Source organism: Oscillibacter sp. MSJ-31, assembly GCF_018918025.1.
Classification (GTDB): Bacteria; Bacillota; Clostridia; order Oscillospirales; family Oscillospiraceae; genus Hominicoprocola.
Genome location: NZ_JAHLPT010000004.1, coordinates 1 through 55,105 on the forward strand (window position 1 = coordinate 1; position 55,105 = coordinate 55,105).

Consider the following 55,105-nt stretch of genomic DNA (forward strand, 5'->3'; position numbering starts at 1 on the left):
GCGGCAAGTAACAATCCTGCGCAGCTGGCAGACCGTACTTACGCGTTTGACGCGTGCGCGAGGAACATAGGGCTTTGCCCGCATAAGCAAAACCACCCGCTTGGCGGGTGGATGCTTATTTTTGGTATGGAGCGATCCGGCGGTCAGAGATCGTCGCCCCCGGCGTCGCGGTCAAAGCCGAGCAGATGGCCTGGCAGGTAGCACCACGGCTTGCAAAGCGTATCGTTATAGTGCGCGACGGCCTGCCGGTAGATGCTCTCGCTGCGCGCGAGGATCTGGGCGAGCTCGGGATCGTAGCGCACGCCGGCGGCCTGACGGCGGCAGGCGGAGAGCTGCGCGGCGGCGCTTTCCACCACGCTGCGCCGACTGCGCAGGACGCGCCGCACTTCCCAGAACCAGAGGACGAGAAAGGCGGTGGTGCTCACGGCGGCGATCAGCCAGGCGACCCACGACGACATCGGCTTCAACTCCTTTTTCTGCAGATTTTATCGTTGGAACCAAGCATAGCAATTTTTTCCAAAAATTGGGAAACGAGGGTATGAGATGTATGCTTTTTCGGCGCGAAATGCAGGGGAGAGCAATTTTTGCGAAAAAATAAAAAAAGAGTGGCGGCTGTCCGCCGGCTGTGGTAAGATAGAAAAAATCAACGATCCCGGGAGGTCAGGATATGAGCTATGCCGATCAGGTTTTTCGCCGGAACTGCGAGGACATTTTGAAAAACGGCGTGTGGGACACGGAGCTTGCCGTGCGTCCGCGCTGGGAGGACGGGACCCCGGCGCACACGGTCAAGAAATTCGGCATCGTCAACCGCTACGACCTGCAAAGGGAATTCCCCATCCTCACGCTGCGCCGCACCTATTGGAAGAGCGCGGTGGACGAGCTTTTGTGGATCTGGCAGAAAAAGAGCAATAACGTCCACGAGCTTTCCTCCCACATCTGGGACGCGTGGGCGGACGAGAGCGGCAGCATCGGCAAGGCCTACGGCTACCAGCTCGGCGTGAAGCACCAATATAAAGAAGGAATGTTCGATCAGGTGGACCGCGTGCTCTACGACCTGAAGCATGATCCTGCCTCGCGGCGCATCCTGACGAACCTCTACAATTTTGCCGACCTGCATGAAATGGCGCTCTATCCCTGCGCCTACTCCATGACCTTCAACGTGTCGGGCGATACGCTCAACGCCATTTTGAACCAGCGCAGTCAGGATATGCTGGCGGCGAACAACTGGAACGTGGTGCAGTACGCGGTGCTGGTCCACATGATGGCGCAGGTCAGCGGGCTCAAGGCCGGCGAGCTGGTGCACGTCATTGCGGACGCGCACATCTACGACCGCCATGTGCCCATCATCGAGCAGATGCTTTCGGAGCCGGAGAAGCCCGCGCCGGCGTTTTTCATCGACCCGAGCGTGACGGATTTCTATGCCTTCACAAAGGACAGCTTCCGGCTCGAGGGCTATGAGCCCTGCCCGTTCGAGGCAAAAATCCCCATCGCGGTGTAAAGGAGAACGCTATGACCGCCATCGTCTGTGTGGACAAAAACTGGGCCATCGGCCGGGACAACGCATTGCTGTTTCATATTTCCGCCGACCTCAAGCATTTCCGTGCGCTCACGACGGGAAAGACCGTCGTGATGGGGAAGAATACCCTGCTTTCGCTGCCGGGCGGCAGACCGCTGCCGAACCGGCGGAACCTCGTGGTGAGCACGACGATGGCGCCGCGCGAGGGTGTGGAGGTCGCGCGCAGCGTCGGGGAGGCCGCGGCGCTGGCGGGAGAGGATGCCGTGCTCATGGGCGGCGCGCAGCTCTACCGCGCGCTGCTGCCGCGCTGCGAGCGCGTGCTGGTGACGCAGGTGGACGCCGCGGCGGAGGGGGTGGACGCCTTCTTTCCGAACCTCGACGCCGCGCCCGATTGGACAGCGGAGACGGTGGGGGAATGGCAGGAGGAAAACGGCCTGCGCTTCCGCTATGTCGATTACGTCCGAAGAACGTAAGGAAACAGGGGCTTTCCGCAAGAGCGGAAGGCCCTTTTCAAATGCGGAGAAAACGAGTATAATGAAAAAAGATTTTCTGAGAGGAGGCGAGGGCCGTGGCGGAGCTGAATACCGATGTGCGCTTTGTCAGGGGCGTGGGCGAGGCGCGGGCGAAGAGCCTTGCGAAGCTCGGCATCACAGACCTGAAAAGCCTCATCTCCTATTTCCCGCGCGCCTACGAGGATCGGCGGGAGAGCCGCCGCATCGCGGAGCTGCAGGTCGGTGAGCGCGCCTGCGTGACGGCGATGGTGGCGTCGGAGCCGAAGCTCTCGCGCATCCGAAAGGGATTGGAGCTCGTCAAGCTGCGCGTGGTGGATGAGAGCGCCGCGCTGGAGCTGACGTACTTCAACCAGTCGTACCTGAAAAACACGTTCCACGTGGGCGAGAGCTACACGTTCTACGGTACGGTCGAGGGGACGCTGCTGCGGCGGACGATGACGAATCCCGTCTTTGAGCGGGAGGGGCTGCACGCCGTCACCGGCTGCATCGTGCCGGTCTATCCGCTGACGGCGGGCGTGGGGCAGAGCCTGCTCCACCGCGCCATCCGGCAGGGGCTGGACGAGGGAGCGGACCGGCTGCCCGACCTGCTCCCTGCGGAGCTGCGGCAGCAGCATGGGCTGTGCGGGGTACGGTATGCCTACGAGAATATCCATTTCCCCGCGGACGACGCGGCGCTGGCGGCGGCGCGGCGGCGGCTCGCGTTCGAGGAGCTGTACTTCCTCACGCTCGGGCTGCGGCTGCTGCGCGCACGGCGGACGACCGTAAAGGGCAAGACCTGCGCGGCGGTCGATATGACGCCGTTTTTCGGCGCACTGCCGTTCTCGCTCACCGGCGCGCAGGCCCGCGCGGTGGACGATATTCTGCGCGACATGACGGCGGAGCGGCCGATGAACCGGCTGGTGCAGGGCGACGTGGGCAGCGGCAAAACGATGGTCGCGGCGGCGGGAATTTACTTCGCGGCGAAAAACGGCCTGCAGGCGGCGTTGATGGCGCCGACGGAAATTCTGGCCGAGCAGCACTATCACACGCTCGCGCCGCTGCTGGAAAAGCTTGGCGTGCGCTGTGCGCTGCTGACGGCCTCGACCAAGGCGAAAACGCGGCGGTCGATCTTAGAGCAGCTCGCGGCGGGGGAGATCGACCTTGCCATCGGCACGCACGCGCTGCTCTCGCCGGACGTTTCGTATCAGAACCTCGGGCTGGTCGTGACCGACGAGCAGCACCGCTTCGGCGTGAACCAGCGCGCGGCGCTGGGAGCCAAGGGTGAGAACCCGCACCTGCTCGTCATGTCCGCAACGCCCATCCCGCGCACGCTGGCGCTGATGATCTACGGCGACCTCGACGTTTCGGTGATCGACGAGCTGCCGCCCGGACGGCGGAGCATCGAGACCTACGCTGTGCTGTCGAGCTACCATGAGCGCATCTACTCCTTCCTCGAAAAGCAGCTCGCGGAGGGACGGCAGGCCTACATCGTCTGCCCGATGGTGGAGGAGAACGGCGAGCTGCCCGACGAGCGCAAGGCGGTGACTGCCTATGCGGGAAAATTGCAGAAAGAGGTGTTTCCGAACCGAACGGTGCGTTTTCTGCATGGAAAAATGAAAGCGAAGGAAAAGGAAACGGTCATGCGCGCGTTCGCCGCGGGCGAGATCGACGTGCTCGTTTCCACCACGGTGGTGGAGGTCGGCGTGGACGTGCCGAACGCCTCGGTCATGCTCATCGAGAACGCGGAGTGCTTCGGGCTCTCGCAGCTCCATCAGCTGCGCGGGCGCGTGGGGCGCGGGCCATGGCAGTCGTACTGCATCCTCGTTTCCGACAACCGCGGCGAGGACAATAAAACGCGGCTCGACGTGATGCGCCGCACGCAGAGCGGCTTTGCGCTGGCGGAGGAGGATCTGAAGCTGCGCGGCCCGGGCGACTTCTTCGGCGCGCGGCAGCACGGTCTGCCGACGCTGCGCGTGGCGGACTTCGCCTGCGACATGGAGCTGCTTTATGAGGCACAGGGCGCGGCGGAGGCGCTGCTCGCCCTCGACCCGAGGCTGGAGGGACACCCGGCGCTGCACGCGCGGGTGCGCGAGCTCTTTGACCTCAACGCCGAGGCGCTGAATTGAAACCGAACAGAAAACGAAAACGACCGCGGGAGCGGTCGTTTTTTCACGGGAAAAAGCCGGTGATGGGCAGGAATAAAGGAAGCGGGGCAGAGGGCCGAACGGCTCTCTGCCCCGCTTTTGCTTCAGGGTATCCGGTGAATGAGACGGGCTCAGGCGTTATTTTTGGCGAAGCGCTTGCCGATGAGCATGATGACCGCGAAGGTGAGCAGGTACCAGAAGTTGCCCATCTTGTGGCCGATGAGGCAGGCGATGACCATGAAGACCGAGCCGCAGATGGCGAGCGTCGGAATGACGTAGCGGCGCAGCGCGGATTCGTCGGTCGCCTTCTTCATCCAGTTGATGAAGATCGGAATGTAGAGGGCGTAGATGGTGATGATGGGCAGCTCGGTGGGATCAAAGAAGAAAATGACGCTTTCAAACGGCGTGCCGACAAAGGCGACGGCATGGCTCCAGGTGCCGGCGAGGTTGGAGAGATAGAAGTAGAGGCCCCAGGCGGCGCAGTAGAACAGGCCGAGGATGGCGGAGTTGTTGGGGAGGTTGGAGACCTTGTCCACCTGACTGAAAAGCTCGGGGTGGGGGCCCTCGCCGCGGGCGGCAAGGGAGTAGGGGCCGCGGCAGCAGCCGAGCATCAGGCCGTTCATCGTGCCCATGCAGGAGATGGCGATGAAGAGGTTGAGGATGTTGCCGAGAACGGGACCGAACACGTTGATGAACGCGGCGGTCGCGCCGGAGTCGCACAGCTCCTGATTGGTGGCGCCGCCGGCGACGCCGATGTAATAGAGAATATAGGTGGCGACGATGATGAGGCCGCCGATGAGCAGAGCCTTGGGCAGATTGCGCTTGGAATCCTTGAGCTCGGCGTTGATGGAGGTGGCGATGATCCAGCCCTCATAGGCGAAGGCGGTGGCGCAGACGGCGGCGAAGAGCGGGCTGCCCGTGACCTCGTAGCCGACGGCGGGGGTGGTGAAGTTGTTGGTCAGCATCCCGTTGGCGAGGCCGAAAATGATGCCGACGACCGCCATGAGCGCGAGGGGAATGAACTTGATGACGGTGGTGGCGACCTGGAACTTACCGGCGAGCTTCGGCGAGAGCGCGTTGACGGCGTAGGCGCAGACCATGTAGAAGAGCATGAGCGCGAGGCACTCGGGACCGATGATGCAGCCGCCCGCCTCGGCCGGAACGATGAGCGGGAAATCGGGATCGACGGAGGTGACGAACACCAGCGTATAGCGGGCGCTCAGCCAGGCGAGCGCCGAGGTGAGCGTGGGATAGTAGGTGGTGGAAAGGAACCAGCCGATGTAGTAGCCGTAGCGCTTGCCGACGATGGCCTCGGCATAGTCGACGATGCCGTTGACCTTTTCGTATTTCTGCGCCATGGCGGAAAAGGCGAGGATGCAGACGATCATGATGGCGCCGCCGATGAGCCAGGCGAGGACGCCGAGCGGCATATCGCCGCCGGTCTTCTGCAAAATGACCTGCGCCTTAAAGAATACGCCCGAGCCGACGACGATGCCGACCACCATACAGATCGCGGTGAAGAGGCCGTATTTCTTTTCGAGCTTGTTTTCCATTGCTGTCACTCCTTATCCGGCGGGGATCTTCCCAAAGTCCGCCGTATCAAAAATTCGGCGGGGGGGTATTCCGGTATCCGCCGTGTAAAAAAGAAGCCCGCCCATTCAGGGAACGGCGAAACCATAGCAAAAATTATAAAGCGATGCTTCAAAAAAAGCAATCGTTTTGACGCTTTAGAGAGGTAAAATATGAATTTTTTGTGAATGTGACGAATTGACGGGTAAATCGTTGGATATTTTGACTGTAAAGATTTCGTTAAAATGAGAAAAAGCGGGAAAATAAAAATTTTTGAACGCTTGACGCACGGAAACGTGCAACAAAACGGGGGTGGGCGGCTACGGGTGAAAACGAACGGCGGCCGGAACCGGTGCAGCCCGCGCAGGGAAGAAGGAAATGCGGGAGAGCCGGGGACGGCGGCGGAAGGGATGTGATCGAAGGAATGCGAGCAAAGGCGACCCGTGAGCGCGTCATTCAGAGACTGTACGAAATGGCGCTGGCGCGGGCAAACGACGCGGTGAAGCTCGCCTACTGCCAGGAGCCGACGGAGGACGAGATCCGACGGCTGGACCTCGGCGCGGTGGCGGAGTTCCGCCGCAGCAACCTCGGGAGCGTGGAGATCCGGTTCATCGACCGGGTGAAGGCATTGCAGGCGCTGGCCGGTATGCTGGAGGGCGAGGGCTGCGAGGCGGAGGAGTTTTTCCGCGCGATGGTGCAGGCGGAGGAGGAAGCGTGAAGGAGATGATACCGCTCTCGCTGCGGCAGAGGAAGGCGTTCGTCTGGTGGGCGAGGAGGGAATACGAGGACTATGCGGCGATCATCTGCGACGGCGCCATCCGCTCGGGCAAGACGCTGGCGATGGGAATGGGCTTTTTCTTCTGGGCGATGGCGTGCTTTTCCGACCGGCAGTTCGCGTTGTGCGGGCGGAGCGTGGGCGCGCTGCGGCGCAACCTGCTGGAAACGGTGCTGCCGCAGCTGCGAAGGCTGGGCTTTGCCTGCGAGGAGAAGCGGAGCGAAAAGCTGCTGATCGTGCGGCGGCGCGGACGGGAAAACCGGTTCTATCTTTTCGGCGGGGCGAACGAGGCGAGCGCCGCGCTGATCCAGGGCATGACGCTGGCGGGAGTGCTGTTTGACGAGGCGGCGCTGATGCCGCGCTCGTTTGTCGAGCAGGCGAGCGCGCGCTGCTCGGTCGAGGGGAGCCGGCTGTGGTTCAGCTGCAATCCCGAGGGGCCGAACCACTGGTTCTACCGGGAGTGGGTGTGCCGGGCCGAGGAGAAAAGGGCGCTCTATCTCCACTTCACGATGGCGGACAATCCGTCGCTGAGCGCGAAGGTGCGCGCCCGGTACGAGAGCATGTACAGCGGCATTTTCTACCGCCGCTTCGTGCTGGGCGAATGGACGGCGGCGGAGGGGCGCATCTACGACTTCTACGCGCCGGGGGAGTACGCGCAGGAGGCGCCCGCGGAGCCGTGGGAGAGGCTGCGCGTTTCCGTGGACTACGGGACGGTGAACCCGACGAGCATGGGGCTGTGGGCGCTCAAGGACGGCGTGTGGTACCGCGTGGACGAATACTACTACGATTCCCGCACGGAGGGCCGGCAGAAAACGGATGAGGAATACGTCGACGCGCTCGAGGAGCTGACGCGGGGAAGAAGGATCGAGCGCGTGATCGTGGACCCGTCGGCGGCGAGCTTCATCGAGACGCTGCGGCGCAGGGGCTTCCGCGTGATGCGGGCGAACAACGCGGTGGCGGACGGACTGCGGGTGACGGCGGATCTTCTGAAGAAGAGGAGGCTCGTGATCTGCCGGAGCTGCAAGGACTGCCTGCGGGAGATGGAGAGCTACGAATGGGTGAACGACGGGAGCGGACACGACGTGCCGCGCAAGGAGAACGATCACGCGATGGACGAGATGCGATACTTTGCGATGTCTGTGGCGGCGGGGCGCGGCGCGATGCCGACCGCGTGCGCGGTGACAAGAACGACGAACTGGAGAGGAGCGGCAGAACGGTGAAACGAAGGAAAAAGGAGCAGACGGGCGGCGCGGCCGCGGCGGTGCAGGTGCGCGAGAGGGGAGGGCATCCCTTTGCGGCGCTGCGAGGCTATATGCCGCTCGGCGGGGCGGACGCGGCGCTCTACCGCAGCGTCCGCGAGGCGGTGCCGATCGTGGACGCGGCGATCGGAAAGCTGGTGAGGCTCAGCGGCGGCTTCCGCGTGCTGTGTGAGGACGAGCGGGCGCAGGAGGAGCTGGGCGAATTCCTGCGCACGGTGAATGTGGGACACGCGCAGGTGGGCTTCAACGCCTTTCTGGACAAGTATCTGGATTCGCTGCTGACGAACGGACGCGCGGTGGGCGAGATCGTGCCGGACGCGGAGGGACGCGAGATCGCGGCGGTGCTGTGCCACCGCGTGGAGCAACTGGCTCTGCGCGAGGGCGAGACGGCGCTGGATGTGCGGTTCTGCGGCTACGACGCGGCGGGGAGGCTGCGCGAGCTGCCGCGGCAGGAGCTGGTGCTTTTCACGCCGCTGCTGCCGGAGTCGGAGAATCCCTACGGCGTATCGCTGCTGCGCTCGATGCCCTTTATGGCAGAGCTGCTCTCGCGCATCTACTACGCGGTGGGGCAGAACTGGGAGCGCTGCGGCAACGTGCGCTTCGCGGTGGTCTACAAGCCGCAGGGCGAGGAGCCGGACGGCGCGCTGGCGCGCGAGCGGGCCGAGCTGCTGGCGCAGGAGTGGTCCGGCGCGATGCAGGAGACGCGCGGCGGGAGCGTGCGCGACTTTGTGAGCGTGGGCGACGTGAGCATCCACGCCATCGGCGCGGACAACGTGATGCCCGACTGTGAGGTGCCGGTGCGGCAGATCCTCGAGCAGCTGGTGGCCAAGACCGGCCTGCCGCCGTTTTTGCTGGGGCTGAGCTGGTCGTCCACCGAGCGCATGAGCAGCCAGCAGGCGGATATGCTCACGAGCGAGATCACGGCGCTGCGGCGCACGCTCACGCCGATGGTGGAGCGCGTGTGCCGGCTGTGGCTGCGCCTGCATGGCTACGGCTGCCGCTTTGCCGTGGAGTGGGACGACATCAATTTGCAGGACCTTGTGGAGGAGGCCAAGGCGGAGCTGTACCGCGAGCAGGCGCGCAGGCTCCGACTGGAAAATGACGAGAGGGAGGAACAGACTTGAGCGAGAAAGGAAAGGAAGCGGGCATCGCCGTGACGGCGGAGGAGCTGGCGCGCATCAACCGCTTTGCGAAGAAGGAGCTGCGCGCGGAGGAGGTCTACACCTTTGCGGTGAAGCTGTGCGACAACGAGGTGGATCGCGACTTTGAGCGCTTCGACCGTACGGCGCTGGAGAAGCTCTCGGAGCTGTTCGTCGGCAGGACGGGCATCTTCGACCACAGCTGGTCGGCGGGCGGACAGACGGCGCGCATTTACCGCGCGGAGGTGATCGAGGAGGAGACGCGCACGACGGCGGGCGACAAATACTGCTGGTGCAAGGGCTGGGCCTATATGCTGCGCACGGAGAAAAACGCGGAGCTGATCGCGGAGATCGAGGGCGGCATCAAAAAAGAAGTGAGCGTCGGGTGCAGCGCGGCGAAGCGAAGCTGCTCGATCTGCGGGAAGGACGCGGGGCGCTGCGAGCACGAGCGCGGAAAGTATTACGGCGGGAAGCTGTGCTACGCGGTGCTCAGCGACATCACGGACGCCTATGAGTGGAGCTTTGTGGCGGTGCCCGCGCAGAGAGCGGCGGGCGTGGTCAAGCGCTTCGGTCAGCGCGAGGGCTCGCTCAAGGCGATGGTGCGCGCGTGCGGCAGCCGCGCGCAGGTGCGCGAGCTGGAGGAGCTGGAGAAGCTCTCCGCGCTGGGGAAAAGCTATCTCGGCGCGCTGCGCCGCGAGGTGAGGCGCCTGATGCTGGTAGCCGACGAGACGCTTGACGGTGCGGTAGCCGAGAGCGTGACCGAAAAGCTCGGCGAGCGCGAGCTGCTGGAGCTGAAGAAGGCGTTCGGCGCGCGTGCGGCAAAAAAGCTCGGTACGAACGTGCAGATCGTCGATCCGCGTGAGGTGCGCGAGGAAAACGAGCGCGACTTCTGCGTGTGAGCAGAGAAACCAAAAAAGCGGAGCGCTTTTTGGAATAAATAACGAAGAAAAGAGGAGGAAATGAGATGAGCATTTCTTACGAGGGCATCGGCGCGTGGTGCGCCACCTTCGCGGCGGGCACAGGAGCCGAGGAGGGCAAGGTCGTCAAGGCGTCCGCCAACGGCACGGTGAGCAAGTGCGCTGCGAACGACGGCTTCTGCGGCGTGGTGGCGGCGATGGGCCGCGACGGCAAGGCGTGCAGCGTGCAGCTCGGCGGCCTTGTGCGCGTACCGTACAGCGGCGAGACCGCGCCGGCGGTCGGCTGGAATCTGCTCGCGGCGGACGGAAACGGCGGCGTGAGCGTTGTGACCAGCGGCGGACACAGCTACCTTGCCGTCGAGGTCGATACGACCGGCAAGACCATGACCATCATGCTTTAAGAGGAGGAGAAAAATGACGTACGGCTATGAAAATCTGAAGCTCGAAAAGGGTATGTATGCCCAGAGCGGCAAGAGCTTTTCCAGAGTGCTCGAAAGCCTGGACCCGAGCGAAAACTACCGCGGCACGGCACTGGAGGGCCTGGACGCCTTCCAGCGTCAGCTCAAGCGCTTTGACATCCACGTCAAGGGCGCGGGCAGCGACATGGTGGAGAAGTTCTTCCACACGACCGACAGCGCGGTGCTGTTCCCCGAGTTTGTTTCGCGCGTGGTGCGTCAGGGCATGGAGAGCGATATTCTGCCCGAGATCACCGCGACCACGACCAACTTCGACGGCATGGATTACCGCACCATCGCGTCCGTGCCGACGGACGACGACAAGGCGCTGCGCCGCGTGGAGGAGGGCGCGGTCCTTCCGATGACCGCCATCCGCACGCAGGAGAATCTGGTGAAGCTCCACAAGCGCGGACGTATGCTCGTGGCGAGCTACGAGGCCATCCGCTTCCAGCGACTGGATCTGTTTTCCGTGACCCTGCGCCAGATCGGCGCGTACATCGCCCGTATGCATCTTGACGACGCGGTGCAGGTGCTGATGAACGGCGACGGCAACAACAACGCCGCCGACGCCTACGAGATCGGCAGCGGCAGCGGCAAGATCAGCGGCACGGCGGGCACGCTGACCTACAGCGCGCTGCTGGAGTTCTGGTCCAAGTTCGACCCCTACAGCATGAATACGATGCTGGTGTCCAACGACGTGATGCTGCAGATGCTCAAGCTCTCGGAGTTCCAGAACCCGCTGACGGGCCTGAACTTCCAGGGCACCGGCACGCTCTCCACGCCGCTGGGCGCGAAGCTGCTGCGCACCTCCGCCGTTCCCGCGGGCAAGCTCATCGGTCTCGATAAGAACTATGCCCTCGAGCACATCTGCGGCAGCGAGGTGATGGTGGAGTACGACAAGCTCATCGACCGCCAGATCGAGCGCGCGGCGATCACGAGCATTTCGGGCTTTGCCAAGCCCTATCAGGAGGCATCCAAGGTGCTGACCGTTTAACGGCGGCAGGAAGCGAAAGGAGGGAGAGCGATGGACGAGGAGATCCTTGAGACGGCGAAGAGCATCTGCGCCTGCGGCGCGGAGGATGAGGCGCTGCTCAAACGGCTCTGCGCGGCAAGCGCGCAGGCGCTCGAGCGCGAGCTGCGCGAGGGCGTTGCGCCGGAGGACTGCAAGGGCGCGTTCATCTGCGCGAGCGCATGGCTGGCGGCCGCCGCGCTGACGGACGCAAGGCTCGGCGGGGCGGAGGAGCTGTCCTCCCTCCGCGCGGGCGACGTGACGGTCGAGGTCAGGGGCGGAGCGAACAGCGAACGTGCCGCGGCGCTGCGGCGCAGCGCGCGGCAGCTGATGGCCCCGTATACGGAAGGAGGCGGCTTCTTCTTTTGCGCAGTGAAGGGATGAAAAGCATGATCGACCAGGCGTTCCGCCGCTACGGCATGACCGTGACGGTGGAGCATGGCGCGGAGACGGGCGAGACGCACGGCTTCGTGCAGCCCGTTACGGCGGTGAGCGGCGGCGAGCCGTTCTCCGTCGGGCCGCTGGGCGCGGCGGATCGGCGCTGCTGGCGTTATCTCGGCAGCGCGGAGGTGAGCGTGGCGCAGGGGGACCATATCCTCTGCGAGGGAAAGCGCTACCGCGTCCGCCGCGCGGAGAGCGTGAAGCTCGGCGCTCTGGTGACGCACTACTGGGCGGTGCTTGATCGCGAGGAGGAGACGGCATGACGGCGGCGGGACAGGTGCGGTCGGAGATCGTGAGCCGGCTGAAGGCCGCTGGTCTTGACGCGGCGGAGGCCTATGAGGACGAGCGCTTCCGCGAGAGAAGTGGGAGCGTGGTCGCCGTCGGCGCGAAGCAGGCGGAGCTGGCGCACGCGGGACTGATGAACTATCTCGGCGAGCGGTACGACGCGGAGAGCGGGCGGACGGTCGAGGTGTACGGCAGGAAGCTCAAAATGGCGGCGTCGCTGGACGTTTACGCGCCGCGGCGCAAGGGGGCGCGCGGCTGTGAGCAGACGGCGGAGGCCGTGAGCGAGGCGCTGCTGGACGGTCTTGCCGATGGGCTGACGCTCGATGAGCTGAGCTGGGAGAAAACGGAGTGGGACGAGGAGTACGGTATGTTCGTGCGGCGGGGCACCGCGCGCTGCACGGCCTACTTCGTGGCGACGGCAGACGAGGAGAGCGCGGTGCTGACGGATTTTATTTTGAAAGGTGTGATGCAGTAGGTGGGCAACACGGTGGTACATGAGCACCCGGGCGTGTATTCGTCCTACGACGCCTCGAGCGTGATCGGCGGGAAAAAGACCGCGAGGATCCTCGGCGCGGCGGCGGTGAGCACGACGGGCACAGCCAATGAGGTGGTGACGCTGACCTCTTACGCCGAGGGCGTGAGCGCCTTCGGTGAGGACGCGGAGGGTACGGTCGGCATGGCGGCGCTGCTTGCGGCGCTCTACCGCAACGGCGCGGCGGTGGTCAAGGCGGTGAAGGTATCCGCGGCGACGCCGACCGGCTATGAGGCGGCCTTTGCCGCGCTGGAGCAGGAGGCGGTCGATGTGATCGTGTGCGACAGCACGAGCGTGGACGTGCAGCTCAAGCTGCGCGCGAGCGTGGAGAAGGCGTCGGGCGCGCAGAGGGAGCGCATCGGCGTGGTTTCGGGCGGCGCGAGCGAGACGGCGGCGAAGCTCGTGGAGCGCGCGGGCAAGCTCAACAGCGAGCGCATGGTGCTCACGGCGCCCGGCGATGTGCGTATGGCGGCGGCAGCCGCCGCAGTCATCGCGGGGGAGAGCGACCCGTCCGTGCCGGTGAACGGCGCGGTGCTCGCGGGCTTTTCGGGCCTGAGTGCGAGCTACGACGACACACAGGTGGATACCCTGGTCACCGGCGGCGTGACGCCGCTGGAGTGTGTGAGCGGTGAGGTGAGCATCGTGCGCGGCATCACGACGCGCACGACCACCGGCGGGGCGGCGGACAAGACCTGGCGCGAGCTGACGACGGTGCGGATCGTGGACGACGTGATCCCCGCGCTGCGCGCGTCGCTGCGTGCGCGCTTCGTGCGCAGCAAGAACACCGCGCAGGTGCGCGCGGCGATCCGCTCGCAGGTGATGGTGGAGCTGGAAAACAAGCGCGCGCAGGAGATCATCGACAGCTTCGGCGAGGTGAGCGTGAAGGCGTCAGAGGACGATCCGACGGTGTGCCTGGTGGAGTTCAGCTTCGCGGTGGCGCACGGGCTCAACCGCATTTACCTCAGCGCGCACATCACGGTGTAAGGAGGCGGAGAGATGGCAAATATGACGATCCCGACGAGCCGGGACATTTATCTGGAGCTCAACGGCAAAAAGCTGGCGGTGGTGCAGGGCTACAGCGCGAAGGCGTCGCGCACGAGCCGCGAGGTCGAGGCCTTCGGCGAGAGCGAGCCGGTGGCGACCGTGGGCGGGCAGACGCGCTATACGCTTGAGCTCAGCCGCCTGTACGCGACGGACGAGGCCATCGGCGACGGCGTGAGCTTCTATGAGCTCGACGACTTTTCCGTGGTGGTGTGCCGCCCGGGCAAGCGCATCATCTACAGCCATTGCCGCTGGAGCAACATCGAGGAGCTGGGCAAGCTCGGTGAGCCGGTGGCGGAAAAGGTGACGGTCATCTCCTGTAAGCGCATGGAGACGGACGCCTGATGGGAGACGATGCGGTTTTCGCGGCGCAGCAAAGGCGCGTGACCGAGCAGCTCGGCGCGGCGATGCTTGCGGCGGTCGGACTGATGGTGCGGCAGTATCTGGGAGCGCCCACGGGAGAGAACGAGGGGCAGGACTCCGCTGACGCGGCATGGGAGGACGGCACGCAGGCGTTCCGTGCGGGCGAGACGGTGAACGAGAGCTTTGACATGGCGCGTTATCTGCGGCTCAGGCAGGGCGCATCGGCGGCGGAGCCGGAGGAGAGCGAGGGCCGCGCCGATGCGGAGGACCGTTCGCGGAGCGTAAGGCGGACGGCAGAAAAAATGATGTCTGCGCGCACGGCGGCGGGGGACGCCGGCGCGCGAGGGAGCGGGGAACGGAGCGCATCCGCCGCCGCGCCGGAGAGCGGCGCGGGAAGGCATGACGCGGCGGAGGCGTTTGTTTCGGCGGAGGGCGGAGACGCCCTCCGCACCGCGCGGAGCGTGAGCGGAGAGATCGAGCGCGACGCGCGGCGCTATGACGGCGGATTCTATCTTTACTGAGAGGAGGCGGGGACGTGAGACTGACGCCCATGCGATATAAGGACTACATCTGGCCGAGCAATCCCGGGAGCTACCGCATTTCGTTCCGCCGCGTGGTGGCGGAGCACAAGCTGCCGTTCGGCAGGAGCGTGACGCAGGACCTCGGACAGGTCTGCCGCGTGCTCGAGGGCGAGGGGGAATTTGCCGGAGAGGGCGCGTATGAGGAATTCAAGCGGCTGGCGACGGTGTTTTACGGAGGGGGCGCGGGCGTGCTGGTGCATCCGGTGTGGATGACGACGCGCGCTTACTTCACCGAGCTGGAGGTCGTGCAGGAGCCGCTGCCGGACTATGTGCGCTACCGCTTCGCGTTCTGCGAGGCGGGAAGCGAGGGCGCGGCGCTGAAGGAAGTGAGCACTTCGGCGGCGGGCGGCAGCGCGGCGGGAACGGCGGGAGCGCGGTATCACACCGTGGTGCAGGGCGACACGCTTTGGGCTATCGCGGCGCGAAACGGCACAACGGTGCGCGCGCTGTGTGCGCTCAACCCGCAGATCGCGAACCCGAATCGGATCTATCCCGGAGAGCGGGTGAGGCTTTCATGACCGGCAGAGTGGAAACGGCTGGCGGCAAGGTATACGAGCTGCCGGCGCTGCTGGAATGGCGGCTGCGGCGCACCGGCGGCGTGCCGTGCGACAGCTTTCGGGCAAGGTGCCTTTACAGCGCCGAAATGGGGGAGGTGCTGAAGGCGGCCTGCCGCTTTGCGGCAACGGAGAACGGCGTGACGCGGTTCCGCGGCGTGATCGACGAGTGGAGCGCCGTGTGCGGCGCGGAGGGGACGGTGCTGACGGTCGAGGGGCGCGGCATGGCCGCGCTGCTGCTCGACAACGAGGCTGAGGCGGTGACCTATCAGCGCGCGGCGCTCAGCGAGATATTGAAGGACCACGCGGCGGCGTGCGGCGTGGCATGGGAGCCGCGCGGCGAGGTGTACGGCACGGGCGAATACGCGGTGGCGAGCGGGTCGAGCCGGTGGAAGGCCATCGAGGGCTTTGCGCGGCGCTGTGGACTGACGCCGTATTTCACGCGGGAGGGCGTGCTGTGTCTGCGCGGCACGGCGGAAGGACGCAGACTTGTGCTGGAGGAGCCGGAGGGCGTGATCGAGGCGTCGTACCGCGACAGGCGGTACGGCGTACTCTCCGAGGTGACGGCGGTGAACCGTGCGAAGAAGCTGCGCCAGACGGTGCGGAACGAGACGTTCCTCGCGCGCGGCGGGAGCTGCCGCCGCGTGGTGTATGTGCCCTCGCGGAGCGTAAATGAGCTGCGCTACACGGGGCGCTATCAGATCGAAAAGAGCGCGGAGGACGCGCGGGGGCTGACGGTCACGCTCGCGGGGAGCGTGGACGCCGAGCCGACGGACCGCGTGGAGCTGTCACTCGCGCGGCTGGGCGTGCGGGGGACGTTCCGCGTGAGCGAGACGCTGCATACGCTCTCCGCGCGCGGCGAGACGACGGAGCTGACACTGTGGGAGGTATGAAAAAATGTGGGTAGCAGGCAGGCTCCGACGGACGGAGGAGCCGCAGGAGACAACAAATGCGGAGAGCGGCACCGTGACCATCGGCGGGAGCGCGGTGGGCGTGCTCAGCCGGGGAGAGGAGCGCAGCGTTCCGCTCGCGTCGCCGGGCGGGTATGCCTGGCGGCCGAAAAACGGCGAGCGCGTGCTGGTCATCAAGGGCGGCACGCTCGGCGAGGAGCGGTATGTCGCCGGTTCGCTGGACGCCGCGCGGGAGCAGGACGATCTGGGCGACGGCGAGGTGCGTCTCTACGCGGTGGGCGGCGGCGCAAGCATCACGCTGCGCCGGAACGGGCGCGTGGAGATCGCGGGAGAATTGTACATCAACGGAAAAGCGTATGAAGCGCCGGAGGAGGCTATCGGTGGAGCTTAAAATGAAGAACGGGGACTATCTTCCCGACGGCATCGGCGGAGAGCAGCGCGTGGACGGGACCGAGGCGCTGCTGGCGAGGGCGCTCTTCCGGCTGAGTGTGCGGAGGGGGAGCTTTCCCTTCCTGCCGGAGCTGGGGAGCGAGCTGTACCGGCTCGGGAACGAGAAGCCGTCGGCACGGGCTGCCGCGGCGAAGCTGTACGCCGCCGCGGCGCTGGCGGAGGAAACGGCGCTGACGGTGGAGGATGTGGAGCTGACGGAGCGCGGGGACGGGGTCATGGCCCTGCGCGTGCTGTTGACGGCGAACGGCGAGAGCGCCGCGCTGGAGATGACGGTGAGAGGAGCGTGAGAGACGATGAAGGAATGGACGGAGATCTATGAGCAGCTGCGCGGCACGTTCGCGCAGAGAGCGGGCTTTGTGCCGAGCGAGGGCTGCGACAGCGCGGTGCGCCTCTATGCGCTCGCGGCAGAGCTGCAGTCGCTGCTGATGCAGGCGGACTGGGTGCTTGACCAAAGCTTCCCGCAGACGGCGCAGGGAACGTATCTGGACTATCATGCCGAAACGCGCGGCATCACGCGCGGGGCGGCGGAAAAAGCGGCCGGCGTGATCCGATTTGCCGCGGCGGACAAGGTGACGGCGGCGTGCCCGATCGAAAAGGGCACGGTGTGCATGACCGCGGAGGGCGTGCGCTTTGAGACGACGGAGGACGCGGCCATTGCCGTGGGCAGCCAATGGGCCGACGTGCCCGCGCAGGCTGTGGAGGCGGGCGCGGGCGGCAATGTGATCGCGGGGACGGTCACGCTGCTGTCGGCGATGCCGGTCGGCGTGGTGCAGTGCACGAACCCGGCGGCATTTTCCGGCGGCTGCGACGCCGAGAGCGATGAGACGCTGCGCGGGCGAGTCCTGGCGAGCTATCAGCGACTGCCGAACGGCGCGAACGCGGCCTATTACGAGCAGGAGGCGATGCGCTATCCCGGCGTGGCGGCGGCGAAGGCGGTGGGCCGCGCCCGCGGCATCGGGACGGTGAACGTGGTGATCGCGACGCACGCGGGCGTTCCGGACGCGGCGCTGCTCGCGGCGGTCGAGACGGACTTGCAGAAAAAGCGCGAGATCGCGGTGGATGTGAAGGTGCTCGCGCCGACGGTCGAGACGGTGGCGGTGACGGCGGCGCTCAAGGCGGCGCCGGGGTATACCTTTGCCGAGGTCAAGGCCGGCGCGCAGAGCGCGCTGGAGATGCTGTTCACCGGCGGGCTGCTGGGAAAGAGCGTGACGACGGCGAGGCTGCTGACGCTGCTTTGCGGTGTGGAGGGCGTGGAGAACGTGCATCTGACCGCGCCGGCGGCGGATGTGGCGGTGGATGCGACGGAGCTGCCGATGCTCGGCACGGTGACGCTCAGCGAGCTGACGGAGGCGTGAGGCGATGGGCTACTACAACTATCTTTGCGAGCTGTTGCGCCCGCTGCGGGTCTATCGGCTCGATGAGGGCAGCCTGAGCGGCGCGGAGTTGTACGCTGCGGGCGAGGGACTGGACACCGCAGCTGAGGCGCTGGAGAAGGCGGCGCGTGAGGGCGTGCTGATGACAGCGGAGGACGAGGGGCTTTCCCGCCGCGAGCGGCTGTTCTCCCGCATCGGCGCGCGCACGACGCCGGCGCTGCGTCGGCTGGCGATCGCGTCGCTGCTGCGCGTTGGGGGAGACGGCTTCACGCTCGAGGCGGTCAACCAGACCATCAGCGGCTGCGGCGTGCGCGCCGTGGCCGCGGAGACGGACGAGCAGGGCGTGGTGCGCGTGACCTTCCCGCAGGTAGCGGGCGAGCCGGAGGACTTTGCGCGCATCCGCGACATCATTCTGGAGATCATGCCGTGCCATCTGCAGGTGGACTTTTACTTCCGGTTCCTGACATGGGAGGAGTGCGAGGCCGCCGCGTGGACGTGGCAGGGCATCGAGGACGCGGAGCACACCTGGGAGAGCTTTGAAAAGGCGGTGCCGACGGTATGACGGAGCAGGAGGTCTCGGTCCGCCTGACGGAGAATGACGAGCGCCTGTACGCCTGCGCGAAGCGTCTGGAGGCGGTGGAACGCAGACAGGACGCTCTGGATAAACTGGTAACGGCGGTGGAGGTGCTCGCCGTGCGGCAGGAGAGCGTGGAGGGCAATGTGAAGGAAATCCGAAACGCGGTGCAGAGCATCACGGAAAAGCCGGGAAAGCGCTGGGAGGCGCTGGCCGACCGTGTGCTCTATCTGCTGCTCGGCGCGGTATTCTCCCTGCTGGCACAGGGGGTGGCGGCATGAGAAGAAAATGGACATTTTCCAAGCTGCTGCTCCTGCTCGAGAGCGCGGTGGTGCTCTACACCACCTATGAGGGCTTCGCGCTGGCGCAGCTGGCGGTGGGATACGGCTATCTCGGCACGCTGCCGTGGGTGGCGGCGACGGTGAGCGCCGCCTGGGGGGCCTACGGCGCGTCGGCGGGCTTTTATTACAACAAGGCAAAGGCGGAGAACACCACGGGCGGCATCGTGTTTGAGGCCGCCTGCGGCAGACAGGCGCGCAGCGGACAGGACTGCGACGGATGGGAGGAGAACGGATGAAGGAGCTGGCGCTCAAGCGGCTGACAAATCTTTTTACGGTCAAGAGCATCGTGACGATCACGCTGACGATCACGTTCTGCGTGCTGGAGTGCTGCGGGTCGCTCTCGCAGGACTATATGACGATCTACACGGCGGTGATCGGCTTTTATTTCGGCACACAGAGTAAGAAGGACGAGGATGTATAACAGTCGGGAGATCGGCGAGCTGCGCGCCGATGTGGCGGTGAACTGCCGCACGCTGATCGAGCGCGCGGCGGCGCGGGGGCTGCCGGTGCTGGTGGTGCAGACCGTGCGCGACGCGGAATACCAGCGCTACCTCGTCTCGATGGGCTACGCGGCCAGGACGGCGACGGTGCCGACCTTCCACGCAAAGGGCGTGGGGCTGGCGTTCGATATTTGCAAGAACGTGAAGGGACACGAGTACGACGACCCGGGATTTTTTACCGCGATGGGAAGGCTCGGCAAGGAGATGGGCTTCACCTGGGGCGGCGACTGGCGGAGCTTTCCCGACCGGCCCCATTTTCAATGGGACGGGGGCGGAAAATACACCTCGTCGATGGTGCGCGCGGGGCGGTATCCGCCGCCGATGCCGCGCTTTGAAGAGGAGGAAACGATGACGCAGGAGCAGTTCAACACGCTGATGGAGGGCTACTGGCGCTCGCTCGCGCAGCGCGAGCCAGCGGACTGGAGCGCGGAGGCGCGCGAGTGGGCCGAGAAAAACGGACTGATCGTGGGCGACGGAAACGGCAACAAGCAGTACCGCTCGTTCGTCACGCGCGAGCAGCTGGCGGTGTTTCTCAAGCGCTTGCGGGAGCTGGAGAAATGAGAAAGGGAGGAGGCAAGCCGAGCGGCTTGCCTCCTCCCTCTTTTTTCCTTTTTGATTCAGTCCTTGATCATGTGGACATTGAGATGATCATAGGTCATCTCGACGCCGTGGGTGGCAAAGGTCTCGCGGACCTTTTCGTTCATGCCGTAATAGACCGTCCAGTAGTCCGCGGCGGAGACCCAGAGCCTGACGAGGTAGGAGATGCTGCTCGCGCCGTATTCGCTGAGGACGACCGTGGGCGCGGGCTCGTCCGTCACCTGCGGGAAGGCGGCGACGGCCTCCAAGATCGCGGTGCGGACGGTCTCGGTCGGCGCGTCGTAGGAGGCGGTGTAGATCAGGTCGACACGGCGGCGGCCGAGAGCATTGTAGTTGACGATCTTGGCGGTGACGATCTGGCTGTTGGGCACGAAGATCTCCTTATTATCCACGGTGGTGAAGGTGGTGTAGGCGAGGTCGACGGCGCGGACGGCGCCCTCGATGCCGTCGCAGGAGACGTAGTCGCCAACGGTGAAGGGCTTGGAGATGAGCAGCATGACGCCGCCGGCGACGTTGGAGAGCGTATTTTGCAGCGAGAGCGACACAGCGAGACCGGCGACGCTCAGCAGGGCGACGAACGAGGTGATCTCCACGCCGATCGAGCCGAGAACGGCGAGCGCGAGGAGAATGTAGAGCACGGCGCGCAGCGTCGAGCGCAGATAGGTGCGGAAGGGCGCGAGACGCGCGGAGCGGTCAAACGCGCGGTCGCACAGGCGCAGGATGACGCGGATGAGCAGCATACCGAGCGCCAGCAGCAAAAGGACAGTCGCGGTGAGGTTGAGCGCCTTGTCCAGCGCGGGGATGCCGAAATCAAAAAGCTCCATAAAGGGTACCTCCTTGGTATGATACGGAAATTTGCGGCAGAAGCTAAGGGTATGATAACAGCTTTTTTACGCTGGCGCAACACCTGCGTGCCGGAAAAAAGCGAGGGGAAAGGGTGTAAAAATGCTGTTAAAAAGTTCACAAGTGCAAGTTTTCCTGCAAAAAGAAAAGGGGAATGCAGCGAGGAGCGTCGAAAGCAATTCGCGAATACGACAAAAATGGCAAAAAAATTTTGGCTACTTTTTTTTGATTTTCTTTGCTTTTTTCATTGATTAAATGGACGCTTTCCTCTATAATCTACAATGAAGCCTGTATGAGCACCTGTCGGCTGATTTTGAAAGGTTTCATGCAAACAGGGGCCCATTGGCAATAAGATACCGTAACCAATAAAAACAGGGAGGGTTTTATCTTGAATAAGGTCATGTCACTGCACGATGCCGTTGCAAAGTACGTTGAAAACGGCGACGTACTCGCCACCGGCGGCTTCACCACCAACCGCAAGCCCTATGCGGCGGTCTCCGAGATCCTGCGCCAGGGTCAGAAGGACTTCATCGTCTACGCCGGCCCCGGCGGCGGCGAGGTCGATATGCTCATCGGCGAGGGCCGCGTGGCGGCGTACATCAACTGCTACACCGCGAACTCCGGCTACACCAACGTTTCCCGCCGCTTCCGCGCCGCCATCGAGAAGGGCCAGCTGACCTACGAGGATTACTCGCAGGACGTGCTGATGCTCATGCTGCACGCCTCTTCCCTCGGCCTTCCGTTCCTGCCGGTGCGCCTGATGCAGGGCAGCGGCCTGATGAAATACTGGGGCATCAGCGAGGAAAAGCGCAAGACCATGCCCAAGATGGAAGACCTCAAGTGCGTTGAGATCGAAAATCCCATGGTCCCCGGCCAGAAGGTCGTCGCCGTTCCCGTTCCCAGGATCGACACCGCGCTCATCCACGTCCAGCAGGCCAGCCCCGACGGCACCTGCATCATCTGCGGCGATGAGTTTCACGACATCGACATCGCGGTCGCCGCGCGCAAGACCATCGTCACCTGCGAGGAGATCGTCTCCAACGAGTACATCCGCCGCGATCCCACCAAGACCCGCATCTTCGGCGAGTGCGTGCAGGCCGTCGTGAAGGCGCCCTACGGCGCATGGCCCGCCCAGTGCTATGACTATTACGACGATGACGACGCCGCTTTGAAGGAGTACGACAAGGCCTCCAAGTATCAGGACAAGGCCGACGCCGTCGAGCAGCTTGCCAAGGCTGCCGCCAAGGCCGTCAAGGCGCTCGAGAAGGCGCCTGCCGACGAGAAGCTCAAGCTGGCCGCCGAGGCTGCCGAGAAGGCTGCCAAGGCCGCTGCCGCGGGCGAGCTGATCCCCGAGACCTTCGAGGATTATCTGAACAAGTGGGTCTACGGCTGCAAGGACCAGGCCGAGCTGCTCGACAAGATCGGCGGCAGCCGCCTGATGCGCCTGAAGAACGAGCCGCATCTCGGCTATTCCACGACGCACTAAGTTAGGAGGGGTATTGAAATGTCTGATTATACGAAGTATACCAAGCAGGAGATGCAGGCTTACGCCATCGCCAAGAGCATCAAGGAAAACCAGATCGTCATCGTCGGCACCGGCCTGCCGCTCATCGGCGCCTCCCTCGCCAAGCGCGCGATCTGCCCGAGCTGCCACCCCATCGTCGAGTCCGGTCTGATGGACTGCGACCCCGTTGAGGTCCCCCGCTCCGTCGGCGACAACCGCTTCATGGCGCACTGCGCCGTGCAGTGGCCCAACATCCGCTTCGTCGGCTTTGAGGCCAACGAGTGGCTGCACGACGAGGATCGTCTGGTCGCCTTCATCGGCGGCGCGCAGATCGACCCCTACGGCAACGTGAACTCCACCTGCATTTTCGGCAAGGGCGATTATCTCCAGCCCACCACGCGCTTCACCGGCTCCGGCGGCGCGAACGGCATCGCCACCTACTGCAACACCATCATTATGATGCAGCACCAGAAGCGCCGCTTCATCGACCACGTCGACTACATCACCTCCTGCGGCTGGATGGACGGCCCCGGCGGCCGTGAGCGCGCGGGCCTGCCCGGCAACCGCGGTCCTCAGATGGTCGTTACCGACCTCGGCATCATGAAGTTCGACGACGAGACCAAGCGTATGTACTGCGCCTATATGTTCCCCGGCGTCACGCCCGAGATCATTCAGGAGAATACCGGCTTTGAGATCGACTGCTCCCGTGCGGAGACCTTCGAGGCGCCTCCCGCCGAGATCATCCGTCTCATCCGCGAGGAGATCGACCCCGGCCAGGCCTTCATCAAGGTCCCCAAGGAAAAGTAAGTCCGTTATCATTAAATAAGAAGGAGAACAAAACATGAGCGAATATTCTATGCCCTCTTATTTCCAGACTATGCCCGTCATCGGCAAGGAAGTGGCTCACTTCAGCGAGGAGAACGCGGCGCAGATCCAGGAAGTAGAGCAGGAGATCCATGAGATCCGCGAGGCCGCGCTGGAAGCCGGCAAGAGCACCGAGGCTCTCAACGAATCCGGCCAGTGGACCGCGATGCAGCGCATCGAGGAGCTGGTGGACGAGGGGACCTGGTGCCCGCTCAACAGCCTCTACAACCCGCAGGACAACGATAACGGCAGCGTCGGTATCGTCAAGGGCCTCGGCCGCATCAACGGTAAGTGGGCCGTCATCATCGCCAGCGACAACAAGAAGCTCGCCGGCGCATGGGTCCCCGGTCAGGCGGACGCCCTGCTGCGCGGCAGCGACACGGCCAAGCGCCTGCGCATTCCTCTGGTCTACGTCCTCAACTGCTCCGGCGTGAAGCTCGACGAGCAGGAGAAGGTCTATCCCAACCGCCGCGGCGGCGGCACCCCGTTCTATCGCAACAGCGAGCTGAACCAGATGGGTATTCCCGTCATCGTCGGCATCTACGGCACCAACCCTGCCGGCGGCGGCTATCACTCCATCAGCCCCACCATCCTCATCGCGCATGAGGACGCCAACATGGCAGTCGGCGGCGCCGGCATCGTCGGCGGCATGAACCCCAAGGGCTACGTCGATAAGGAAGCGGCGGAAGCGCTCATTCAGGCCCAGAAGAACCTCAAGACCGATATTCCGGGCACCGTCTCCATCCACTACGATGAGACCGGCTTCTTCCGTGAGGTCTACTGCGACGAGGAAGGCGTGCTCGGCGGCATCCGCAAGTACATTGATATGCTGCCTGCCTACGATCCCGAGTTCTTCCGCGTGGACGATCCCAAGGAGCCTCTGTTCGACGCGAACGACCTGTACTCCATCGTGCCCTTCAACCAGAAGCGCAGCTACGATATGTACGACGTCATGGCCCGCCTGCTCGACGGCTCCGAGTTCATGGAGTTCAAGCACGGCTACGGCCCCGAGATGATCACCGGTCTTGCCAAGATCGACGGTCTGCTCGTCGGCGTCGTTGCCAACGCGCAGGGTATGCTGATGAATTACCCCGAGTACAAGATGGCCACCTACGGCTCCGCGATGGGCGTCGGCGGCAAGCTGTACCGTCAGGGCCTCATCAAGATGAACGAGTTCGTCACCCTCTGCGCCCGTGACCGCATCCCGATGCTGTGGATCCAGGATACCACCGGCATCGACGTCGGCAACGACGCCGAGCGCGCGGAGCTCCTCGGCCTCGGCCAGAGCCTCATCTACTCCATCCAGTCCAGCGACCTGCCCATGATGGAGATCACCCTCCGCAAGGGCACCGCCGCGGCGCACTACGTCCTCGGCGGCCCGCAGGGCAACGACACCAACGCCTTCTCCATCGGCACCGCCACCACCGAGATCTACGTCATGCACGGTGAGACCGCCGCGGCCGCGATGTACGCCCGCCGTCTGGTCAAGGACGAGAAGGCCGGCAAGGACCTCCAGCCCACCATCGACAAGATGAACGAGCTGATCCAGGATTATGCCAAGAAGTCCAGCCCGAAGTTTTGCGCCAAGGCCGGCCTGACGGACGAGATCGTCGACATGAACGATATGCGTCCCTACATTCAGGCTTTTGCGAATGCCTGCTATCAGAATCCCGAGAGCATCTGCCCGTTCCATCAGATGCTGCTCCCGCGCGTGATCCGCGACTACGACAACCTGAACCAGAAGGCGTAAGATTTTTTGAAGCAATCGATCCCCGCGCGGCGAGAGCCGCGCGGGGAGGTATGGAGTTTTAAGCGATTATGAGCATTTACACCATGGGCATCGACGTGGGGTCCACCGCGTCGAAATGCGTGATCATGAAGGACGGTCAGGAGATCGTCGCCAAGTCCCTCGTCCCTGTCGGCACCGGCACGTCCGGCCCCGCCCGCGCCATCGCGGAGGTGCTGGATAACGCCAAAATGACGCGCGAGCAGATGGATTTCGTCCTCGCCACCGGCTACGGACGCAATTCACTCGACGGTCTTGCCGATCTGCAGATGAGCGAGCTGAGCTGTCACGCCAAGGGCGCGACCTATCTCTTCCCCGATGTGCACACGGTCGTGGACATCGGCGGGCAGGACGTGAAGGTCATCGAGATCGAGAACGGCATGATGAAGAATTTCGTCATGAACGACAAGTGCGCCGCCGGTACGGGGCGCTTCCTCGACGTCATGGCCCGCGTGCTGGAGGTCAGGGTCGAGGACCTCGGCGACCTCGGCGACAAGTCCACCAAGGAGATCGGCATCAGCTCGACCTGCACGGTCTTCGCCGAGAGCGAGGTCATCTCGCAGCTCGCCGTCGGGACCGACAAGTGCGACATCATCGCGGGCATTCATCGCTCGGTGGCGGGGCGCGTGAGCGGCCTGTGCAACCGCGTGGGCGTGCGTGACCGCGTGGTGATGACCGGCGGCGTGGCACAGAACCACGGCATCGTCAAGGCGTTGGAAAACCAGCTCGGGCACGAGATCTCCACCTCTCCGCTCACGCAGTACAACGGCGCCCTCGGCGCAGCGCTCTTCGCCTATCAGAAAGCACTCAAAAAGCAGCACTGAGCTGCACCATTCTTTACAAGAATAATTTAGGAGGAATCAAAAATGGCTAAACAGGTCAGTCCCGGCGTCCTCGCGCTGCGCAAGGTCGTCGACGACGTGTACGCCGACGCCCGCGAGGCAAAGAAGCAGGGCAAGCTCGTCGGCTGGTCCAGCTCCAAGTTCCCCTGCGAGCTGGCTGAGGCCTTTGACCTCAACGTGATGTATCCCGAGAACCAGGCTGCCGGCATTGCCGCCCAGCGCGACGGCGAGATCATGTGCCAGGCCGCCGAGGACCTCGGCTTCGACAACGACATCTGCGGCTACGCCCGCATCTCCCTCGCTTACGCCGCCGGCAAGCGCGCCAGCCGTAAGTTCGACCCCGAGACGCTCGAATTCATCATCGACCCCAAGAGCGGCAAGCCCCTCAAGGACGAGAACGGCAACGTCGTCATCGATCCCGAGACCGGCAAGCCCAAGAAGGACCCCAAGACCCAGGTGCCCTACACCGTTCTGGACGATATCCATGAGATCGAGGCGCTGCCCGAGACCACCGAGAAGGAGATCGCCTACAAGAACTTCCGCCGCGAGGCCATCAAGCCCTACAAGCAGATGCGCATCCCCCAGCCGGACTTCGTCCTGTGCTGCAACAACATCTGCAACTGCATGACCAAGTGGTACGAGAACATCGCCCGTATGTGCAACATTCCGCTCATCATGGTCGACATTCCCTACAACAACACCGTTGAGGTCAGCGACTCCGCCGTGAAGTACGTCCGCGCCCAGTTCGACAACGCCATCCATCAGCTCGAGGAGCTGACCGGCAAGAAGTTCGACGAGGCCAAGTTCGAGGCGGCCTGCAAGCACGCGAACCGCACCGCCCAGAACTGGCTGAAGGTCTGCGACTACCTGCAGTACAAGCCCGCCCCGATGAGCGGCTTCGACCTGTTCAACCACATGGCCGACGTCGTCACCGCCCGCGGCAAGGAAGCCGCTGCCGACGCCTTCGATCTGCTCGCGCAGGACCTGGAGCAGAACATCAAGGAAGGCACCTCCACGCTGCCCTTCCCCGAGAAGTACCGCGTCATGTTCGAGGGCATCCCCTGCTGGCCGAAGCTCCCGAACCTGTTCAAGCCCCTCAAGGAGAACGGCGTGAACGTCACCGCCGTCGTGTACGCGCCCGCCTTCGGCTTCGTCTACAACAACATGGACGAGATGGCCCGCGCCTACTACAAGGCGCCCAACTCCGTCTGCATCGAGCAGGGCGTTGCCTGGCGTGAGGGCATCTGCCGCGACAATAAGGTCGACGGCGTGCTCGTCCACTACAACCGCTCCTGCAAGCCGTGGAGCGGCTATATGGCCGAGATGCAGCGCCGCTTCACCAAGGACCTCGGCGTGCCGTGCGCCGGCTTCGACGGCGACCAGGCCGACCCGCGCAACTTCAACGAAGCGCAGTACGCCACCCGCGTGCAGGGCCTTGTCGAAGCCATGGAAGCCAACAAGAAAGACTAAGGAGGGCGTGAAAAAATGAGTATCGAAGCTATCGTGAAGGAATTTTCCGCCGTCGCCGCGAACCCCAAGGGCCAGCTCAAGGCCTATAAGGACGCCGGCAAGAAGTGCATCGGTGTGATGCCCTACTACGCCCCCGAGGAGCTGGTCTACGCCGCCGGCATGATGCCGTTCGGTATGTGGGGCAGCAACAACAAGACCATCCAGCGCGCCAAGGAATATTGCGCGACCTTCTACTGCACCATCGCCCAGCTCGACCTCGAGATGCTGCTCGACGGCACGATGGACCTGCTCGACGGCGTCATCACCCCGACCATCTGTGATACGCTGCGCCCCATGAGCCAGAACATCCGCGTCGCCATGAGCGAGAAGCTGCCCTGCATCTTCCTCGCCCATCCCCAGAACCGCTTCGCCGACTGGGGCAAGCAGTTCTGCATGGATCAGTACAACGACGTCAAGGCCGGTCTCGAGAAGATCGCCGGTCACGAGATCAAGAGCGAGGACATCGCCGCGGCCATCAAGGTCTACAACAAGTCCCGTGCCGCCCGCCGCGAGTTCGTCAAGCTCGCCAGCGACCACTGCGACGTCATCGACCCCATCATGCGCTCCGCCGTCCTCAAGGCCGCATGGTTCATGGATAAGGCCGAGTACACCGAGAAGCTCAACGCCCTCAACGCCGAGCTCAAGGCGCTGCCCGCGGCGAAGTGGAACGGCGTGAAGGTCGTCACCTCCGGCATCATCTGCGACAATCCCGTCCTGCTCAAGGTCTTCAAGGACAACAACGTTGCCATCGCCGCCGACGACGTCGCGCACGAGTCCCGTGCGTTCCGCACCGACGCGAGCGAGGAGGGCGATCCCATGATGGCCCTCGTCGAGCAGTTCACCAACACCGACTACGACGTGCTGCTCTACGATCCGCAGTCCAGCAAGAACCGCCGCGGCGAGTTCGTGGCGAACCTTGTCAAGGAGTCCGGCGCGCAGGGTCTGGTGCTCTTCATGCAGCAGTTCTGCGACCCCGAGGAGATGGAGTTCCCGTACCTCAAGCGCGCGCTCGACGCCGCCGGCATCCCCTTCATCAAGCTCGGCGTGGATCAGCAGATGCGCGACTTCGGTCAGGCCGCGACCGCCATTCAGGCGTTCGCCGACGTTCTGTCCGTTCAGTAAGGTATCCCGACGGCGGCGGGGAGAGAGGGAGAAGCTCTCCCCGCGCCGCGCCGGCTGTTCAGACGGCGTAAAAATTGCAGGACCGCTGTTGCAAAGCTCAACGGCGATTTGCTATAATCCACTCTAACGAAAGGGATAAGGAGAATCTATGTACAGCCCGCTTTTCGTCACCCTCATGGGCATCGGCACCGTGTTCTTCGGTCTGGTCTGCATCATCGTCCTCACGACGATCATGGGAGCCGTCCTCAAGAGCAATGCCAAGCCCGCCCCCGCGCCCGCTGCGGCTCCCAAGGCTGCGGCTCCCGCCGCTCCTGCGGTCAACACCGCCAAGGAGCAGGAGATCCTTGCAGCCGTCATCGCGGCGGTCACCGAGGACCTCGGCCCCAGCGCCTCCCGTATGCAGATCACCAGCATCAACAAAATTTGATTATTTTAGGAGAGAAAACATCATGACTAAGCAGTACACTGTCACCGTTAACGGCACCGCCTACGAAGTTACCGTCGAGTCCGTCTCCGGCGGCCGCATGGCCTCCGCCCCCGTCGCCCGCACCGCTTCCGCCCCCGTGGCCCGCGCTGCCGCTCCCGTCGCCGCTCCCGCTCCTGCCGCGGCTCCTGCTGCCCCCAAGGCCGCTCCCGCCGCTTCCGGCTCCGGTGAGACCGTTTCCAGCCCGATGCCCGGCACCATCCTCGACGTGAAGGTCGCGGCCGGTCAGGCGGTCAAGTCCGGCGACATCCTCTTCATCCTCGAGGCCATGAAGATGGAGAACGAGATCTTTGCTCCCTGCGACGGCACCGTTTCCTCCGTCGCGGTTTCCAAGGGCGCTGCCGTCAACCCCGGCGACGTTCTGTGCGTCATCGGCTGAGACATTTCCGCACACCCCTGAAATAAACTGTGAAAGGAAACCAGAAATAAATGCCTGCTATTATCAATTTCCTGCAGCAGACCGGCTTCTATATGTTTGGTCAGGACGGTAACTGGAAATGCCTCATCATGATCGCCATTTCCTTTATCCTCATGTATCTGGCCATTGTGAAGGGCTTTGAGCCGCTGCTGCTCCTGCCCATTTCCTTCGGTATGCTGTGTACCAACCTGCCCGGCGCGGATATGTTCCATGAGATCCTGTTTGCCGGCGGTCACGTCCATTGGGACCTTTTCGGCGGCACGCCCGTCACGGCCTCCTTCATTGCGGAGATGAGCGAGTCCGGCGTTTCGGACGCCGTGCTTGCTCCGTACTTCCAGCAGCTGCTCGCCAGCGCGCAGGAGGCCTTCGGAGCGGATACGATCCAGCAGGTCGCCAGTGAGGTCATGGCTGCTGCCGGCGGCACCATCAGCGAGTTCACCGCGCAAGCACAGGCGGTCGCACAGGCCGAACAGGCTGCCGCGGTGTACGGCATGGAGCTTGCCGGCCCGACGGTCAACCTCGGCCTGCTCGACGTCCTCTACCTCGGCGTCAAGCTCGGCATCTATCCCTGCCTGATCTTCATGGGCGTCGGCTCCATGACCGACTTCGGTCCCCTGATCGCCAACCCCAAGTCCCTGCTGCTCGGTGCGGCTGCCCAGCTCGGTATCTTCATGACCTATGTGGGCACCCAGCTCCTCGGCTTCACCTCGCAGGAATCCTCCTCCATCGGTATCATCGGCGGCGCGGACGGCCCGACGGCGATCTTCGTCACGACCCGTCTCGCTCCCCATCTGCTCGGCCCCATCGCCGTTGCGGCGTATTCCTACATGGCGCTCGTTCCGGTTATTCAGCCGCCCATCATGAAGGCGCTGACCACCAAGGAGGAGCGCAAGATCGTGATGAAGCCGCTGCGTCAGGTCAGCAAGAAGGAGAAGATCATCTTCCCCATCATGATCACCGTGTTCGTGGCGCTGCTCGTTCCCTCCGCCGCTCCTCTGATCGCCTGCCTCATGCTCGGCAACCTCTTCAAGGAGTCCGGTGTGGTTGAGCGTCTGACCAAGACCGCCGGCAACGAGCTGATGAACATCGTCACCATCTTCCTCGGCTTCACCGTCGGCGCGACGGCGACGGCCACCACCTTCCTGTCCCTCCAGACCATCGAGATCATGTGCATGGGCGTCGTGGCGTTCGGCTTCGGCACTGCGGGCGGTGTTCTGCTCGCCAAGCTCATGAACCTGTTCCTGAAGGAGAAGATCAACCCGCTGATCGGTTCCGCCGGCGTTTCCGCCGTCCCGATGGCGGCGCGTGTCTCCCAGGTCGTGGGCCAGAAGGAGAATCCCGCGAACTTCCTGCTGATGCACGCCATGGGCCCGAACGTGGCCGGCGTCATCGGCTCCGCGATCGCCGCGGGCGTCCTCATGGCGCTCTTCGGCTAAGAGAACAAAAGAAAGAAAAAGAGGGCTTTGCCCTCTTTTTCTTTTGCACATTGTGTTTTGGAAAAGGGTATGCTATAATTTCTCCAACATTTGAAATAGGAGGTCCGTTCCGATGAAATACAGGGAAATGACGGCTGAACAGCGCAAGGCCGAATTTGAAAAGGTGTCCGCTGAATTTGAAGCGTGGAAGGCCAAGGGCCTGAAGCTCAACATGGCGCGCGGGCGTCCGGGAAAGGAGCAGCTCGATCTGGTGTCCGATATTCTCTCGGTGATGACCGATCCTGCGGACTGCGTGGACGGCGACGTGAATGTGCGCAACTACGGCCAGCTCTCCGGCCTGCCGAGCGCCAAGGCGCTCTTTGCCGAGATCCTCGGCTGCAAGCCGGAGCAGGTGTTCGTCGGCGGTAACGCCAGCCTGCAGCTCATGTACGACACCATCGCCAAGGCGTACACCAACGGCCTGCTGCACAGCGAAAAGCCGTGGTGCCGCGAGGAGCATATCAAGTGGCTCTGCCCTGCGCCGGGCTATGACCGCCACTTCAAGGTCACGGAGAGCTTCGGCTTCGAGCTCATCACCATTCCCATGACCGAGACCGGCCCGAATATGGATCTGGTCGAGCAGCTCGTCAAGGACCCGGCGGTCAAGGGTATGTGGAACGTGCCGAAGTATTCCAATCCCGACGGCATCATCTACTCCGACGAGACCATCGAGCGCATCGCCAGGCTGAAGCCTGCGGCTCCCGACTTCCTGCTCATGTGGGACAACGCCTACTGCATCCATGAGTTCGAGGGCGAGTTCGTGCCCTTCCCAGATATCCTGAGCCTGTGCGAGAAGTACGGCAACGCCGACATGGTGTTTGAGTTTGCCTCCACCAGCAAGATCACGCTGCCCGGCGCGGGCGTGGCGTGCTTCGCGTGCAGCGAGGCGAACATGGAATACATGGAGAAGCTCATCAACGTCCAGATCATCAGCTACGATAAGATCAATCAGCTGCGTCATGTGAAGTACCTCAAGGACAAGGCGCACACGCTGGAGCTGATGAAGAAGCACGCGGCCATCATGGGGCCGAAGTTCAAGGCGGTGACCGAGACCCTCGCACGCGAGGTCGGCCCGCTCGGTTTGGCCACCTGGCACGACCCCAAGGGAGGCTACTTCGTGTCCGTCAATACGCTGCCGGGCCTCGCCAAGCGCACGTTGGCGCTGTGTAAGGAGGCGGGTGTCATTATGACGAGTGCGGGCGCGACCTTCCCCTACGGCGTCGACCCGAAGGACAGCAATATCCGCGTCGCTCCGTCCCTCCCGCCGGTGGAGGAGCTGCAGCAGGCGATGGAGGTCTTCTGCTGCTGCCTGAAGCTCGCCGCACTCGAGCAGTTAAAGTAAAGGCAAAAAGAGAAGAGACGGAGCGCCGCTCCGTCTCTTTTTTGCGGAAAAGCGAAAATTGGGTATTGACTTCGCGCCCAATTTTGGTATAATGATGTTTGCTGTTGAGCATTGAGATACGCAGTGGTATCGAAGTGGTCATAACGAGCACGACTGGAAATCGTGTGACGGCCAAAAGCCGTCCGAGGGTTCGAATCCCTCCCACTGCGCCAAAAAGAAAAGCACCGCAAAGCGGTGCTTTTCTTTTTGGGTTCCGGTCCAAACCGACATTTCCATCCGGATGGAGGGGAAAAGCCTTGACAAACACAGCTCTTGAGGGATAGACTAAACTATCTCTTTGTGTGCATTGACGAAGAGACAGTTGTGAAATTTGGAGGACGACACCATGAGCAAGCAGACGGAGCGCGACGCATTCCGCAGCCGCTGGGGCTTTATCCTCGCCTGCATCGGCAGCGCGGTGGGCATGGGCAACATCTGGCGCTTTCCCTATCTCGTGTCCGCGTGGGGCGGCATGACCTTCCTGCTGCCGTATTTCCTCTTTGTTCTTCTGATCGGCTCGACCGGCATCATCGGCGAGATGGCGCTTGGCCGCTCCACCCGTTCCGGCCCCATCGGCGCGTTCGGGCAGGCGGCTGCCCTGCGCGGCAGACGCAGCACGGGCGAGGCGGTCGGCTATATCCCGGTGCTTGGCTCGCTGGCGCTCGCCATCGGCTACAGCTGCGTGGTGGGCTGGATCTTCAAGTATTTTGCGCTGGCGCTCGACGGCGGACTCTTTGCCATGGGACAGGATATGAACGTCATCGTCGACCGCTTCAACGGCACAGCCTGCGGCTGGGGCAATAATTTCTGGCTGGTGATCGCGCTGGCGGTCAACTTCGCCATCATGGCCTTCGGCGTGGGCGGCGGCATCGAGCGGGCGAACAAGGTCATGATGCCCGTGCTGTTCTTCCTCTTTGCGGGGCTGGGCGTCTACATTACGACGCTGCCCGGCGCGGGCGACGGCTACCGCTACATCTTTACCCTCGACCCCGTGGGCCTTGCCGACCCGAAGCTGTGGATCTACGCCTTCGGGCAGGCGTTCTTCTCGCTCTCCGTGGCGGGAAACGGCACGGTGATCTACGGCTCCTACTTCTCGGACGACGAGTCGATCCCCTCCGCCGCGCGCAATGTGGCGCTGTTCGATACGCTGGCGGCGCTGCTGGCGGCGCTCGTCATCATTCCCGCGATGGCGGCGGGCGGCGCGGACCTTTCCGACGGCGGCCCGGGACTGATGTTCATTTTCCTCGTGAACGTGTTCAACGGGATGCCCGGCGGGCGCGTGATCGGACTGGTGTTCTTCCTCTGCGTGCTCTTCGCGGGCCTCACCTCGCTTGTGAACCTCTACGAGGTCTCGGTCGAGGCGCTGCAGGATAAGCTGCACCTCAAGCGCGTGGCGGCAGTCGCGGTCATTGCCGCGATCGGCACAGCGGTGTCGCTGTGCATTCAGGCCATCGTCTCCGACTGGATGGACGTGGTGTCCATCTACATCTGCCCGCTCGGCGCGCTGCTGGCCGGCATCCTGTTCTTTTGGGTGGCGGGGAAGGACTTCGTCCTTGCCGCGGTCAACAAGGGCGTGGGCAAGCCCATCGGCGCGTGGTTCTATCCTCTGAGTAAATATGTCTACTGCGCCTGCGCGCTGCTCGCGCTCATCGCGGGCGCGCTCCTCGGCGGCATCGGCTGAGACGGAAGCGCCGTCCCACGGACGGCGCTTTTCAGTGGAATGCGGTTAGATAAACTTAACTATTTATGATTTCTTAACGGTTTGCCCTATTGACAGAGTAGGGAAGTGCTCGTATAATATGTGACAGATTGTCATTTTACGACAGCTTGTCATACAGGAGGGGCCTATGCCGACCGATACCTTTTTCCGTCTGCCGGAGGAGAAGCGAACGCGCATTTTAGAGGGCGCGTGGAGCGAATTTACCGCCGTGCCCTACGCCGAGGCGTCCATCAACCGCATCGTGCAGACCTCGCGCATCCCGCGCGGCAGCTTTTATCAGTATTTTGAGGATAAGAACGACCTGTTCCTCACTCTCATCGACGAGATCCGCGACCAGTTTCTCGATCTGTTCCACGATACGCTCGAACGCTCGGGCGGAGACCTGTTCTCCATGCCCCTTGCGCTGCTCGACGCCATGGTCGCCCCGAGCGGCTGCATCACGCCGGCGTTTTCCCGCGCCTTCGCGCTGCTGAGCCTGAACGTCAATATGGACGTGCAGCAGCTCTTCTTTGAGCGCGCGGCGGGGGAGCTCTGCCCGCAGAAGCTCCTCGAGCACATCGACCCCGCTCTCCTGCGCACGCAGGAGGACGGCTTTGTGGACGACGTATTCACCCTGCTCGTGGGCGCGCTCGCCTGCGCCATCGCCCGCACGCTGAAAAAGCCGGAGAGCTTTGCGCTTGAGCGCGAGCGGATGCGCGGGCGCATTGAGATTATCAAAAACGGCAGCGCTGCCGTACCCGAAGGAGGACACCGCAAATGAAGAAAAGATGGACGGCTCTGCTGCTCGCCCTCGCCATGCTCTCAGCGCTGGCGGTCGGCGCGCTGGCGGACGAGCAGAAAAAGGATGAGACCGCCGCGGAGACCGCACAGACCACGCCGGACGCGGCAGGCACGCTGAGCTTTGAAAACCTCGGCGCACGGATGAAGGAGAAAAGCTATGCCCTCCTCGCGCTGGAGGAGAGCATCGCGCTGGTCGAGAGCACCGACTACGAGAAGGTCGAGCAGGAGCTGCGTGATGGTCTCAATGAGATCGCGGACGCGCAGTGGGGCATGACTTCGCTCGGCAGCGCGGGGACAGCGGCGCTGTCAAGCCCGATGGCAGGGACCCCGGATGCCTCCGATTATGCGTTGGCAGGTGCGGTCGATGCCGTGGGCGGCGCGGTCGGAAGGCTGGCGAGCCAATCGCTCCAAACGCAGTATGACGCTCTGCGTGAGAGATTCGACGACGTGCGCGACGGAAAGCTGCAAAGGGATAACGAGGGTGTGGTCCGCCAGCTCAAGAGCATGGAGAACAACACCGTCCAGATGATGCAGAATGTGTACATCACCCTCCTCGGGCTTGAGGAGCAATCCGCCGCGCTTGCGCGGCAGGACGCGGCGCTGGACCGCACGCTTGCAGAGCTGGAGCTGCGCTATCAGCTCGGGCAGATCAGCACCATGACGCTCGAGCAGGCAAAGGCGGGCAAGATTCAGCTTGAGAGCGGCAAGGCGACGCTCGACATGAACATCACCGACCTTCGCCGCCAGCTCAACGCGATGGTCGGCGAGGAGCTGACCGCGCCGCTCACGCTCGGCGCACTGCCTGCCGTCACGGCGGAGCAGCTTTCCGCCATGGATGTGGAAAAGGATCTGCAAAAGGCAAAGGCGGCGAGCTACGACCTCTACGCCGCGAAAAAGACGCTCGACGACGCCGACGAGGAATACGACGACAGCGGCGCGAAGAGCTACTACAATGAAAGGGATTACAAAAAGGTGCAGGCAAGGCACAAGTGGCAGTCGGCGCAGTACACCTACAACGCCACGGTGCAGAAGTACGAGCTTACCTTCCGTTCGCTCTGCGACAAGGTGAAGGACTGCGCGCAGATCCTTTCCGCGGCGAAGGTCTCGCTCGAGTGCGAGCGCAGCGACCTCGCGGCCGCACAGCTCAAGTACGAGCAGGGCACGATCTCCGAGAACGCGCTGCACGCGGCGGAGGACGAACTTTACACCGCGCAGGACACCGTCTCCGGCGCGGAGCGCGACCTGTTCACCGCATACAACAACTATCGCTGGGCCGTGGACTACGGCCTGCTGGCCGGCTGAGGAGGACTGAAAGATGAAACAGAAAACGATTTCCCTGCTGCTGGCGATCGCGCTGGCGCTGAGCCTTGCGGGCTGCAAAAAGGAAGAGACCGTCACCGCGCCCGCCGGCGTCGCCGTGCAGGTGCAGACGGTCGAGGCGCAGGACATTGCCTCGGAGAACACGGTCTCCGGTCAGGTGACCGCCGACAGCGAAACGAGCGTCTACGTCACCTCGACGGCTAAGTGTACCGCCGTCTATGTGCAGGCGGGCGACACGGTCAAGGCGGGCGACGTAATCTGCTCGCTCGACATGGAGAGCGCGCTGGCGCAGTACCGCGCGGCGGAGATCGGCTACACGAGCGCCGCGTCGAGCTACAGCGCCCAGAAGGACATCCTCGACCGTCAGGTCGCCCTGTACGAAAAGAACTGGAACGACACCAAGGCGCTCCTTGAGATCGGCGCGGCCTCCCGGTCGGAGGTCGACCAGATGGAGCTGCAATACCTCTCCGCCAAGGCACAGCGTGATTCCACGCTCGCCCAGCTCGAGGCGGGGATGCAGAGCGCGAGGTCGAGCTACGAGCAGCTCGCCCTCGCGATGGAGAACATCGACAGCCATGGCAACGTCATCGCGCCGGTGGACGGCGTGCTCGCCTCGCTCACCGCGAGCGAGGGCGGCATGGTCTCGCCCAGCTACGCCGTCGCCGTCATCGACGGCGCGGAGCAGATGAAGGTCACCGTCATGGTTTCCGAGGCGCTGGTGCCCAAGCTCGCCATCGGCGACACGGTCACGGTCCGCGTCAGCGCGGCGGACGCCGAATTTGACGGCGTGATCCGCTCCGTCGAAAAGACCGCCAATCAGATGACGAAGCTCTACACCGTCACCGTCACGGTGCCCGCGGAGGTCGAGGGCCTGCTCTCCGGTATGTTTGCCGACGTGACCTTCCACACCGCCGTGAGCGAGAGCGCGGTCGTCGTGCCGAGCGAGGCCATCCTCACGAGCAGCGACAGGCAGTATGTCTTTATCGTCGAGAACGGTGCGGCAAAGCGCGTCGACATCACCACCGGCCTCACCGGCAGCGGCATGACCGAGGTCACGAGCGGTCTTGACGCGGGCGAGCAGCTCGTCACAGTCGGCCAGCAGTACCTCTCCGACGGCGACGCCGTGCGCGTCGTGGAGGGATAAGCTCCATGAACATTGCAAAATTCTGCATCAGGCACAAGGTCACAACGCTGCTCGCGGTCATTATGATCGCCGTGTTCGGCGTGGTCTACACCACCCAGCTCCAGATGGCGCTGCTGCCGAACATCGAATACCCCGCGGCCTATGTGTACTGCTACTACAACGGCGCGGGCCCCGAGGACATCGAGCAGCTCGTCACGCGCCCGCTCGAGTCCGCCATCATGTCGGTGCCCGGCGTGGACTCCGTCACCTCCTCGAGCGCCGACAGCATCTCGACCATCCAGATCATGTACGTTGAGAACACCGACGTGGACATCGCGGCGACCAAGCTGCGCGAGAAGTTCGACGCGCTCAGCCTGCCCGACGGCTGCGGCTCTCCCGTCATTCTGAACATCAACGTGTCCGAGTTGATGCCGAGCGCCATCGTCGGCCTTCTCGGCGACGACCTCGCCGCCCTCCAGCAGCAGGCGGAGAACGTGGTCGCCCCCGCGCTCGAGCGCATCGACGGCGTGGCGTCCGTCTCCGTCTCCGGCGGCGTGGAGCGTCAGATCACCGTGACGCTCGACGCGCAGCGCGCCGCGGGCTACGGCCTCTCCACGAGCTACATCACGCAGATCCTGCAGGCGGAGAACCTGCTCTATCCCGCCGGCGAGGTCTACAACGGCAGTCAGAAGCTCTCCGTCACCACCGACGCGCAGCTCTCCACGGTCGATGAGGTCGCCAACATCAACATCCCGCTCCAGACCGGCGGCACGGTGCGCCTCGGCGAGGTCGCCGACGTCGCCTTCGAGACCTCCGACCGCGACGCCATCGCCGCGATGGACGGTACGCCCGGCATCATCCTGCAGGTCAGCAAGCGCTCCGGCGCGAACGAGGTCAAGACCGCCGAGGCGGTGGCCGCGGCGATGGAGGAGCTGGCGGCGAAGGACGGCTCCATCCACTACGCCATCCCCTACGTCGCGAGCGAGTACATCAACGTCGCCGTCGACGCCGCGCTCGAGGGCATCATCCTCGGCGTCGTGCTTGCGGCGCTCGTGGTGTGGCTGTTCCTGCGCCGCGGCGGCGCGACCATGACCATCGCGGTCTCCATGCCCGTGTGCATTCTCGCGGTGTTCGTGCTGATGTACGTCTGCGACCTGACACTCAACATGATGAGCCTCGGCGGCATCGCCATGGGCGTCGGCATGATCGTGGATAACTCCATCATCGTGCTCGAAAACATCTACCGCTGGGCGTCCGAGGGACACGACCGCATGACCAGCTGCGTCGAGGGCACGAAGGAGGTCACGCTCTCGCTGACCGCCTCGACCCTCACCACCGTTGCGGTGTTCCTGCCGCTCGGCCTCACCGGCGGCATCGCGGGTCAGATATTCAAGGACTTCTGCCTGACCATCGCCTTCCTCATCCTCGGCTCGCTCGCCGTCGCCGTCACGCTCGTGCCGCTGCTGTGCTACTTCCTGCTCGACGAGAGCAAGGTGCATCTTGACGCCCTGCAAAGGGCGCAGAAGGGCGGACGCCGCGCGCAGAAGCTCATGGACTGGTATGTGAAAAAGCTCGACTACTATGTGCATCACCTCAAGCGCGGCGTGCTGGTGTCCGTCGCCCTCGTCGCGGTGTTCCTCGCCGCCTGCCTGAACACCAAAATGGTGCTCCTGCCCGAGATGGACGAGGGCATGGTCACCGTGACTGTCTCCATGCCCATCGGCTCGAAGGTCGAGCAGGCGGCGGCGATGGCGGAGCGCGTCGCCGCCATTGCCGAGGAGACCATCCCCGAGCTTGCCAGCTACTACTACACCGCCGATAGCGGTCAGAGCGCCAGTCTGGTGCTCAACCTCACCGACAAGGGCGAGCGCGACCGCAGCGCGACCGACATTGCCAACGCCCTGCGCGACGCGACCTATGACGTCGCCGGCTGCGAGATCACCTGCTCGGCCTACGACATGGGCGCGATGATGGGCGGCAGCGGCGTGAGCGTCAACATCACGGGCGAGGACTACACCACGCTCAAGATGATCGCGGATGACCTCACCGCGCAGATCGCGGCGATCCCCGGCGCGGTGGACGTTTCCTCCACGGTCGCCGAGCAGGTGCCGCAGGTCAAGGTGACCGCGGACCGTCAGGCGTGCTCGCAGTACGGCCTGACCGCCTACAGCGTCGCCGCAGCGGTGCGCTCCGGCCTGACCGGAAGCACCGCCACCACCGTCACCATCGACAATAAGGAGGTCGACGTGGTCGTGCGCGGCGACGGCCGCGCGGAGGAGAGTCTGGACGCCCTGCGCTCCATGGCGATCTCCACGCCGACCGGCGGCAGCGTGCCGCTCGGCAGCATCGCCGACGTCAGCGTCGTCATGTCCCCGCAGACCATCACGCGCTACAACCAGTCCCGCCAGGTGACCATCTCCGGTGACGCTGCGGACGGCGACACGAGCGCCATGGCCAAGAGCATCCGCGCCATCCTCGCGGGCTACACGCTCCCCGGCGGCTACACCGCCGAGCTTGCCGGCGGCTACACGGAAATGATGGAGAACTTCTCCGACCTCGGCCTTGCGCTCATCGTCTCCGTCGGCCTTGTGTACTTCGTGCTGGCCTCGCAGTTCGAGTCCTTCGTCATGCCGGTCATCATCATGATGATTCTGCCCATCGCCTTTGCCGGCGCGCTCTTCGCGCTGCCGCTCACAGGCAAGGATCTTTCGATGATCTCGCTCGTCTCCCTCATCATGCTTGCCGGTACGGTGGTCAACGCCTCCATCGTCCTCGTGGACTACATCAAGCAGCGCCGTGACCGCGGCGAGACGCGCGAGGAGGCCATTCTCCACGCCTGCCCGCTGCGTATCCGCCCCGTGCTGATGACCACGCTCACCACCATCCTCGCCCTCGTGCCGACGGCGCTCGGCATGACCGGCAAGATGAACGAGATGATGAGCGACATGGGCACCACCATGATCGCCGGTATGCTCGTCTCGACCGTCATCACGCTGCTCTTCACCCCCGTGTACTACTGCGTCATCGACGACCTGACGCACCGCCGGGAGCGGAGGAAGGCCAAAAAGCTCGCCGCCGCGCAGAGCAAACCATAAAACAGCAAAGCAAAACGGAAGGACCGCACTCGCGGTCCTTCCGTTTATTCAATAGGCTCTCAGCCGTTGTCTCCGCCGTCCGCCGGCTCTGCGGCGCCCTCCGCGGACGATTCCCCACCGGCGGCGTCCTCCGCGGGACCGTCCTCGATGGGACGCTCCTCGCTCCGATCGGGCAGGACGGTCGCCTGCCCGGCGAGCCGGCGGTTGACGAACATCCGCGCGGGATCGGCGCTGCGGTTCTTCAGCAGGATGACCGCCGTGAGAACGATCATCACAAGGCTCAGCGCCTGCGACACGCGCACGCGCTCGCCGAAGAGCGTGACGTGGAAAAGATACAGGCTGTCGGTCCGTAGCCCCTCGATCCAGAAGCGCCCGATGCCGTACCAGAGAAAGTAGAAGCAGGTGTTCTCACCGTCGAAGCGCCGTACCTTGTCCACCGCAAGGCAGAGGAGCAGCAGCCCCGCGACGTTCCAAAGGCTCTCATACAGGAACGTCGGATGCACGTCGATATAGTAGGTGCCGCTGATCCACAGCCGCATCCGCCACGGCAGCTCGGTCATGCCGCCGAAGGCCTCGCGGTTGAAGAAATTGCCCCAGCGGCCGATGGCCTGCCCGATGAAGATGCCCGCGACGCAGCAGTCGGCAAGCGCCCAAAGGCTGAGCTGCTTTTTTCGGCAGACGAGCCACGCGGTCAGGAATGCCGCGAGGATGCCGCCGTAGATGGCAAGCCCGCCGTCCCAGATGCGGTAGGTCTCCGCCCAGTCGATGCTGCCGTCCGCAAGACGGAATTGGTCGAGGTAAAAGAGCACATAGTAGACCCGCGCGCCGACGATGGCAAAGGGGATGGCCCAAAGCACGGTGTCGATCACGTCGTCCTCGGTCAGACCGTAGCGCGGCGCGCGCTTCATGCAGAACCACAGGGCGATGAGCAGCCCTGCGGCGATGAGCACGCCGTACCAGTAGATGCCGTTGCCGATGTCGAGCAGCTTGGGCGGGAGGGTAAAGCGCCAGTCGCCGAACAGCCCGGGAAAGCTGATGTCTGCGTTGGGATAACTCATTGGGAAGCTCCCTCCTTCTTGGGGATAAGAATGGACAGCGCGCTGCGCTCCTCGACGATGCTCTCGCGCAGAAACGCCTCCACATCCGCGCGGGTGACGGAATCGTACACCTCGGGGAAGCGGAAAGGATCAAAGCCGCGGAACGCGCCGTCCGCGACGGATACGGCGATGTTCTCGAAGCTGTTGAGCGCGCGCAGCGTCGAGCCGAAGCTCGCGCGGCGGAGCTGCTGATAGAACGCCTCGTCCACGCCCTCGCGCGCGAGGCGCTGCGCCTCGTCCAGAATGGCGCGCACGACCGTCTCGGGCTCGTTGCTGTCGCCGCCCGCGTAGAGGTAGGCGATGCCGGGGAGCTGATCGAAGCCGCCGCCGAAGCTGCCGTTGATGAGCCCCTTGTCGTAGAGCCGCTGGTAGAGCGGCGAGGAATCGCCGAGCAGGATGTCGCAGGCGATGTCCGCGATGATGTCCTGCCGCATCAGCGCCGCGCCGTCCGCTGCGGGAGGGCACTTGAAGCCGACGAGGAACTGCGGCATTGAGACCTCCATCGCCTCGCGGCGGCACTTCTCGACGACGCGCATATCCTCCTGCCCATAGTCGCGCTCGATGGCCTTGCCGCGGCTATTCGGCAGAATCTCCTCCGCGATGGCGGCGATCTCGTCGGGCTTCACGTCGCCGACGACGCACAGCATCATGTTCGCCGGGTCGTAGAACGCCTTGTGGCAGGCATAGAGCGTTTCGGGCGTGATCTCCGCGATGCTCTCCACCGTACCGGCGATGGCGACGCGGGCGGGGGAGGAGTGGTACAGGCACTCGAGCAGGTTGGTGTAGACCCTCCAGTCGGGCGTGTCCTCCACCATGCGGATCTCCTGACCGATGATGCCGCGCTCCTTGTCCACGCTCTCCTGCGTGAAGTAGGGGACGGAGACGAACGAGAGCAGGATCTTCAGATTATCCTCAAAATGCTCCGTGCAGTCGAAGTAATAGGCGGTCGTCGCGTTGGAGGTGAAGGCGTTCGGCTCTGCGCCGTTCTGACTCAGAACCTGCAAAGCGTTGCCGTCCTCGGTGTCGAACATCTTGTGCTCCAGATAGTGCGCGATGCCAGCGGGCGTATCGTGCCACACGCCGTCGAGCCGGAAGCGCATATCCATGCCGCCGTAGCGCGTGGTGAAAAAGGCGTAGCGCTTGCGGTAGAGCGGCTTGGGCACAACGGCGACGGTCAGTCCGTTCGGCAGCGTGGTCCGCAGCACCGTTTCGCCGATGCGGGGATAATTCGTTTCGTTCCACTTCATTGCGCCGCGCCCTCCTTTCCGGTGAGGAAATAGACCGTGTCGAGCCGGATGCTCCGCGCCGCCTCGGCGACGCGCTCGGGCGTGACGGCCTCGAGCTGCGCGATCAGCGCGTCGGTATCCTCCCACAGCCCCGTCGCGGCCTGCCCGAGATAGTATTCCTCCAGCCGACCCGCGCTGTCCTCGCGCGAGCGGAGCGAGGAGAGCATACAGCTCCGCGCGCCCTCCAGCTCCCACGGTTCGAAGTCACCGTTCTGCACGGCCTCGAGCTGCGCGGCGATCTCACGCCGCGCGACCTCGTAATTTTGCGCCTCAATGCCGCTCGACACCGTGATGATGCCCTTGGACCGGTGGTAGCCGGACGAGGCATAGTAGCACAGCGAGAGCTTCTCGCGCACGTTCAGAAACAGCTTGGAGTTGGAGTAGCCGCCAAAGATGAGATTCGCCAGCAGCAGCGCGGACGTGTCCTCGCTCGCGGCGCGGTAGCCCATGGCGAGCTTCGCCTGCGTCACGTCCATCGTCTCCGTGATCTCGCGCACCGTTTCGGGTGCGCCCACACGCTCGGCGACTGCAGGCTCGGCGACCCGCTCGCGCGGGAGCGCCGCCAGCGCACGGTCCAGCGCCCCCTCCACGCGCGCGCAGTCCGCGCTGCCGCAGTAGAACAGCTCGATGCGCGCCGTGGCAAGAAGCTCGCTGTAATAGCGGTAGAGCGTCTGATTCGTGAGCCTTTCCACGCCCTCCACGGTGCCGAGCCGGTCGATGCCGTAGCGCTCACCGCGGCACATCTCCTGCAAAAGCCGCGCGTCGGCGTAGTCGCGCTTGTCGTTGAGGATGCTCTCGATGGCGTCGATCAGATTTTCCTTCTCACTCTCCACATAGTCGCTCAGGAAGCGCCCGTTCCGCGTGAGCGGATCGAGCAGCAGCTCGCCGAGCAGGTCGGCCATCGGCTCGAGCAGCTGCTCTCCGCCGGGGACATAACGCTCGTCAAGAAAGCTGCCGACAAAGCCGAGGCATTGATTCTCGCCCTTCTTGCGCACGGTGTAGGCGATGGACGCCCCGTACAGGCGGTCCAGTTCCGCGGCGATCGAGCGCATATCGCGGTGCGCGGTCGTGCCGCGGCGCAGCACGGCGGGCAGCAGCGCACCGGCGGCGACGGTGCTCTCTTCCAGCGGCGTGATGAGCTGCGCGCCCAGCACGCCGGTCTTGAATTTTGCGGCGGGGACGTAGGTCAGAAAAACGCCCTCCGCCAGTTCCTTTCGCAAAGGCTCCATAAAAGCGGCTCCTTTTCCATTCTATATTGATGGTAGCATAGCACGAAAATGTGAACATTACCACATCTTTTCATAAAATCTTTCCCATTCGCCGTTTTTCCCGCGAATAAGCCTTGACTTTTCTGCTAAACTCGTGTAAACTGATTCTTGTTGTAAAGTGTTATGACTTTACACGGAATACTCAAAGGAGGATTCCCCGTGAAAAATCAGACCTTTCGCATGACGATGCTCTTTGACTTCTACGGCGAACTCCTCACCGAGCGGCAGAAGGAATTTTACGAGCTTTACTACGACGAGGACCTGTCCCTCTCCGAGATCGCCGAGAACTACGGCATCTCCCGCCAGGGCGTGCGCGACGTCATCGTCCGCGCCGAGGCGTACATGACCGAGATCGAGGATAAGACCGGCCTTGTCAAGCGCTTTATGCAGCGCACCCCCCACCTCGAGCGCATCGAGGCGGCGACGGACGAGCTGCGCAGGCTCAATGACCGCCGGTATGAGGATTCCCGCATCGCAGAGCTCGTGACCGTGATCGAACAGGAGACCGCGGCACTCAAGGAGTAAGAAGGAGCATTTCATGGCATTTGAGGGCCTGAGCGAAAAGCTCAACAGCGTATTCAAGGGCCTGCGCGGCAAGGGCCGCCTGACCGAGGAGGACATCAAGCTCGCGATGCGCGAGGTGCGCATGGCGCTGCTCGAGGCGGATGTGAGCTACAAGGTCGTCAAGGACTTTGTCGCCAAAGTATCCGAGCGCGCCGTCGGCGCCGAGGTGCTCGACAGCCTCACCCCCGCCCAGCAGGTCATCAAGATCGTCAACGAGGAGCTGACGGCTCTGATGGGCGGCGCGAACGCGCGCTTGACCTTTGCCAACAACCCGCCGACGGTCGTGATGATGGTCGGCCTTCAGGGCGCGGGCAAAACGACGAACGTCGCCAAGCTCGCCGGCCTTCTGCGCCGGCAGGGCAAGCGCCCGCTGCTCGCCGCCTGCGACGTGTACCGTCCCGCGGCCATCACGCAGCTGCAGGTCGTCGGCGCACAGCTCGGCCTGCCCGTGTTCGAGATGGGGCAGATCGACCCCGTCACCATCGCGGTCGAGGCCGTCAAATACGCCAGGGACCACGGCAACGACATCGTCTTTCTCGATACCGCCGGCCGCCTGCACATCGACGAGCAGCTCATGGACGAGCTCAAGCGCGTCAAGGCGGCGGTGAAGCCGAACGAGATCTTGCTGGTCGTGGACGCCATGACCGGACAGGATGCCGTGAACGCCGCCACCGCGTTTGACGAAGCCCTCGGCATCGACGGCGTCGTGCTCACCAAGCTCGACGGCGATGCCCGCGGCGGCGCGGCGCTCTCCATCCGCGCGGCGACCGGAAAGCCCATCAAATACATCGGCACGGGCGAAAAGCTCGACATGCTCGAGCCCTTCCACCCCGACCGCATGGCCTCCCGCATCCTCGGCATGGGCGATGTGCTCAGCCTCATCGAAAAGGCGGAGCAGCACGTCGACGAGGAGAAGGCGAAGAAGCTCGAGGAAAAGCTCAAGAAGAACCGCTTCACCCTCACCGACTACTATGAACAGCTCGTGCAGCTGCGCGGCATGGGCGACCTCAGCCAGCTCGCCGAGATGATGCCCGGCGGCATGGGCAAGCAGTTGGCCGGCGCCGAGATCGACCCCAAGGTCATGGCGCACACCGAGGCCATCATCCTCTCCATGACGCCGGAGGAGCGCGAGAACCCCAAGCTCCTCGGTGCGAGCCGCAAAAAGCGCGTCGCCGCCGGCTGCGGACTGGAGGTCGTGGACGTCAACCGCCTCTTAAAGCAGTTCGAGCTGATGCAGGACCTTGTCAAGCAGATGACCCGCGGCAGGATGCCCAAGGGACTCGGCGGCTTCGGCGGCAAGGGCGGCATGAGCCGGATGCACGGCTTCGGCCGCAAGAAGCGCTTCAAATAATACCCCGTTGATTCATGCCAAGTGCATACGATCATACAACAAAAAACATATTTTATTTCGGAGGAAAAACACCATGGTCAAAATTCGTCTGCGCCGTATGGGCGCCAAGAAGGCTCCTTTCTATCGCGTCGTCGTCGCCGATTCCCGCTATCCCCGCGACGGCCGCTTCATCGAGGAGATCGGTACCTACAATCCCTGCGTGAGTCCCGCTGAGATCAAGATCGACGCCGAGCGCGCTCAGGAGTGGATCAAGACCGGCGCCCAGCCCACCGACACCGTCCGCGCGCTGCTCAAGAGAATCAACGCGATTTGATCCGCGGGGGACAACGCATGAAGGACTTGCTGCTCTACATCGCCAAAAATCTGGTCGAGCATCCGGATGAGGTCACGGTGACGGAGAAGCAGGGAACGGACGAGCTGACGTTGGAGCTGCACGTTGCGCCCGACGATATGGGCAAGGTGATCGGCCGTCAGGGCCGCATCGCCAAAGAGATCCGTACAGTCATCCGCTCCTATGCGCAGCGCACCGGAGAGAAAGTATCGGTCGATATTGTTGACTGAGAAAATGCACCCAAAGCCTGTGGCTTTCGGGTGCATTTTTTTGCCGCACGCGAAAAAATGCAGCGCGCCGCGTTAAAAATTGCAGAAAGGTAGTGCAAAATCCGAAAGGCTGTGCTATAATGCAAATCACTTTTATTTGTTACTGAAAGAAAGGAGCCTTTCTTATGCGTATCGTTGTCAAGGTGGGCACCTCCACGCTCGCCTACCCCACAGGACGGCTGAACATTCAGCGGATGGAGCGGCTGTGCAAAACGCTCAGCGACCTGAAGAACGCGGGCCACGAGATCATTCTCGTTTCCTCCGGCGCCATTGCCATGGGCTTCGGCAAGCTCAACCTGTCCGAGCGCCCCAAGGATATGCCGGGCAAGCAGGCGTCCGCCGCGGTCGGCCAGTGCGAGCTGATGTACGTTTACGACAAGCTCTTTACCGAGTATAACCACATCGTCGGCCAGCTCCTCATCACCGCGCCGGACATCGCCGACGGCGGCAGCCGGAAGGCGAACTTCCACAACACGATGGACCGCCTGCTGGAGCTGGGCGCGCTGCCCGTCATCAACGAGAACGACACCGTCTCCACCGAGGAGATCGCCGTGGGCGACAATGACACGCTCTCCGCCATCGTCGCCGCCACCGTCTCTGCGGACCTGCTCGTGCTGCTCTCGGACATCGACGGCCTGTATGACGGCGACCCGCGCAAAAACCCTGACGCGAAGCTTATCCCCACCGTGGAGACTGTCGACGAGCGCATCATCGCCCTCGGCGGCGGCAGCGGTTCGAGCCTTGGCACGGGCGGCATGGCGACCAAGCTCTTGGCGGCGCAGATCGCTGTCGGCGCGGGCTGCGAAATGGTCATCGCCAACGGCGAAAAGCCGGAGCTTTTGTATGATATCGTCGCGGGCAAGCCCATCGGCACCCGCTTTCTGGTCAAGAGGTGAAGAATATGACAACGCTGGAGCTTCTTCAAAAGACCCGCGCGGCGATGGGCAGCATTGCCGCTGCCGGCGCGGAGAAAAAGAACGCGCTGCTCCTTGCCATGGCGGACAGCCTGGAGGCGCACTGCGCGGAGATCCTCGCCGCGAACGCGGAGGACATGGCCGCCGCGCGCGGCCGCATCACCGACGTCATGCTCGACCGGCTCAAGCTCGATGAAAACCGCATCACCGGCATGGCGAACGGCATCCGCGACACCGTCAGGCTTCCCGACCATACGGGCCGCGTTCTCAGCGAGGTCGTGCGCCCCAACGGCATCGTCATCGACAAGGTGCAGGTGCCGCTCGGCCTCGTCGCCATCATTTACGAGAGCCGCCCCAACGTCACCTCCGACGCTGCGGCGCTTGCCGTCAAGAGCGGCAACGTCTGTATGCTCCGCAGCGGAAAGGAAGCCTACCGCAGCGCCCGCGCCATCGTCGCGGCGCTCAAGGCAGGCGTTGCGCAGGCGGGCGGCGACCCCGACATCGTGAACATCGTGGAGGATACGAGCCACGCCTCCGCGCAGGAGCTGATGACCGCCAAGGGCCTCGTCGATCTCCTCATCCCGCGCGGCGGCGCGGGCCTGATCCGTGCCTGCGTGGAGAACGCCACCGTCCCCTGCATCGAGACCGGCACCGGCATCTGCCACGTCTATGTGGACAAGGCCGCCGACCTTGCGAAGGCGGTCAGCATCATCGTCAACGCCAAGGCCAGCCGGCCCTCCGTCTGCAACGCGGAGGAGGTCTGCCTTGTTCATCGGGACGTCGCGGCGCAGTTCCTGCCCCTGCTCAAAAAAGCCATCGTGGACGACCGTGCCGCCGCCGGCCTGGTCCCCGTCGAGCTGCGGCTCGACCCCGCCGCCGCGCGGATCATCGACGGCACCCCCGCCGGGGAGCGCGACTTCGACACCGAGTTTCTCGACTACATCCTCGCCGTCGGCGTGGTGGACAGCGTGGACGCCGCCATCGCGCACATCGCCGCGCACTCCACGCACCACAGCGACTGCATCGTGACCGAGGACGCCGCCGCGGCAAAGAAATTCACCGAGCAGGTGGACAGCGCGGCGGTCTACGTCAACGTCTCCACCCGCTTCACCGACGGCGGCGAGTTCGGCCTCGGCTGCGAGATGGGCATTTCCACGCAGAAGCTCCACGCCCGCGGCCCCATGGGGCTCGACGAGCTGTGTACCTACAAATACGTCGTCCGCGGCAGCGGACAGATCCGGTAAGGAGGGACGCTTGATGGCAAAGTATGAGGCCGGTTTCATCGGCGCCGGCAATATGGGCGGCGCGCTTGCGCTCGCCGCGGCGAAAAAGACCGGCGGCGACCGCATCGCCGTGGCGTGCTCCACGCAGGAGCGCTCCGAGGCCGCCGCGCAGCGGCTCGGCTGCACGGCGGAAACGCCGCAGCGCATCCTCTCGGACAGCCGCTTCGTCTTTCTCGGCGTCAAGCCGCAGATGGTCGTCGGCGTGGTCGAGAGCCTCAAGGCGGACATTCTGGCCTCCGAGGGCATCTTCGTCTCCATGCTCGCGGGCGTGAGTCTCGAGAAGCTCGCGCTGCTGCTCGGCGCGGACAAGAAGATCATCCGCATCATGCCGAATACGCCCTGCGCCGTGGGGCAGGGGCTGATCCTTTACGCGGCGAACGGCCGCGTGAGCGAGGATGAACTGTGCGCCTTCCGCGAGCTGATGGCGCCCGCCGGAGCACTCGACGAGCTGAACGAGCACCTGATCGACGCGGCGAGCGCCGTCTCCGGCTGCGGCCCCGCCTACGCCTATCTGTTTATCGAGGCGCTGGCGGACGGCGGCGTGAAGAACGGCCTGCCTCGTGCCAAGGCGCAGCGCTATGCCGCGCAGATGCTGCTCGGCAGCGCCGAAATGGCGCTCCGCACCGGCCGGCACCCGGGACAGCTCAAGGACGAGGTGTGCAGCCCCGGCGGCAGCACCATCGCGGGCGTCGCCGCGCTGGAGCGCAGCGGCCTGCGCAGCGCGTGCATCGAGGCGGTGGACGCCGCGGTGGAAAAAACCAAACAGCTCGGATAAGAAAAGCTAAGCGGCGGTCCGTGAGGACCGCCGCTTACTGTCGAAAAAGTGGCAAAACCACTTTTTCGAGAAGGCTTCGCTGCGTTCTGCGCCTCGGTTGTCCGCTGTCAGCGGACAATTCGACGCTCGCTCCGCGCAAGGTGTTTTCTGCCACGCACAGGTCGCGGCAGAAAACGAATCATCCTGCTTTCGCGTCTGCGGACGCGAAACTCTGCGAGGCATTTTTCTGCTTGACAACCGGACCGCTCCATGCTACTATATCGGTAGCCGATATATCGGCAACCGATAAAAATGGGGGGGAGCGTATGAGCACCGCCGCGCTGACCGAAGCGGTCTTTTATATCCTGCTCTCGCTCGACGCGCCGCTGCACGGCTATGGCATCATGCAGAACGTCGAGCGCCTGAGCAGCGGGCGCGTGCGCCTTGCCGCCGGAACGCTCTACGGCGCGCTCACCACGCTCACCGAGCGTGGCTGGATCGAGGCCGTGGGCGAGGACGAGGGCCGCAGGAAGGAATACCGCATCACCCCCGAGGGACGCGCCGCCGTGCGCGCGGAGCTTGCCCGATTGCAGGAGCTGACCGCCAACGGCGAGGCGCTGACAAGGAACTGGACGTGACGGAAAGGAGAGAAGAATGCGAAAACAGAAGCTTTGCGTTATATGGATCTGGTACCTGCTGTACGACAATGCGCGTTTTCAGCGCTGGCTTGCGCGGCACCGCCGGCACGGGTGGGAGCTCGCGGACGTCGGCTGTATCTTTTTCCGCTTTGAGCGCGGTGACGGCACGCGCTACCGCTATTACATGCAGATGATGAAGGATGACCCGGATACGAAGCGGGGACGGGACTATCTCGCGGGTGTGGAGGAGCTGGGTGTGACCTGCCTGGGATGCTTTTGGCATCGTGCGTTCTTTCGCTGGGAGGACGACGGCAGACCGGTGGAGATGTTTTCCGACCTCGCGTCACAGGCATTGGAGGCGAAGTGCGTGCGCAGCGCGCAGCTGGCCGCGGCGGTGTGGTGCGCGGTCAATGCTGCGCTGCTGTTTTTCCGGGCGTGGCTTGATTTTGATGCGGCGAGGGGCTTCGACGAGCTCTATGCCGACCTGATCGCCGCAGGCGCGTCGAGCATTGCGGAGGCGTGGGCGCCGAGGATCGCGATGTACGCCGCATTTGGCCTTTTGTGGCTCGGACTTACCGTGTGGGGTGTGCGCGCGGCTGTTCGCACGCACCGGAAATGGCGCGGGCTCAAAGACGAACAGCTCGTTCACGAATAGACCCGCCGGGAAAGGAGACGACGATGAACGATGTGAAAAAGACCTGGTGCGGACCGGTCTATACGCTCGATCCGGAAAAAATGGAGCGGCAGTTCAACCGCCTCTCCGCCGAGGGCTGGCAGCTCGAGGGCACGGGCTGGTTCTCCCTCCGTTACCGCCGCGGCAAGCCGAATGAGTACCGCTACCGTGTGCAGTACCTCTACGAGTCCCGCGACGGGCAGAGGGACGACTATGTGCGTGGCCTTGCCGAGCTGGGCGTTGAGCTGGTCATGGACATCGGGAGCTTTCTCATCCTGCGCAGACGGAACGACGGCACGCCGTTCGAGCTTTTCTCCGACCTCGACTCGCGGATCACGAGCGAGAAGCGCTATCTTCGGACGCACGGCTTGCTCGCGGCGTTTTGGCTGGTCCTTGCGGCGGGCCCGCTGCGCCGGGCGGCGGTGTGGTACGGGCGCATCCTCGAATATGCCGCGGACCTTACGGCGGAGAGCGGGATCGACCTTCCACGCTTGTGGGCGGAAGGCATCCTTACGGACGCTCTTCTCGGTCTGCTGTGGCTTATCATGGGCGTCGGCTTTCTCCGGCAGGCGTACCGCTCCGCGAAGCGGCTCCGCAGGCTGCGGCAGGCGCGGCTTATCGAAGAATAAAAGAAGCGCGGCTCCCGCGAGCTGCGTTTCTTTATGCGATTTTTACAGGATAAGCATGAGAGAATGTCGGGGCGCGAACGGCAAAAACGGGTTGCCTTTTCGGGGAAAAAGACTATAATAAACTATCAGTGCGCTATGAGTGTAGTGCATTCTGCATAAAAGAAAGGACGCCGCGCCCATGTACGCTTTGCTCAATGTTGCCTTTGCCCTGCTCGCGGGACTGCTGATGACCCGCATCTTCTCCCGCTGGCGTCTGCCCGACGTGACCGCCTTTCTGGTCGCGGGCGTGCTGATCGGACCGTTCTGCCTCGGTCGGCTCGGCATTGTGGGCGTCGGCTTTCCGGATTATGAGAGCGTCGCCGCGCTCGGCGCCCTCTCCGATGTGGCGATGGGCTTTATCGCCTTCGCCATCGGCAACGAGTTCCGGCTGGAGGACCTGCGCAAGACGGGCCGTCAGGCCTTCATCATCGGCATCGTGCAGGCGCTCGTCGCCACCGCGCTGGTGGATCTCGCCATGCTCGGCTTCCATTTCCTGCGCCCCGACATCCTCTCCGCGCCGGCCGCCATCACGCTCGGCGCGATCGCCGCGGCGACGGCTCCCGCCGCCACGCTGATGGTCGTGCGCCAGTACAAGGCCAAGGGCCCGCTCACGAGCCTGCTGCTGCCCATCGTCGCGCTGGACGACGCGGTGGGCCTGGTGGTGTTCGCGGTCAGCTTCGGCATCGCCAAGGCGATGATCAGCGGTGCGCTGAGCATCGTTTCCGTGCTCGTCAACCCGCTCATCGAGATCGTGCTCTCCCTGCTGCTCGGAATGCTCGCGGGAGCGGCCCTCACGCGGCTCGAGGCCATGTTCCACTCCAACCGCAACCGAATGTCCATGACCATCGCGTTCGTGTTCCTCACGGTCGCGCTCGCGGCGTTGGAGTGGCGCATCGGCGAGGTCGTCATCGGCTTCTCGCCGCTGCTCGTGTGCATGATGCTCGGCACGGTGTTCTGCAACATCTGCCCGCTCTCCGAGGATCTGATGGACCGCGCGGACGACTGGTCCGCCCCGCTGCTGGCGGTGTTCTTCGTCATCAGCGGCGCGGAGCTGCGGCTGGAGGTGTTCGGCGAGTTGACGATGGTGCTCATCGGCGTCATCTACATCATCTTCCGCAGCATGGGCAAGTATTTCGGCGCGCACTTCTCCGCCAAGGCGGTCGGCTGCGATGAAAAGACGGTCAAATACCTCGGCATCACGCTGCTGCCGCAGGCGGGCGTGGCGCTGGGGATGTGCGTGAGTGCGCAGGCACTGGGCGCGGCGGACGGACTGCTGGTCCGCAACATCGTGCTGTTCTCCGTGCTGATCTATGAGCTGGTCGGCCCGCTGCTGACCAAGGAGGCGCTGACCGCCGCGGGCGAGATCACCGCCAAGCCCAAGGAGGTCTTGGAGCGCCGCGCCAAAGCGCTCGCCGAAGCGGAGCCGAAGGAGTTCCTCGAGGAGCGCGAGGCAAAGAAGCATAAAAAACAGGATTTATGAGAAAAAAGAGACGAAAGCCGTGGCTTTCGTCTCTTTTTCCGTTCAGTCAAATTCCAAAGCGCTCTCGCCCTGCGGCAGCACCTCGCCGACGATGGCGCTCCACGGCGCAAAGGCGTGGAGCTTTTCGAGCAGCTCCTCCGCGTCCGCGCGGGGAAGCGACACAAGCAGTCCGCCCGAGGTCTGCGGGTCGGCGGCCAGGTCGAGCCTCGCGCGCTGTGCGCCGTCGAGCACGCGCAGGTGCGGCTTCACATAGTCGCGGTTGCGGTACGCGCCGCCCGGCACGATGCCCATGTCCGCCAGCTCCTCCGCCTGCGGCAGCAGCGGCAGCGCCGCGCCGTGCAGCCGGATGGTGACGCCCGAGCCGCTTGCCATCTCGTAGCTGTGCCCGAGCAGACCGAAGCCGGTCACGTCGGTGCAGGCGTGGACGCGGCTGACCTCGCGCACGGCCTGCGCGGCCTTCGCGTTGAGCGCCGCCATGCTCGCATACGCCGCATCGCGGGCGCTGTCGTCCGCAAGAGCGGCCTTGAGCGCGGTGGTGATGACGCCGACGCCGAGCGCCTTGGTCAGCACGAGCACGTCGCCCGGCTGCGCGCCGATATTTTTGAGGATGTGCCGCGGATGGACGAAGCCGGTGACGCACAGGCCGTACTTCGGCTCGTCGTCCTGAATGGTGTGCCCGCCGGCGATGACGCAGCCGGCCTCCACGGCCTTGTCGTGCCCGCCCTCCAAAATGGCGCGGACGGTATCGAGCGGAAGGCAGCTCGGCACGCAGAGCAGATTCATCGCCAGCTTCGGCACGCCGCCCATGGCGTACACGTCGGAGAGCGCGTTCGCCGCGGCGATCTGACCGAAGAGGTAGGGATCGTCCACGATGGGCGTGAAGAAGTCCACCGTTTCGATCACGGCTACGTCGTCCGACACGCTGTAAACACAGGCATCGTCGCTGCTGTCGTAGCCCACCAGCAGCCGCGGGTCAAACACATTAGGCAGACCCTCTAAAATTTTCGACAGGGCGCCCGGCCCCAGCTTTGCCGCTCAACCGGCGGCGGAGGTCATTTGCGTGAGCCGAAGCTCGCGGTTCTGATCCATTGCCGTCTGCCTCCTTTCCGTTGTGAAATGGTAAGGCTACACGGACGCCTTGGCCTGCTTGCGCACCAGCTCGGCAAAGGTGCGGGCGGGGGAGCTCATGGAGCTTTTCCGGCGTCGGGCCATGTAGATGCTGCGCCGCACGGGCGTTTCGTCCAGCTCGAATTGTAAGAGCTGTCCCGCCGCGACGGCCTCCTGCACCGCGAGTGCGGAGAGGATGGATACGCCCGTTCCCTCCGCGACCAGCCGCTGCAGCACGGTGGGGTCGGAGACGTAGGCCACGGTGTGGATGACCTGCGGATCGAGGCGGATCTCGCTGAGATAGTTGTCGATGACCTTCTGCGTGCCGCTCCCGCGCTCGCGGAAGAGGAACGGCTCGCGGAACAGCTCGCGCCCGAGCACGCCCTGCGTTTTCAGCGCCGCGAAGCGCGGCGTGTTCGGTGTGATGAGCACCAGACGGTCCTCGGCGATCGGCTCGTAAATGAGGTCCTGCCGGTCGTCGGCGCTGCCGACGAAGCCGAGGTGGATGTCGCCGTTGAGCAGCATCTGCTGCACCGCGGCGCTGTCGCCGCAGAGGAGCGTGCAGCGGCAGGCGGGATTCTCCCGGGCGAAGCGCGCCATGTAGCCCGGCAGAAGGCTCTGCGCCGGCACGGTGGAGGCGCCGAGCGTCAGCTCGAGCGCGCTGTCGACCGCGACGTCGAGCAGCAGAGCGCTGCATCGGCCGAGGATGTCCTGCGCGTAGCGGTAGACGCGCTTGCCCTCAAGCGTGAGCGTCAGCCGCCGCTTGGACTCGCGGTGGAAGAGCTTGAGATGCAGCAGCTCCTCCAGCGCGCGGACGTTGTCGCTCACCGTGGACTGGGCAAGGTAGAGCTTTTCCGCAGCGGCGGTGAAGCTGCCGGCGTCCACGACGGCGGAAAAGATCTCAAGCTGACGGAGATTCAGACGTTCCATCGCACGGCCTCCTTCTGTGGCTTTCTAATGTTATTGTAGAGAGCGCGGCGTGGTTTGTCAAATGCTTTCACGGAAAATTCGGCGTTTTCCATCGGAAAAAACGATGAAAAATGCCGGACGGCCGGAAAAAGCCGTTTTCAAACCGTGCGCGGTGTGCTATGATGGTCGGGAAACAACGGACGGGAGGAGTGCGCATGATCTATCTTGACAACGCTGCGACCACGCTTCGCAAGCCGCCGCAGGTCATCGACGCGGTGGCGCGCGCGATGGGGAGCTTCGGCAACAGCGCCCGCGGCACGCACGAGGGCGCGCTGACCGCATCGCGCACGATCTACGACACGCGCTGCAAGCTTGCGGCGCTCTTCGGCTGCCCGCGGCCTGACCATGTGGCGTTCACCGCCAACTCGAC

At 64.0% G+C, this 55,105-nt stretch carries 61 protein-coding genes and 1 tRNA gene (1 of these 62 cut by a window edge); 54 read left to right on the plus strand and 8 right to left on the minus strand.

The genetic code is table 11. From position 1 onward, the window contains the following. Positions 1-143: 143 nt before the first annotated feature. Positions 144-467 (minus strand): hypothetical protein, encoded by a 324-nt coding sequence (locus KQI17_RS04430; RefSeq protein WP_216494997.1) that lies wholly within the window; start codon positions 465-467, stop codon positions 144-146. Between the two features lie 200 nt (positions 468-667). Between KQI17_RS04430 and thyA the strand changes: the two genes are divergently transcribed. The 3 genes from thyA to recG all read left to right on the plus strand — a co-directional run bounded on the left by thyA (position 668) and on the right by recG (position 4,133). Next, positions 668-1,498: a thymidylate synthase gene (thyA, locus tag KQI17_RS04435; RefSeq protein WP_216494998.1), complete on the plus strand. Its 831-nt coding sequence runs from the start codon at positions 668-670 to the stop codon at positions 1,496-1,498. 11 nt (positions 1,499-1,509) lie between these two features. Next, a complete protein-coding gene (locus tag KQI17_RS04440; RefSeq protein WP_216494999.1) occupies positions 1,510-1,989 on the plus strand; it encodes a dihydrofolate reductase in 480 nt (159 codons plus the stop codon). Positions 1,990-2,084: 95 nt separating this feature from the next. Then, complete coding sequence (gene recG, locus KQI17_RS04445) at positions 2,085-4,133, plus strand: ATP-dependent DNA helicase RecG (RefSeq protein ID WP_216495000.1); 2,049 nt, start codon at positions 2,085-2,087, stop codon at positions 4,131-4,133. 149 nt (positions 4,134-4,282) lie between these two features. Here recG and KQI17_RS04450 read toward each other — a convergent pair whose 3' ends face one another. Beyond that, positions 4,283-5,704, minus strand: coding sequence for an APC family permease (locus KQI17_RS04450; RefSeq protein ID WP_216495001.1), 1,422 nt, complete (start codon positions 5,702-5,704; stop codon positions 4,283-4,285). Positions 5,705-6,132: 428 nt separating this feature from the next. On the opposite strand from KQI17_RS04450, the gene KQI17_RS04455 reads away from it, so the two are divergent. The 22 genes from KQI17_RS04455 (at position 6,133) to KQI17_RS04560 (ending at position 19,781) form a co-directional block, all read left to right on the plus strand. Then, positions 6,133-6,438, plus strand: a complete 306-nt coding sequence (locus tag KQI17_RS04455; protein ID WP_216495002.1) for an XRE family transcriptional regulator — start codon at positions 6,133-6,135, stop codon at positions 6,436-6,438. A gap of 5 nt (positions 6,439-6,443) precedes the next feature. Beyond that, a complete protein-coding gene (locus KQI17_RS04460) occupies positions 6,444-7,715 on the plus strand; it encodes a PBSX family phage terminase large subunit (protein ID WP_216495147.1) in 1,272 nt (423 codons plus the stop codon). After that, the gene (locus tag KQI17_RS04465; RefSeq protein WP_216495003.1) at positions 7,712-8,878 is read left to right on the plus strand and encodes a serine/threonine protein phosphatase; all 1,167 of its coding nucleotides are present in this window, start codon (positions 7,712-7,714) and stop codon (positions 8,876-8,878) included. Before KQI17_RS04460 ends, KQI17_RS04465 begins: the two co-directional genes overlap by 4 nt. Then, positions 8,875-9,792 (plus strand): hypothetical protein, encoded by a 918-nt coding sequence (locus tag KQI17_RS04470; protein ID WP_216495004.1) that lies wholly within the window; start codon positions 8,875-8,877, stop codon positions 9,790-9,792. Before KQI17_RS04465 ends, KQI17_RS04470 begins: the two co-directional genes overlap by 4 nt. 65 nt (positions 9,793-9,857) lie before the next feature. Beyond that, complete coding sequence (locus KQI17_RS04475) at positions 9,858-10,211, plus strand: hypothetical protein (RefSeq protein WP_216495005.1); 354 nt, start codon at positions 9,858-9,860, stop codon at positions 10,209-10,211. Positions 10,212-10,224: 13 nt separating this feature from the next. Then, positions 10,225-11,259 carry a phage major capsid protein gene (locus KQI17_RS04480; protein WP_216495006.1) on the plus strand — a complete coding sequence of 345 codons (1,035 nt, stop codon included), beginning with the start codon at positions 10,225-10,227 and terminating at the stop codon, positions 11,257-11,259. 30 nt (positions 11,260-11,289) lie between these two features. Continuing rightward, on the plus strand, positions 11,290-11,658 hold the full coding sequence (locus KQI17_RS04485; protein ID WP_216495007.1) for a hypothetical protein: 369 nt from the start codon (positions 11,290-11,292) through the stop codon (positions 11,656-11,658). After that, entirely contained in the window at positions 11,655-11,978 is a 324-nt protein-coding gene (locus tag KQI17_RS04490; protein WP_216495008.1) for a hypothetical protein, read from the plus strand. Before KQI17_RS04485 ends, KQI17_RS04490 begins: the two co-directional genes overlap by 4 nt. Then, a complete protein-coding gene (locus KQI17_RS04495; protein WP_216495009.1) occupies positions 11,975-12,475 on the plus strand; it encodes a hypothetical protein in 501 nt (166 codons plus the stop codon). The genes KQI17_RS04490 and KQI17_RS04495 overlap by 4 nt, the downstream gene beginning before the upstream one ends. A 12-nt stretch (positions 12,476-12,487) precedes the next feature. Beyond that, a complete protein-coding gene (locus tag KQI17_RS04500; protein WP_371821952.1) occupies positions 12,488-13,516 on the plus strand; it encodes a phage tail sheath subtilisin-like domain-containing protein in 1,029 nt (342 codons plus the stop codon). A 12-nt stretch (positions 13,517-13,528) separates the two neighbouring features. Next, positions 13,529-13,918, plus strand: coding sequence for a hypothetical protein (locus KQI17_RS04505; protein ID WP_216495011.1), 390 nt, complete (start codon positions 13,529-13,531; stop codon positions 13,916-13,918). Beyond that, positions 13,918-14,457 (plus strand): hypothetical protein, encoded by a 540-nt coding sequence (locus KQI17_RS04510; protein WP_216495012.1) that lies wholly within the window; start codon positions 13,918-13,920, stop codon positions 14,455-14,457. Before KQI17_RS04505 ends, KQI17_RS04510 begins: the two co-directional genes overlap by 1 nt. A gap of 14 nt (positions 14,458-14,471) precedes the next feature. Then, positions 14,472-15,035 carry a LysM domain-containing protein gene (locus KQI17_RS04515; protein ID WP_371821954.1) on the plus strand — a complete coding sequence of 188 codons (564 nt, stop codon included), beginning with the start codon at positions 14,472-14,474 and terminating at the stop codon, positions 15,033-15,035. After that, positions 15,032-15,964: a hypothetical protein gene (locus tag KQI17_RS04520; protein WP_216495013.1), complete on the plus strand. Its 933-nt coding sequence runs from the start codon at positions 15,032-15,034 to the stop codon at positions 15,962-15,964. Before KQI17_RS04515 ends, KQI17_RS04520 begins: the two co-directional genes overlap by 4 nt. Positions 15,965-15,968: 4 nt before the next feature. Further along, complete coding sequence (locus KQI17_RS04525) at positions 15,969-16,373, plus strand: hypothetical protein (protein WP_216495014.1); 405 nt, start codon at positions 15,969-15,971, stop codon at positions 16,371-16,373. Beyond that, complete coding sequence (locus tag KQI17_RS04530) at positions 16,363-16,719, plus strand: hypothetical protein (RefSeq protein ID WP_371821956.1); 357 nt, start codon at positions 16,363-16,365, stop codon at positions 16,717-16,719. The genes KQI17_RS04525 and KQI17_RS04530 overlap by 11 nt, the downstream gene beginning before the upstream one ends. Positions 16,720-16,725: 6 nt before the next feature. Continuing rightward, positions 16,726-17,787: a baseplate J/gp47 family protein gene (locus tag KQI17_RS04535; protein WP_216495016.1), complete on the plus strand. Its 1,062-nt coding sequence runs from the start codon at positions 16,726-16,728 to the stop codon at positions 17,785-17,787. 4 nt (positions 17,788-17,791) lie between these two features. Continuing rightward, entirely contained in the window at positions 17,792-18,367 is a 576-nt protein-coding gene (locus KQI17_RS04540) for a hypothetical protein (RefSeq protein WP_216495017.1), read from the plus strand. Next, positions 18,364-18,660, plus strand: coding sequence for a hypothetical protein (locus KQI17_RS04545; protein ID WP_216495018.1), 297 nt, complete (start codon positions 18,364-18,366; stop codon positions 18,658-18,660). Before KQI17_RS04540 ends, KQI17_RS04545 begins: the two co-directional genes overlap by 4 nt. Continuing rightward, complete coding sequence (locus KQI17_RS04550; RefSeq protein ID WP_216495019.1) at positions 18,657-18,956, plus strand: hypothetical protein; 300 nt, start codon at positions 18,657-18,659, stop codon at positions 18,954-18,956. The genes KQI17_RS04545 and KQI17_RS04550 overlap by 4 nt, the downstream gene beginning before the upstream one ends. Beyond that, complete coding sequence (locus tag KQI17_RS04555; protein ID WP_022018813.1) at positions 18,953-19,141, plus strand: hypothetical protein; 189 nt, start codon at positions 18,953-18,955, stop codon at positions 19,139-19,141. Before KQI17_RS04550 ends, KQI17_RS04555 begins: the two co-directional genes overlap by 4 nt. Further along, positions 19,134-19,781: a M15 family metallopeptidase gene (locus KQI17_RS04560; protein WP_216495020.1), complete on the plus strand. Its 648-nt coding sequence runs from the start codon at positions 19,134-19,136 to the stop codon at positions 19,779-19,781. The genes KQI17_RS04555 and KQI17_RS04560 overlap by 8 nt, the downstream gene beginning before the upstream one ends. Positions 19,782-19,837: 56 nt before the next feature. On the opposite strand, the gene KQI17_RS04565 is transcribed toward KQI17_RS04560, so the two are convergent. Beyond that, positions 19,838-20,641 (minus strand): mechanosensitive ion channel family protein, encoded by an 804-nt coding sequence (locus tag KQI17_RS04565; protein WP_216495021.1) that lies wholly within the window; start codon positions 20,639-20,641, stop codon positions 19,838-19,840. A gap of 18 nt (positions 20,642-20,659) precedes the next feature. Between KQI17_RS04565 and KQI17_RS04570 the strand changes: the two genes are divergently transcribed. The 17 genes from KQI17_RS04570 (at position 20,660) to KQI17_RS04650 (ending at position 40,083) form a co-directional block, all read left to right on the plus strand. Then, positions 20,660-20,911, plus strand: coding sequence for a hypothetical protein (locus tag KQI17_RS04570; protein WP_216495022.1), 252 nt, complete (start codon positions 20,660-20,662; stop codon positions 20,909-20,911). Positions 20,912-21,048: 137 nt separating this feature from the next. Beyond that, positions 21,049-22,146, plus strand: coding sequence for a CoA transferase subunit A (locus tag KQI17_RS04575; protein WP_216495023.1), 1,098 nt, complete (start codon positions 21,049-21,051; stop codon positions 22,144-22,146). Positions 22,147-22,164: 18 nt separating this feature from the next. Then, a complete protein-coding gene (gene gctB, locus KQI17_RS04580; RefSeq protein ID WP_022018816.1) occupies positions 22,165-22,971 on the plus strand; it encodes a glutaconate CoA-transferase subunit B in 807 nt (268 codons plus the stop codon). Between the two features lie 34 nt (positions 22,972-23,005). Then, on the plus strand, positions 23,006-24,778 hold the full coding sequence (locus KQI17_RS04585) for an acyl-CoA carboxylase subunit beta (protein WP_022018817.1): 1,773 nt from the start codon (positions 23,006-23,008) through the stop codon (positions 24,776-24,778). 68 nt (positions 24,779-24,846) lie between these two features. Next, positions 24,847-25,638 carry a (R)-2-hydroxyglutaryl-CoA dehydratase activase HgdC gene (gene hgdC, locus KQI17_RS04590; RefSeq protein WP_022018818.1) on the plus strand — a complete coding sequence of 264 codons (792 nt, stop codon included), beginning with the start codon at positions 24,847-24,849 and terminating at the stop codon, positions 25,636-25,638. Positions 25,639-25,680: 42 nt separating this feature from the next. Continuing rightward, complete coding sequence (gene hgdA / locus KQI17_RS04595) at positions 25,681-27,126, plus strand: (R)-2-hydroxyglutaryl-CoA dehydratase subunit alpha (protein WP_216495024.1); 1,446 nt, start codon at positions 25,681-25,683, stop codon at positions 27,124-27,126. A gap of 15 nt (positions 27,127-27,141) precedes the next feature. Continuing rightward, positions 27,142-28,287 carry a (R)-2-hydroxyglutaryl-CoA dehydratase subunit beta gene (hgdB, locus tag KQI17_RS04600; RefSeq protein WP_216495025.1) on the plus strand — a complete coding sequence of 382 codons (1,146 nt, stop codon included), beginning with the start codon at positions 27,142-27,144 and terminating at the stop codon, positions 28,285-28,287. Between the two features lie 148 nt (positions 28,288-28,435). Continuing rightward, complete coding sequence (locus tag KQI17_RS04605; protein ID WP_216495026.1) at positions 28,436-28,714, plus strand: OadG family protein; 279 nt, start codon at positions 28,436-28,438, stop codon at positions 28,712-28,714. A 22-nt stretch (positions 28,715-28,736) separates the two neighbouring features. After that, positions 28,737-29,150: a biotin/lipoyl-containing protein gene (locus KQI17_RS04610; protein ID WP_216495027.1), complete on the plus strand. Its 414-nt coding sequence runs from the start codon at positions 28,737-28,739 to the stop codon at positions 29,148-29,150. A gap of 92 nt (positions 29,151-29,242) precedes the next feature. Next, the gene (locus KQI17_RS04615; protein WP_371821958.1) at positions 29,243-30,625 is read left to right on the plus strand and encodes a sodium ion-translocating decarboxylase subunit beta; all 1,383 of its coding nucleotides are present in this window, start codon (positions 29,243-29,245) and stop codon (positions 30,623-30,625) included. Between the two features lie 112 nt (positions 30,626-30,737). Continuing rightward, positions 30,738-32,006, plus strand: coding sequence for an aminotransferase class I/II-fold pyridoxal phosphate-dependent enzyme (locus KQI17_RS04620; protein ID WP_216495029.1), 1,269 nt, complete (start codon positions 30,738-30,740; stop codon positions 32,004-32,006). A gap of 120 nt (positions 32,007-32,126) precedes the next feature. Further along, a tRNA-Ser gene (locus KQI17_RS04625) sits at positions 32,127-32,218 on the plus strand. A 173-nt stretch (positions 32,219-32,391) separates the two neighbouring features. Then, positions 32,392-33,726 (plus strand): sodium-dependent transporter, encoded by a 1,335-nt coding sequence (locus KQI17_RS04630; RefSeq protein ID WP_216495030.1) that lies wholly within the window; start codon positions 32,392-32,394, stop codon positions 33,724-33,726. Between the two features lie 166 nt (positions 33,727-33,892). After that, positions 33,893-34,525: a TetR/AcrR family transcriptional regulator gene (locus tag KQI17_RS04635; protein WP_216495031.1), complete on the plus strand. Its 633-nt coding sequence runs from the start codon at positions 33,893-33,895 to the stop codon at positions 34,523-34,525. After that, entirely contained in the window at positions 34,522-35,847 is a 1,326-nt protein-coding gene (locus tag KQI17_RS04640; protein WP_216495032.1) for a TolC family protein, read from the plus strand. The genes KQI17_RS04635 and KQI17_RS04640 overlap by 4 nt, the downstream gene beginning before the upstream one ends. Before the next feature lie 13 nt (positions 35,848-35,860). Further along, complete coding sequence (locus KQI17_RS04645; protein WP_216495033.1) at positions 35,861-37,009, plus strand: efflux RND transporter periplasmic adaptor subunit; 1,149 nt, start codon at positions 35,861-35,863, stop codon at positions 37,007-37,009. A gap of 5 nt (positions 37,010-37,014) precedes the next feature. After that, positions 37,015-40,083, plus strand: coding sequence for an efflux RND transporter permease subunit (locus KQI17_RS04650; protein WP_216495034.1), 3,069 nt, complete (start codon positions 37,015-37,017; stop codon positions 40,081-40,083). A gap of 59 nt (positions 40,084-40,142) precedes the next feature. On the opposite strand, the gene lgt is transcribed toward KQI17_RS04650, so the two are convergent. From lgt to yfmF, 3 genes are read right to left on the minus strand one after another with little or no spacing between them, the layout of a single operon-like run. Beyond that, entirely contained in the window at positions 40,143-41,141 is a 999-nt protein-coding gene (lgt, locus tag KQI17_RS04655; protein ID WP_216495035.1) for a prolipoprotein diacylglyceryl transferase, read from the minus strand. Beyond that, a complete protein-coding gene (gene yfmH, locus KQI17_RS04660) occupies positions 41,138-42,427 on the minus strand; it encodes an EF-P 5-aminopentanol modification-associated protein YfmH (protein ID WP_216495036.1) in 1,290 nt (429 codons plus the stop codon). Before yfmH ends, lgt begins: the two co-directional genes overlap by 4 nt. Beyond that, positions 42,424-43,695 carry an EF-P 5-aminopentanol modification-associated protein YfmF gene (gene yfmF / locus KQI17_RS04665; RefSeq protein WP_216495037.1) on the minus strand — a complete coding sequence of 424 codons (1,272 nt, stop codon included), beginning with the start codon at positions 43,693-43,695 and terminating at the stop codon, positions 42,424-42,426. Before yfmF ends, yfmH begins: the two co-directional genes overlap by 4 nt. Positions 43,696-43,893: 198 nt before the next feature. On the opposite strand from yfmF, the gene ylxM reads away from it, so the two are divergent. The 11 genes from ylxM (at position 43,894) to KQI17_RS04720 (ending at position 52,659) form a co-directional block, all read left to right on the plus strand. Continuing rightward, entirely contained in the window at positions 43,894-44,259 is a 366-nt protein-coding gene (gene ylxM / locus KQI17_RS04670; RefSeq protein WP_216495038.1) for a YlxM family DNA-binding protein, read from the plus strand. Positions 44,260-44,272: 13 nt separating this feature from the next. Next, positions 44,273-45,649: a signal recognition particle protein gene (gene ffh, locus KQI17_RS04675; protein WP_216495039.1), complete on the plus strand. Its 1,377-nt coding sequence runs from the start codon at positions 44,273-44,275 to the stop codon at positions 45,647-45,649. Between the two features lie 73 nt (positions 45,650-45,722). Beyond that, positions 45,723-45,962: a 30S ribosomal protein S16 gene (rpsP, locus tag KQI17_RS04680; RefSeq protein WP_022019159.1), complete on the plus strand. Its 240-nt coding sequence runs from the start codon at positions 45,723-45,725 to the stop codon at positions 45,960-45,962. Positions 45,963-45,979: 17 nt separating this feature from the next. Then, positions 45,980-46,210 carry a KH domain-containing protein gene (locus KQI17_RS04685; protein WP_022019160.1) on the plus strand — a complete coding sequence of 77 codons (231 nt, stop codon included), beginning with the start codon at positions 45,980-45,982 and terminating at the stop codon, positions 46,208-46,210. Positions 46,211-46,374: 164 nt separating this feature from the next. After that, positions 46,375-47,145: a glutamate 5-kinase gene (gene proB / locus KQI17_RS04690; protein WP_216495040.1), complete on the plus strand. Its 771-nt coding sequence runs from the start codon at positions 46,375-46,377 to the stop codon at positions 47,143-47,145. Positions 47,146-47,150: 5 nt separating this feature from the next. Beyond that, the gene (locus KQI17_RS04695; RefSeq protein ID WP_216495041.1) at positions 47,151-48,407 is read left to right on the plus strand and encodes a glutamate-5-semialdehyde dehydrogenase; all 1,257 of its coding nucleotides are present in this window, start codon (positions 47,151-47,153) and stop codon (positions 48,405-48,407) included. A gap of 13 nt (positions 48,408-48,420) precedes the next feature. Further along, complete coding sequence (gene proC / locus KQI17_RS04700; protein ID WP_216495042.1) at positions 48,421-49,221, plus strand: pyrroline-5-carboxylate reductase; 801 nt, start codon at positions 48,421-48,423, stop codon at positions 49,219-49,221. Between the two features lie 305 nt (positions 49,222-49,526). Then, entirely contained in the window at positions 49,527-49,838 is a 312-nt protein-coding gene (locus tag KQI17_RS04705) for a PadR family transcriptional regulator (RefSeq protein WP_216495043.1), read from the plus strand. 16 nt (positions 49,839-49,854) lie between these two features. Continuing rightward, positions 49,855-50,493 (plus strand): DUF2812 domain-containing protein, encoded by a 639-nt coding sequence (locus tag KQI17_RS04710; RefSeq protein WP_216495044.1) that lies wholly within the window; start codon positions 49,855-49,857, stop codon positions 50,491-50,493. 23 nt (positions 50,494-50,516) lie between these two features. Further along, the gene (locus KQI17_RS04715; RefSeq protein WP_216495045.1) at positions 50,517-51,140 is read left to right on the plus strand and encodes a DUF2812 domain-containing protein; all 624 of its coding nucleotides are present in this window, start codon (positions 50,517-50,519) and stop codon (positions 51,138-51,140) included. Positions 51,141-51,318: 178 nt separating this feature from the next. Then, entirely contained in the window at positions 51,319-52,659 is a 1,341-nt protein-coding gene (locus tag KQI17_RS04720) for a cation:proton antiporter (protein ID WP_216495046.1), read from the plus strand. Between the two features lie 42 nt (positions 52,660-52,701). On the opposite strand, the gene selD is transcribed toward KQI17_RS04720, so the two are convergent. After that, positions 52,702-53,748 carry a selenide, water dikinase SelD gene (selD, locus tag KQI17_RS04725; protein ID WP_216495047.1) on the minus strand — a complete coding sequence of 349 codons (1,047 nt, stop codon included), beginning with the start codon at positions 53,746-53,748 and terminating at the stop codon, positions 52,702-52,704. Between the two features lie 36 nt (positions 53,749-53,784). Continuing rightward, positions 53,785-54,696: a LysR family transcriptional regulator gene (locus tag KQI17_RS04730; protein ID WP_216495048.1), complete on the minus strand. Its 912-nt coding sequence runs from the start codon at positions 54,694-54,696 to the stop codon at positions 53,785-53,787. 194 nt (positions 54,697-54,890) lie between these two features. Between KQI17_RS04730 and KQI17_RS04735 the strand changes: the two genes are divergently transcribed. Next, positions 54,891-55,105 carry the 5' end (the start) of an aminotransferase class V-fold PLP-dependent enzyme gene (locus tag KQI17_RS04735; RefSeq protein WP_216495049.1) on the plus strand. Its footprint extends 919 nt past the window's final position, so the window shows 215 of its 1,134 coding nt (coding positions 1-215); its start codon is at positions 54,891-54,893; its stop codon lies beyond the right edge, outside the window.

Excerpts from the sequence above, each read along its gene's own strand:
- thyA (WP_216494998.1), top strand. The coding sequence starts at position 668 with ATGAGCTATGCCGATCAGGTTTTTCGCCGGAACTGCGAGGACATTTTG.
- KQI17_RS04440 (WP_216494999.1), top strand. The coding sequence starts at position 1,510 with ATGACCGCCATCGTCTGTGTGGACAAAAACTGGGCCATCGGCCGGGAC.
- KQI17_RS04450 (WP_216495001.1), bottom strand. The coding sequence starts at position 5,704 with ATGGAAAACAAGCTCGAAAAGAAATACGGCCTCTTCACCGCGATCTGT.
- KQI17_RS04460 (WP_216495147.1), top strand. The coding sequence starts at position 6,444 with ATGATACCGCTCTCGCTGCGGCAGAGGAAGGCGTTCGTCTGGTGGGCG.
- KQI17_RS04475 (WP_216495005.1), top strand. The coding sequence starts at position 9,858 with ATGAGCATTTCTTACGAGGGCATCGGCGCGTGGTGCGCCACCTTCGCG.
- KQI17_RS04480 (WP_216495006.1), top strand. The coding sequence starts at position 10,225 with ATGACGTACGGCTATGAAAATCTGAAGCTCGAAAAGGGTATGTATGCC.
- KQI17_RS04485 (WP_216495007.1), top strand. The coding sequence starts at position 11,290 with ATGGACGAGGAGATCCTTGAGACGGCGAAGAGCATCTGCGCCTGCGGC.
- KQI17_RS04490 (WP_216495008.1), top strand. The coding sequence starts at position 11,655 with ATGAAAAGCATGATCGACCAGGCGTTCCGCCGCTACGGCATGACCGTG.
- KQI17_RS04495 (WP_216495009.1), top strand. The coding sequence starts at position 11,975 with ATGACGGCGGCGGGACAGGTGCGGTCGGAGATCGTGAGCCGGCTGAAG.
- KQI17_RS04505 (WP_216495011.1), top strand. The coding sequence starts at position 13,529 with ATGGCAAATATGACGATCCCGACGAGCCGGGACATTTATCTGGAGCTC.
- KQI17_RS04510 (WP_216495012.1), top strand. The coding sequence starts at position 13,918 with ATGGGAGACGATGCGGTTTTCGCGGCGCAGCAAAGGCGCGTGACCGAG.
- KQI17_RS04520 (WP_216495013.1), top strand. The coding sequence starts at position 15,032 with ATGACCGGCAGAGTGGAAACGGCTGGCGGCAAGGTATACGAGCTGCCG.
- KQI17_RS04525 (WP_216495014.1), top strand. The coding sequence starts at position 15,969 with ATGTGGGTAGCAGGCAGGCTCCGACGGACGGAGGAGCCGCAGGAGACA.
- KQI17_RS04535 (WP_216495016.1), top strand. The coding sequence starts at position 16,726 with ATGAAGGAATGGACGGAGATCTATGAGCAGCTGCGCGGCACGTTCGCG.
- KQI17_RS04540 (WP_216495017.1), top strand. The coding sequence starts at position 17,792 with ATGGGCTACTACAACTATCTTTGCGAGCTGTTGCGCCCGCTGCGGGTC.
- KQI17_RS04545 (WP_216495018.1), top strand. The coding sequence starts at position 18,364 with ATGACGGAGCAGGAGGTCTCGGTCCGCCTGACGGAGAATGACGAGCGC.
- KQI17_RS04550 (WP_216495019.1), top strand. The coding sequence starts at position 18,657 with ATGAGAAGAAAATGGACATTTTCCAAGCTGCTGCTCCTGCTCGAGAGC.
- KQI17_RS04555 (WP_022018813.1), top strand. The coding sequence starts at position 18,953 with ATGAAGGAGCTGGCGCTCAAGCGGCTGACAAATCTTTTTACGGTCAAG.
- KQI17_RS04560 (WP_216495020.1), top strand. The coding sequence starts at position 19,134 with ATGTATAACAGTCGGGAGATCGGCGAGCTGCGCGCCGATGTGGCGGTG.
- KQI17_RS04565 (WP_216495021.1), bottom strand. The coding sequence starts at position 20,641 with ATGGAGCTTTTTGATTTCGGCATCCCCGCGCTGGACAAGGCGCTCAAC.
- KQI17_RS04570 (WP_216495022.1), top strand. The coding sequence starts at position 20,660 with ATGATACGGAAATTTGCGGCAGAAGCTAAGGGTATGATAACAGCTTTT.
- gctB (WP_022018816.1), top strand. The coding sequence starts at position 22,165 with ATGTCTGATTATACGAAGTATACCAAGCAGGAGATGCAGGCTTACGCC.
- KQI17_RS04585 (WP_022018817.1), top strand. The coding sequence starts at position 23,006 with ATGAGCGAATATTCTATGCCCTCTTATTTCCAGACTATGCCCGTCATC.
- hgdC (WP_022018818.1), top strand. The coding sequence starts at position 24,847 with ATGAGCATTTACACCATGGGCATCGACGTGGGGTCCACCGCGTCGAAA.
- hgdA (WP_216495024.1), top strand. The coding sequence starts at position 25,681 with ATGGCTAAACAGGTCAGTCCCGGCGTCCTCGCGCTGCGCAAGGTCGTC.
- hgdB (WP_216495025.1), top strand. The coding sequence starts at position 27,142 with ATGAGTATCGAAGCTATCGTGAAGGAATTTTCCGCCGTCGCCGCGAAC.
- KQI17_RS04605 (WP_216495026.1), top strand. The coding sequence starts at position 28,436 with ATGTACAGCCCGCTTTTCGTCACCCTCATGGGCATCGGCACCGTGTTC.
- KQI17_RS04610 (WP_216495027.1), top strand. The coding sequence starts at position 28,737 with ATGACTAAGCAGTACACTGTCACCGTTAACGGCACCGCCTACGAAGTT.
- KQI17_RS04615 (WP_371821958.1), top strand. The coding sequence starts at position 29,243 with ATGTTTGGTCAGGACGGTAACTGGAAATGCCTCATCATGATCGCCATT.
- KQI17_RS04620 (WP_216495029.1), top strand. The coding sequence starts at position 30,738 with ATGAAATACAGGGAAATGACGGCTGAACAGCGCAAGGCCGAATTTGAA.
- KQI17_RS04630 (WP_216495030.1), top strand. The coding sequence starts at position 32,392 with ATGAGCAAGCAGACGGAGCGCGACGCATTCCGCAGCCGCTGGGGCTTT.
- KQI17_RS04635 (WP_216495031.1), top strand. The coding sequence starts at position 33,893 with ATGCCGACCGATACCTTTTTCCGTCTGCCGGAGGAGAAGCGAACGCGC.
- KQI17_RS04640 (WP_216495032.1), top strand. The coding sequence starts at position 34,522 with ATGAAGAAAAGATGGACGGCTCTGCTGCTCGCCCTCGCCATGCTCTCA.
- KQI17_RS04645 (WP_216495033.1), top strand. The coding sequence starts at position 35,861 with ATGAAACAGAAAACGATTTCCCTGCTGCTGGCGATCGCGCTGGCGCTG.
- KQI17_RS04650 (WP_216495034.1), top strand. The coding sequence starts at position 37,015 with ATGAACATTGCAAAATTCTGCATCAGGCACAAGGTCACAACGCTGCTC.
- lgt (WP_216495035.1), bottom strand. The coding sequence starts at position 41,141 with ATGAGTTATCCCAACGCAGACATCAGCTTTCCCGGGCTGTTCGGCGAC.
- yfmH (WP_216495036.1), bottom strand. The coding sequence starts at position 42,427 with ATGAAGTGGAACGAAACGAATTATCCCCGCATCGGCGAAACGGTGCTG.
- yfmF (WP_216495037.1), bottom strand. The coding sequence starts at position 43,695 with ATGGAGCCTTTGCGAAAGGAACTGGCGGAGGGCGTTTTTCTGACCTAC.
- ffh (WP_216495039.1), top strand. The coding sequence starts at position 44,273 with ATGGCATTTGAGGGCCTGAGCGAAAAGCTCAACAGCGTATTCAAGGGC.
- rpsP (WP_022019159.1), top strand. The coding sequence starts at position 45,723 with ATGGTCAAAATTCGTCTGCGCCGTATGGGCGCCAAGAAGGCTCCTTTC.
- KQI17_RS04685 (WP_022019160.1), top strand. The coding sequence starts at position 45,980 with ATGAAGGACTTGCTGCTCTACATCGCCAAAAATCTGGTCGAGCATCCG.
- proB (WP_216495040.1), top strand. The coding sequence starts at position 46,375 with ATGCGTATCGTTGTCAAGGTGGGCACCTCCACGCTCGCCTACCCCACA.
- KQI17_RS04695 (WP_216495041.1), top strand. The coding sequence starts at position 47,151 with ATGACAACGCTGGAGCTTCTTCAAAAGACCCGCGCGGCGATGGGCAGC.
- proC (WP_216495042.1), top strand. The coding sequence starts at position 48,421 with ATGGCAAAGTATGAGGCCGGTTTCATCGGCGCCGGCAATATGGGCGGC.
- KQI17_RS04705 (WP_216495043.1), top strand. The coding sequence starts at position 49,527 with ATGAGCACCGCCGCGCTGACCGAAGCGGTCTTTTATATCCTGCTCTCG.
- KQI17_RS04710 (WP_216495044.1), top strand. The coding sequence starts at position 49,855 with ATGCGAAAACAGAAGCTTTGCGTTATATGGATCTGGTACCTGCTGTAC.
- KQI17_RS04715 (WP_216495045.1), top strand. The coding sequence starts at position 50,517 with ATGAACGATGTGAAAAAGACCTGGTGCGGACCGGTCTATACGCTCGAT.
- KQI17_RS04720 (WP_216495046.1), top strand. The coding sequence starts at position 51,319 with ATGTACGCTTTGCTCAATGTTGCCTTTGCCCTGCTCGCGGGACTGCTG.
- KQI17_RS04730 (WP_216495048.1), bottom strand. The coding sequence starts at position 54,696 with ATGGAACGTCTGAATCTCCGTCAGCTTGAGATCTTTTCCGCCGTCGTG.